57 protein-coding genes, 1 rRNA gene and 2 pseudogenes are annotated in these 56,803 nt (G+C 48.2%); 14 read left to right on the top strand and 46 right to left on the bottom strand.

The window, feature by feature from the left end; translation table 11 throughout:
- Nucleotides 1-111 precede the first annotated feature (111 nt).
- A pseudogene (locus QNM19_RS24345) lies at nt 112-225 on the top strand (RNA-binding protein); the annotation flags it as partial.
- Here QNM19_RS24345 and murI read toward each other — a convergent pair.
- Entirely contained in the window at nt 209-1,009 is an 801-nt protein-coding gene (gene murI / locus QNM19_RS24340; protein ID WP_049866009.1) for a glutamate racemase, read from the bottom strand. The pseudogene QNM19_RS24345 and the gene murI sit on opposite strands and share 17 nt — an antisense overlap.
- Before the next feature lie 97 nt (nt 1,010-1,106).
- Entirely contained in the window at nt 1,107-2,219 is a 1,113-nt protein-coding gene (locus tag QNM19_RS24335; RefSeq protein ID WP_049866010.1) for a DUF5610 domain-containing protein, read from the bottom strand.
- Nucleotides 2,220-2,378: 159 nt separating this feature from the next.
- On the opposite strand from QNM19_RS24335, the gene trmA reads away from it, so the two are divergent.
- Nucleotides 2,379-3,476: a tRNA (uridine(54)-C5)-methyltransferase TrmA gene (trmA, locus tag QNM19_RS24330; RefSeq protein WP_049866011.1), complete on the top strand. Its 1,098-nt coding sequence runs from the start codon at nt 2,379-2,381 to the stop codon at nt 3,474-3,476.
- A 59-nt stretch (nt 3,477-3,535) separates the two neighbouring features.
- On the opposite strand, the gene QNM19_RS24325 is transcribed toward trmA, so the two are convergent.
- From QNM19_RS24325 to ccoG, 4 genes are all read right to left on the bottom strand, one after another.
- Nucleotides 3,536-4,171: a thiol:disulfide interchange protein DsbA/DsbL gene (locus tag QNM19_RS24325; RefSeq protein WP_010387104.1), complete on the bottom strand. Its 636-nt coding sequence runs from the start codon at nt 4,169-4,171 to the stop codon at nt 3,536-3,538.
- A 12-nt stretch (nt 4,172-4,183) separates the two neighbouring features.
- Nucleotides 4,184-4,807, bottom strand: coding sequence for a thiol:disulfide interchange protein DsbA/DsbL (locus tag QNM19_RS24320; RefSeq protein WP_010387105.1), 624 nt, complete (start codon nt 4,805-4,807; stop codon nt 4,184-4,186).
- A 19-nt stretch (nt 4,808-4,826) separates the two neighbouring features.
- Nucleotides 4,827-5,801: a serine/threonine protein kinase gene (locus QNM19_RS24315; RefSeq protein WP_049866012.1), complete on the bottom strand. Its 975-nt coding sequence runs from the start codon at nt 5,799-5,801 to the stop codon at nt 4,827-4,829.
- 116 nt (nt 5,802-5,917) lie between these two features.
- Entirely contained in the window at nt 5,918-7,345 is a 1,428-nt protein-coding gene (ccoG, locus tag QNM19_RS24310; RefSeq protein WP_284027304.1) for a cytochrome c oxidase accessory protein CcoG, read from the bottom strand.
- Between the two features lie 233 nt (nt 7,346-7,578).
- Here ccoG and QNM19_RS24305 point away from each other — a divergent pair, with 233 nt between their 5' ends.
- Nucleotides 7,579-7,935 (top strand): hypothetical protein, encoded by a 357-nt coding sequence (locus tag QNM19_RS24305; RefSeq protein WP_049866013.1) that lies wholly within the window; start codon nt 7,579-7,581, stop codon nt 7,933-7,935.
- Nucleotides 7,935-8,138: a hypothetical protein gene (locus QNM19_RS24300; RefSeq protein ID WP_049866014.1), complete on the top strand. Its 204-nt coding sequence runs from the start codon at nt 7,935-7,937 to the stop codon at nt 8,136-8,138. Before QNM19_RS24305 ends, QNM19_RS24300 begins: the two co-directional genes overlap by 1 nt.
- A gap of 5 nt (nt 8,139-8,143) precedes the next feature.
- Here the strand turns inward: QNM19_RS24300 and QNM19_RS24295 are convergent, their stop codons facing one another.
- From QNM19_RS24295 to gspC, 13 genes are all read right to left on the bottom strand, one after another.
- Nucleotides 8,144-8,719: a UPF0149 family protein gene (locus QNM19_RS24295; RefSeq protein WP_284027303.1), complete on the bottom strand. Its 576-nt coding sequence runs from the start codon at nt 8,717-8,719 to the stop codon at nt 8,144-8,146.
- A gap of 3 nt (nt 8,720-8,722) precedes the next feature.
- Nucleotides 8,723-9,481, bottom strand: coding sequence for a type II secretion system protein N (locus QNM19_RS24290; RefSeq protein ID WP_058797001.1), 759 nt, complete (start codon nt 9,479-9,481; stop codon nt 8,723-8,725).
- Between the two features lie 2 nt (nt 9,482-9,483).
- On the bottom strand, nt 9,484-9,960 hold the full coding sequence (gspM, locus tag QNM19_RS24285) for a type II secretion system protein GspM (RefSeq protein WP_049863350.1): 477 nt from the start codon (nt 9,958-9,960) through the stop codon (nt 9,484-9,486).
- Nucleotides 9,957-11,165, bottom strand: coding sequence for a type II secretion system protein GspL (gene gspL / locus QNM19_RS24280; RefSeq protein ID WP_049863349.1), 1,209 nt, complete (start codon nt 11,163-11,165; stop codon nt 9,957-9,959). The genes gspM and gspL overlap by 4 nt, the downstream gene beginning before the upstream one ends.
- A complete protein-coding gene (gene gspK, locus QNM19_RS24275) occupies nt 11,165-12,163 on the bottom strand; it encodes a type II secretion system minor pseudopilin GspK (protein WP_049863348.1) in 999 nt (332 codons plus the stop codon). Before gspK ends, gspL begins: the two co-directional genes overlap by 1 nt.
- Nucleotides 12,144-12,869: a type II secretion system minor pseudopilin GspJ gene (gspJ, locus tag QNM19_RS24270; RefSeq protein ID WP_049863347.1), complete on the bottom strand. Its 726-nt coding sequence runs from the start codon at nt 12,867-12,869 to the stop codon at nt 12,144-12,146. The genes gspK and gspJ overlap by 20 nt, the downstream gene beginning before the upstream one ends.
- Nucleotides 12,869-13,264, bottom strand: coding sequence for a type II secretion system minor pseudopilin GspI (gspI, locus tag QNM19_RS24265; protein ID WP_049863346.1), 396 nt, complete (start codon nt 13,262-13,264; stop codon nt 12,869-12,871). The genes gspJ and gspI overlap by 1 nt, the downstream gene beginning before the upstream one ends.
- Nucleotides 13,261-13,884: a type II secretion system protein gene (locus tag QNM19_RS24260; RefSeq protein WP_284027302.1), complete on the bottom strand. Its 624-nt coding sequence runs from the start codon at nt 13,882-13,884 to the stop codon at nt 13,261-13,263. Before QNM19_RS24260 ends, gspI begins: the two co-directional genes overlap by 4 nt.
- A gap of 5 nt (nt 13,885-13,889) precedes the next feature.
- On the bottom strand, nt 13,890-14,315 hold the full coding sequence (gene gspG, locus QNM19_RS24255) for a type II secretion system major pseudopilin GspG (RefSeq protein ID WP_049863352.1): 426 nt from the start codon (nt 14,313-14,315) through the stop codon (nt 13,890-13,892).
- Nucleotides 14,316-14,387: 72 nt separating this feature from the next.
- Complete coding sequence (gspF, locus tag QNM19_RS24250) at nt 14,388-15,614, bottom strand: type II secretion system inner membrane protein GspF (RefSeq protein WP_010387122.1); 1,227 nt, start codon at nt 15,612-15,614, stop codon at nt 14,388-14,390.
- Nucleotides 15,614-17,101, bottom strand: coding sequence for a type II secretion system ATPase GspE (gspE, locus tag QNM19_RS24245; RefSeq protein WP_284027308.1), 1,488 nt, complete (start codon nt 17,099-17,101; stop codon nt 15,614-15,616). Before gspE ends, gspF begins: the two co-directional genes overlap by 1 nt.
- Nucleotides 17,102-17,159: 58 nt before the next feature.
- A complete protein-coding gene (gene gspD, locus QNM19_RS24240; protein ID WP_049863344.1) occupies nt 17,160-19,220 on the bottom strand; it encodes a type II secretion system secretin GspD in 2,061 nt (686 codons plus the stop codon).
- 28 nt (nt 19,221-19,248) lie between these two features.
- Nucleotides 19,249-20,139, bottom strand: a complete 891-nt coding sequence (gene gspC, locus QNM19_RS24235; protein WP_049863343.1) for a type II secretion system protein GspC — start codon at nt 20,137-20,139, stop codon at nt 19,249-19,251.
- A 241-nt stretch (nt 20,140-20,380) separates the two neighbouring features.
- On the opposite strand from gspC, the gene hslR reads away from it, so the two are divergent.
- The 3 genes from hslR (at nt 20,381) to QNM19_RS24220 (ending at nt 23,446) form a co-directional block, all read left to right on the top strand.
- The gene (gene hslR / locus QNM19_RS24230; protein WP_049863342.1) at nt 20,381-20,791 is read left to right on the top strand and encodes a ribosome-associated heat shock protein Hsp15; all 411 of its coding nucleotides are present in this window, start codon (nt 20,381-20,383) and stop codon (nt 20,789-20,791) included.
- An 11-nt stretch (nt 20,792-20,802) separates the two neighbouring features.
- The gene (gene hslO / locus QNM19_RS24225) at nt 20,803-21,648 is read left to right on the top strand and encodes an Hsp33 family molecular chaperone HslO (protein WP_049863341.1); all 846 of its coding nucleotides are present in this window, start codon (nt 20,803-20,805) and stop codon (nt 21,646-21,648) included.
- A gap of 259 nt (nt 21,649-21,907) precedes the next feature.
- Entirely contained in the window at nt 21,908-23,446 is a 1,539-nt protein-coding gene (locus QNM19_RS24220; protein ID WP_049863339.1) for a phosphoenolpyruvate carboxykinase, read from the top strand.
- Nucleotides 23,447-23,768: 322 nt separating this feature from the next.
- Here the strand turns inward: QNM19_RS24220 and QNM19_RS24215 are convergent, their stop codons facing one another.
- Genes QNM19_RS24215 through ompR form a run of 3 tightly spaced genes read right to left on the bottom strand, consistent with a single transcriptional unit; the run spans nt 23,769 to nt 26,535 of the window.
- Nucleotides 23,769-24,413: a hypothetical protein gene (locus QNM19_RS24215; RefSeq protein ID WP_284027301.1), complete on the bottom strand. Its 645-nt coding sequence runs from the start codon at nt 24,411-24,413 to the stop codon at nt 23,769-23,771.
- A 52-nt stretch (nt 24,414-24,465) separates the two neighbouring features.
- Nucleotides 24,466-25,815, bottom strand: coding sequence for a two-component system sensor histidine kinase EnvZ (gene envZ / locus QNM19_RS24210; protein WP_049863338.1), 1,350 nt, complete (start codon nt 25,813-25,815; stop codon nt 24,466-24,468).
- A complete protein-coding gene (gene ompR / locus QNM19_RS24205; RefSeq protein WP_010387140.1) occupies nt 25,816-26,535 on the bottom strand; it encodes an osmolarity response regulator transcription factor OmpR in 720 nt (239 codons plus the stop codon).
- Nucleotides 26,536-26,756: 221 nt separating this feature from the next.
- Here ompR and greB point away from each other — a divergent pair, with 221 nt between their 5' ends.
- Both greB and QNM19_RS24195 read left to right on the top strand, forming a co-directional pair.
- Complete coding sequence (greB, locus tag QNM19_RS24200) at nt 26,757-27,230, top strand: transcription elongation factor GreB (RefSeq protein WP_010387141.1); 474 nt, start codon at nt 26,757-26,759, stop codon at nt 27,228-27,230.
- 85 nt (nt 27,231-27,315) lie between these two features.
- Nucleotides 27,316-29,652 carry a Tex family protein gene (locus QNM19_RS24195; protein ID WP_049863337.1) on the top strand — a complete coding sequence of 779 codons (2,337 nt, stop codon included), beginning with the start codon at nt 27,316-27,318 and terminating at the stop codon, nt 29,650-29,652.
- Nucleotides 29,653-29,732: 80 nt separating this feature from the next.
- Here the strand turns inward: QNM19_RS24195 and QNM19_RS24190 are convergent, their stop codons facing one another.
- The 3 genes from QNM19_RS24190 to bioH all read right to left on the bottom strand — a co-directional run bounded on the left by QNM19_RS24190 (nt 29,733) and on the right by bioH (nt 31,787).
- Complete coding sequence (locus QNM19_RS24190; protein WP_058796989.1) at nt 29,733-30,638, bottom strand: putative metalloprotease CJM1_0395 family protein; 906 nt, start codon at nt 30,636-30,638, stop codon at nt 29,733-29,735.
- Nucleotides 30,638-30,946: a hypothetical protein gene (locus tag QNM19_RS24185; RefSeq protein WP_010387144.1), complete on the bottom strand. Its 309-nt coding sequence runs from the start codon at nt 30,944-30,946 to the stop codon at nt 30,638-30,640. Before QNM19_RS24185 ends, QNM19_RS24190 begins: the two co-directional genes overlap by 1 nt.
- Before the next feature lie 103 nt (nt 30,947-31,049).
- Complete coding sequence (gene bioH, locus QNM19_RS24180) at nt 31,050-31,787, bottom strand: pimeloyl-ACP methyl ester esterase BioH (RefSeq protein WP_049863336.1); 738 nt, start codon at nt 31,785-31,787, stop codon at nt 31,050-31,052.
- 57 nt (nt 31,788-31,844) lie between these two features.
- On the opposite strand from bioH, the gene QNM19_RS24175 reads away from it, so the two are divergent.
- Complete coding sequence (locus QNM19_RS24175; RefSeq protein WP_049863335.1) at nt 31,845-32,519, top strand: ComF family protein; 675 nt, start codon at nt 31,845-31,847, stop codon at nt 32,517-32,519.
- Here QNM19_RS24175 and QNM19_RS24170 read toward each other — a convergent pair.
- Nucleotides 32,516-35,047 carry a M14 metallopeptidase family protein gene (locus QNM19_RS24170; protein ID WP_049863334.1) on the bottom strand — a complete coding sequence of 844 codons (2,532 nt, stop codon included), beginning with the start codon at nt 35,045-35,047 and terminating at the stop codon, nt 32,516-32,518. The two genes, QNM19_RS24175 and QNM19_RS24170, sit on opposite strands and share 4 nt — an antisense overlap.
- A gap of 155 nt (nt 35,048-35,202) precedes the next feature.
- Between QNM19_RS24170 and nfuA the strand changes: the two genes are divergently transcribed.
- The gene (gene nfuA, locus QNM19_RS24165; protein WP_010387149.1) at nt 35,203-35,778 is read left to right on the top strand and encodes a Fe-S biogenesis protein NfuA; all 576 of its coding nucleotides are present in this window, start codon (nt 35,203-35,205) and stop codon (nt 35,776-35,778) included.
- A 6-nt stretch (nt 35,779-35,784) separates the two neighbouring features.
- Nucleotides 35,785-36,063 carry a hypothetical protein gene (locus QNM19_RS24160; protein WP_284027300.1) on the top strand — a complete coding sequence of 93 codons (279 nt, stop codon included), beginning with the start codon at nt 35,785-35,787 and terminating at the stop codon, nt 36,061-36,063.
- A 45-nt stretch (nt 36,064-36,108) separates the two neighbouring features.
- Here the strand turns inward: QNM19_RS24160 and QNM19_RS24155 are convergent, their stop codons facing one another.
- Entirely contained in the window at nt 36,109-37,377 is a 1,269-nt protein-coding gene (locus QNM19_RS24155; protein ID WP_417712668.1) for an MATE family efflux transporter, read from the bottom strand.
- Between the two features lie 39 nt (nt 37,378-37,416).
- Here QNM19_RS24155 and QNM19_RS24150 point away from each other — a divergent pair, with 39 nt between their 5' ends.
- A complete protein-coding gene (locus tag QNM19_RS24150; RefSeq protein WP_156202165.1) occupies nt 37,417-38,454 on the top strand; it encodes a polysaccharide deacetylase family protein in 1,038 nt (345 codons plus the stop codon).
- On the opposite strand, the gene QNM19_RS24145 is transcribed toward QNM19_RS24150, so the two are convergent.
- The 13 genes from QNM19_RS24145 to QNM19_RS24085 all read right to left on the bottom strand — a co-directional run bounded on the left by QNM19_RS24145 (nt 38,441) and on the right by QNM19_RS24085 (nt 50,839).
- Nucleotides 38,441-39,472: a protein-glutamate methylesterase/protein-glutamine glutaminase gene (locus QNM19_RS24145; RefSeq protein WP_049863330.1), complete on the bottom strand. Its 1,032-nt coding sequence runs from the start codon at nt 39,470-39,472 to the stop codon at nt 38,441-38,443. The two genes, QNM19_RS24150 and QNM19_RS24145, sit on opposite strands and share 14 nt — an antisense overlap.
- A 9-nt stretch (nt 39,473-39,481) precedes the next feature.
- Entirely contained in the window at nt 39,482-40,096 is a 615-nt protein-coding gene (gene cheD, locus QNM19_RS24140; RefSeq protein ID WP_049863329.1) for a chemoreceptor glutamine deamidase CheD, read from the bottom strand.
- Nucleotides 40,093-40,914, bottom strand: a complete 822-nt coding sequence (locus QNM19_RS24135) for a CheR family methyltransferase (protein WP_049863328.1) — start codon at nt 40,912-40,914, stop codon at nt 40,093-40,095. The genes cheD and QNM19_RS24135 overlap by 4 nt, the downstream gene beginning before the upstream one ends.
- Nucleotides 40,915-41,076: 162 nt before the next feature.
- Nucleotides 41,077-43,764, bottom strand: coding sequence for a methyl-accepting chemotaxis protein (locus tag QNM19_RS24130; protein WP_049863327.1), 2,688 nt, complete (start codon nt 43,762-43,764; stop codon nt 41,077-41,079).
- A gap of 1 nt (nt 43,765) precedes the next feature.
- Entirely contained in the window at nt 43,766-44,281 is a 516-nt protein-coding gene (locus QNM19_RS24125; protein ID WP_049863326.1) for a chemotaxis protein CheW, read from the bottom strand.
- Nucleotides 44,278-46,389: a chemotaxis protein CheA gene (locus tag QNM19_RS24120; protein WP_049863325.1), complete on the bottom strand. Its 2,112-nt coding sequence runs from the start codon at nt 46,387-46,389 to the stop codon at nt 44,278-44,280. Before QNM19_RS24120 ends, QNM19_RS24125 begins: the two co-directional genes overlap by 4 nt.
- 18 nt (nt 46,390-46,407) lie before the next feature.
- Nucleotides 46,408-46,770 (bottom strand): response regulator, encoded by a 363-nt coding sequence (locus tag QNM19_RS24115; RefSeq protein ID WP_010387164.1) that lies wholly within the window; start codon nt 46,768-46,770, stop codon nt 46,408-46,410.
- A 9-nt stretch (nt 46,771-46,779) separates the two neighbouring features.
- On the bottom strand, nt 46,780-47,052 hold the full coding sequence (locus QNM19_RS24110) for an STAS domain-containing protein (RefSeq protein WP_010387165.1): 273 nt from the start codon (nt 47,050-47,052) through the stop codon (nt 46,780-46,782).
- A 125-nt stretch (nt 47,053-47,177) separates the two neighbouring features.
- Complete coding sequence (locus QNM19_RS24105; RefSeq protein WP_049863324.1) at nt 47,178-47,780, bottom strand: SCO family protein; 603 nt, start codon at nt 47,778-47,780, stop codon at nt 47,178-47,180.
- A complete protein-coding gene (gene cyoE, locus QNM19_RS24100; protein WP_049863323.1) occupies nt 47,777-48,682 on the bottom strand; it encodes a heme o synthase in 906 nt (301 codons plus the stop codon). Before cyoE ends, QNM19_RS24105 begins: the two co-directional genes overlap by 4 nt.
- Nucleotides 48,683-48,685: 3 nt before the next feature.
- Nucleotides 48,686-49,678 carry a COX15/CtaA family protein gene (locus tag QNM19_RS24095; protein ID WP_049863322.1) on the bottom strand — a complete coding sequence of 331 codons (993 nt, stop codon included), beginning with the start codon at nt 49,676-49,678 and terminating at the stop codon, nt 48,686-48,688.
- Nucleotides 49,675-50,172, bottom strand: coding sequence for a hypothetical protein (locus QNM19_RS24090; protein WP_049863321.1), 498 nt, complete (start codon nt 50,170-50,172; stop codon nt 49,675-49,677). Before QNM19_RS24090 ends, QNM19_RS24095 begins: the two co-directional genes overlap by 4 nt.
- Entirely contained in the window at nt 50,165-50,839 is a 675-nt protein-coding gene (locus tag QNM19_RS24085) for an SURF1 family protein (protein ID WP_284027307.1), read from the bottom strand. Before QNM19_RS24085 ends, QNM19_RS24090 begins: the two co-directional genes overlap by 8 nt.
- A 62-nt stretch (nt 50,840-50,901) precedes the next feature.
- Between QNM19_RS24085 and QNM19_RS24080 the strand changes: the two genes are divergently transcribed.
- Nucleotides 50,902-51,114: a DUF2909 domain-containing protein gene (locus tag QNM19_RS24080; protein ID WP_284027298.1), complete on the top strand. Its 213-nt coding sequence runs from the start codon at nt 50,902-50,904 to the stop codon at nt 51,112-51,114.
- Here the strand turns inward: QNM19_RS24080 and QNM19_RS24075 are convergent.
- The 6 genes and pseudogenes from QNM19_RS24075 to rrf form a co-directional block, all read right to left on the bottom strand.
- Complete coding sequence (locus QNM19_RS24075; protein ID WP_284027297.1) at nt 51,109-51,972, bottom strand: cytochrome c oxidase subunit 3; 864 nt, start codon at nt 51,970-51,972, stop codon at nt 51,109-51,111. The genes QNM19_RS24080 and QNM19_RS24075 overlap by 6 nt on opposite strands.
- A 133-nt stretch (nt 51,973-52,105) precedes the next feature.
- A pseudogene (locus tag QNM19_RS24070) lies at nt 52,106-52,615 on the bottom strand (cytochrome c oxidase assembly protein); the annotation flags it as partial.
- Nucleotides 52,612-54,204, bottom strand: a complete 1,593-nt coding sequence (gene ctaD, locus QNM19_RS24065) for a cytochrome c oxidase subunit I (RefSeq protein ID WP_049865969.1) — start codon at nt 54,202-54,204, stop codon at nt 52,612-52,614. The gene ctaD and the pseudogene QNM19_RS24070, both read right to left, overlap by 4 nt.
- Entirely contained in the window at nt 54,201-55,313 is a 1,113-nt protein-coding gene (coxB, locus tag QNM19_RS24060; protein WP_284027306.1) for a cytochrome c oxidase subunit II, read from the bottom strand. The genes ctaD and coxB overlap by 4 nt, the downstream gene beginning before the upstream one ends.
- A 331-nt stretch (nt 55,314-55,644) precedes the next feature.
- Nucleotides 55,645-56,253: a transcriptional repressor LexA gene (gene lexA / locus QNM19_RS24055; protein WP_010387178.1), complete on the bottom strand. Its 609-nt coding sequence runs from the start codon at nt 56,251-56,253 to the stop codon at nt 55,645-55,647.
- A gap of 437 nt (nt 56,254-56,690) precedes the next feature.
- Nucleotides 56,691-56,803, bottom strand: a 5S ribosomal RNA gene (gene rrf / locus QNM19_RS24050); the annotation flags it as partial.

The raw sequence follows: 56,803 nt of genomic DNA, 5'->3' as shown, positions 1-56,803 counted from the left end.
TCGTTGTTCACACTAACAGGGGTGGTGCCAACCTGGTTACCACCCCTTTTTTATTCCTGCAGTATTTTCGCACTTGTATTAAGCTATATCGAAATGCCCCTACCATGCCCCGATGCTTTAAAAGCCATCAACAAACTCAATGGATCTGAGTTTCAGCAGCGTACGTTAAAAGTCAGAGAAGCAAAACAAAAACAAGCGTCACTGACCACTAACGATCAAGGCTGATCAATTTGATTTCTGGTCTATCAATATTATGCGCCTGGGTTGCCGTCGCGTACCAATTCGTTACCCCTGGCTCAACGCCAATGCACTGAGCTGCCATCCCTGGTTCTTCAGTCATGCCCCCTTGCGCCAATAAAGACGCAACACGCCTGGCAATTGCAGCGCCTGAATCAATCAGGGTCATCGACTCAGAAATGGCCTCACTCAAAGGTTTCGCAATAATAGGAAAGTGCGTACACCCCAAAACTAAGAGATCCAATCCTGCGGCGAGTTCAAGTTGTTTGATCTCAGCGACAAGCAGCTCACGGTCAATCTCACCGGACCAATAAAACTGTTCAGCCAGCTCAACCAATTTAGTCGACTGATACAAGTCAACCTGGCATTCGTTAGCGAATTGCGTAATAAGTTGCTGGGTGTAAGTATTTCCGGACGTTGCTGGCGTCGCCAGTAAGCCAATATGTCGACTACGACTGGCTATGGCTGCGGGCTTGATAGCTGGTACAACTCCAACAATCGGGATAGAGGTTAACTGACGCGTAGATTCCAATGCATAAGTTGAAGCGGTGTTGCATGCAATCACTATGATATCGACCGCATGCAACTCGCGATCGAGCCACTTGATCAGGGCAGCCAAACGCTGCTGAATAGTCTGCTGGGACTGCAAGCCATAAGGCAGCAGCACGTTGTCCATCACATAGCTATAATCGGCATGAGGCAGTACCGCACGAATGTGCTCAAGCACGCTGGTTCCACCGATACCAGAATCAAAAACGAGAATGTGTGGCACATGCGCTCCTTATTTACAGTTCGCGCGCAGTGTGCCACGGTCAGGGTTTAAAATAAATACTTGTGTCAGCTCAAACTGAATGGGTTCGGACGCGCTATTATACCTGCTGGTCTTGCTTCTCAGCTTGACGTGATTCCAGGGCGCTGAAGAAGCCTTCAGCATAATCCAAAAACTCATTCAGACGTGCCTGGCCTTCGTTGATCCACGCCATAATATCCGGTAACTGAGCTTCTATACCCAGTCCTTTCGCCTCATCATGGATCCCTTCCAAACGCTGATCCAATGGCTGTAATGCTTTTTCCAGATCTTTCATCGGATTACTTTGCTGATACTGAGCTATCGCTGCCGAGGTTTTAGTCTGGCGCAAGTCCATGGTGAAGTTGACGATTTGCTCACTGTTAATGCCCAGCTCCTGCACTTTGGCAAAGGCATCGTCGTAATCACCGGCAAAAAAGGTGTCGCTGACATCACGGATATCTTTCATCATGTCATTGATGGCAGCCTGCTCATCTTCATTCAGATCCCCATTCACACTGATAGAAAAGCTAAGTTCACGACTGCTCTGCTCACCATAAGCAAATCCTTCACCATCGCCATTGCGCGCGTAACTGGCCGCTTTAGACTGACTCATCGCATCACTGAATGAAATCACCACTTCATCGCCTTCTGCTGTGGTAAAGGCGTATTCAGCCTGATTCGATAAGCTGGCAAACTGAGCGGCACTAACAGAGACTTGCTGAGGCTTTGGATCAAACAACTCTTTTTCAAATTCGTCCAGACCGTTAAAAATGCCTTCTCGGGACTTTTCTATCCCATCTTCAATTTCATCATTGAATAAACCGGTGCCTTTTAACTCTTCAGACGCTTCATCAATCCCCATCTGCACGCCCTTGCGTGCTTGATCAAGCATACTCTTGAGTGTGTCGTCGTCTTCCCCTGCGGCCTTGGCTTTCTTCACAGCCCCCTGTACAAACCCCAGTACATTTTTGACAATTTCCTCAAAATCAAACAACGGCTTGTCTTTTTCTTCTTTTTTCTCAATGCCCAGCGCCTGCGCCAGTTTATCATCGAGCATTTTTGCCGCCGCCTGGGATTTGTTTCCGTGGTAACTATCCGTATTAATTGACATATTAGGGATAAGCGATTTAGCTTTACCCGCGTTATGCTGCATCGCCGGATTCAACAGCTGATTCAACTGTCCGATTTTCATGTCTGCTCTCCGCTTTACTTGATAGTTGGTTATCGGCCAAAACGCCATAAGCTTAAGTCTATTGTACAATAAAAGAGCAAAAAGTTTTGCTCTGTGCTGGACAAATCGAAAGTGCATCCTAAAATAGCGCCTCTTTGCATTAACTATGGTGGTTTTAATATGGCGGTGATCACGATTGACACTTCGACCTACGAGCAACAGTTGAAAGAAAAACAGCAGCGGATCAGTGCGCAATTTGCCCGCTTCGATGCGCCACAGCTGGAAGTGTACGACTCCCCCAAAAGCCACTATCGTCAGCGTTGTGAATTCAGAGTCTGGCATGACGGTGACGATCTGTTCCACATCATGTTCGACCAACAAACCAAAGAGAAGATCCGGGTGGATCAGTTTGATCCAGGTGCGCCTTTGGTCAACGAAATGATGCAGGTGATGATGGATAAACTACGTCACAACGAGATCCTGCGCCGTAAGCTGTTTCAGATTGACTATCTCACCACACTCAGTGGAGAAGTACTGATCAGCCTGCTTTACCACAGAGCACTGGACGATACCTGGCAAGAAGCTATGCAAGCGCTACGTCACGAGCTACAGCAGAGTTATAAAGTCGACTTTATCGGCCGAGCCAGAAAACAAAAAGTGGTATTTGGCGATGACTTTGTGACTGAACGGCTGACTGTTAATGACAAACAGTACACCTATCAGCAAGTCGAAAACAGCTTTACTCAACCCAATGCAGCAGTGAACGAAAAGATGCTGGCCTGGGCACAAGACCTGTGCGCACCACTGCAAAACGATTTACTTGAACTGTATTGTGGCAATGGCAACTTTTCCATCGCCCTGGCGGGCCAATTTAATCGGGTATTGGCCACTGAAATTTCTAAATCTTCTGTACACTCAGCGCAGTACAATATCGCAGCCAATGAGGTAGATAACCTTGATATCATTCGTATGTCGAGTGAAGAATTTACCGCAGCGATGAAGGGCGAAAAACAGTTCTCACGCCTCAAAGGGATAGATCTACACAGTTACAACTGCCAAACCATTCTGGTAGACCCGCCACGCGCAGGCATGGATGAATTAACCTGTAAACTGGTCAGCCAATACGACAACATCATCTATATTTCCTGCAACCCGGACACGCTGGAACGTGATTTGGAATTGCTGTGTGAAACGCATCAGGTGTCGCGTATCGCTATCTTCGATCAGTTCCCTTACACCCACCATGTTGAATCGGGTGTCTTTCTGACCAGAAAGTAAATGCGAATCTAAGACATAAAAAAACCCGCGTCCATCGCGGGTTTTTTCATTCTGGCAAATTAAGATTTTTTCGCCAGATAATTAATCAATGCGGCAATATCATCCGGTGAAGTCACACCCGACTCTCGCGACAAGATCAATTTGTATTTACCATTGACGATAAACGTCGGTACACCACTCAATGCACCTTTGTCCTGCATTTGCTCTTGCGCACGTTTCATTTTCTTCGCTTTTGTGCGAACTGAGAAACTCTTATACAGCTTATCAAATTTTTCGGCTGACACGCCCTGTGCAACAAACAGATCTTTGATGTCCGCAACTTCATTGAACTTACCGCGCTTGCCGTGTAAATGTGCAAACATGGCCGATACAATCTTATCTTTTTGTGGCAACACTGATGCTGTCGCCAATGCCGTGCTCATCATTTGCTGAATTTCAGGGTCTCTGACGCCAACAAAGTCAACGTGACTCTTTTTGAACTTCACGTCCTGATCCAGTTTTGGTTTAAACTCACCGATCAATGATTCAAAGTTGTTACAAGCCGGGCAATAAAAAGAGAAGTACTCAGTCACTTCAGGTTTCTTTGTACCGCGCTCCGCGACCACTTCATAATGCTTGCCTTCCTGGAAGTTGGCAGCATTGGCCATTAAAGGCAGGAACAGCGCCAGTGCAGCGGCGCAAATAGATTTAAACATAGTCTGCTTCCCTTATTTTTCTAATAGGTGTTTAACCAGAGCATCAAGCTCAGCCTGACTGCTCAGCTCTCTCAGGTTAATCTTATATTTATCGTTCACAACAAAAGTGGGGACACCCGTTAAGGCACCCGCTTTACTAAATGCATCTTGCTTCTCAACCATCGCTTTCTCTGCGCTGATCACCGGCATGCTTGCCATAGCAGCATCAAACTGCTCAGCACTGATCCCATTCGCTTCCAGTAACTTTTTGACATCTTTTAAGTCTTTTAGTTGCACTTGCTGCACATGAATGGTGTTAAAAATCTGGTCGCTCACCTGCTGTGCTTTACCATGGTGTTTTGCAATGATGTAGGCATAACTCAGGTTGCTCTGAACTTCTGGTGCCAGGCCACCCAGGAAGTTAACGTGGCTTTTTTCAAACACAGCACCTTGTGGCAGGCTTTTCTCCAGCGCTTTGGCAACCGGTTCGAACTGGAAGCAATGCGGGCAATAAAAAGAAAAGAACTCGGTGACTTTGGCCGACTCACTTTTTGTGGTCGTTAACGTCTGATAGTGCTTACCATCCGTGAAGTCGGCTGCCATTGCCAACACTGGCATACACAACGCAATTAGCGCAACCTTGATCGATTTTAACATTACTATTCTCTCTAAATTTTTATGGATAAAGACTGATCGCCGCTTCATCCAGAGCGGCAAGTTGTTCTTTTAATGCCAGGATCTGCTGTTCCCAGTATTTGTCTGTTGCAAACCACGAAAAGTTCCGGGGAAACGCCGGATCATGCCAACGCTTAGCCAACCATCCCATGTAATGCACCATACGCATGGCCCTCAGCGGCTCAATTAAGGCAAGCTCGCGCGCATCGAACGAGGCAAACTCTTCATAGCCAGATAACAGGGTATCAAGTTGCATCACTTGATTTTGCCTGTCACCACTTAACATCATCCAGAGATCCTGAACCGCGGGTCCCTGACGACAATCATCAAGGTCCACGATCATTAACTGTTCCTGAGACCATAGAATATTGCCAGCATGGCAATCACCATGCAAACGGATCGGCTGGATTGGTGTGAATTTTTCTTCTGCTTTGTTAATGACCTGATCAAGCACGGTAGTAAATGCAAGCCGCAATGTATCAGGCAAGCACTCGGAAGCCAAAATATCGACACGCGGCTGATGCAGATAGCTGGTCACATCAATCGCCGGGCGGTGCGCAAAGTCACCCTGCTTCGCAACGCTGTGCAAGCGCCCAATATAGCGACCAAGCATTTCCAGATGATCCAGGTTGTCCACCTCGAATTGGCGACCCCCGACACTTGGAAACAGACAGAATCGATAGCCCTGATGCTCAAACAAACTGCGCCCCTCTACACGGTGAGGGGCAACAACCGGTACTTCAGCTTGCTGTAGGGCAAGCGTGAAGTCGTGTTCTTCCTGGATTTGCTCGGAATGCCAGCGTTCAGGACGATAAAACTTCGCCACATAGCGACGGTTATCATCAGCACGAAACTGATAAACCCGATTCTCATAACTATTGAGGGGCAACAACCCCGATTCAGGATAAACCCCGACGCTTTCAATGGCATCCAGGATCAGATCGGGCGTTAAATTTTGAAAGCTGAAATCTGTCATAGTGTTTACCTTTCACTGCCCTGTTCCAAAGACTGGCCTAGGACAAAGTAACAAAAAAGCGGGCTACCCCGCTTTTATAATGTCTATCTGAGTTACCCCATTGTACCCTATCTCTGCTAACGACCTTTAAAAAAGTTTGTCGGCTGTGCAATAGACTCAGAGGGCGCATCTTTAACTGTGATAACGAACTCAAACTCGGTAACCGGTAACGTCAGATCGTAAGGGTCAATGACGACTGACAACGGCTGATCCACCGTCGAGCCAGCCGCAATGTGGATCTCCTGTTTGCCCAGAATTGTGAAATCAGACAAACCGCGAATACTGATGAGGAAAGTTTGAGGCACTTGTGCTTTGTTGATCATCTTCAGTGTATACGTGTTTTCAACCAGCCCTTCTACATTGACGCGATACAGCTGGTTTCTGTCTCTGATGATATCCAGATCGAGTGTTTTGCGCATCGCAACATTGGCAACCAAAGCACCACTTAAGACAATCAGGATCAGCAGGTAGCCGATCAACTTACCCCGCACGGCTTTGGTTTTTTCACTGCTACTTTCCAGGTTGCGTTCCGTTGTGTAAGAGATCAGTCCCTTCGGATAGTTCATTTTATCCATTACACCATCACACGCATCGATACAGGCACCACAATTGATACATTCGTATTGCAGCCCATTACGGATATCAATACCGGTCGGACAAACCTGCACACACAATTTACAGTCGATACAATCACCCAGATCCAGTGCTTTCGGATCCTCCTTACGACCACGAGGTCCGCGATTTTCGCCTCGCGCGGTGTCATAACTTACAGTGAAAGTGTCTTTGTCGAACATCGCAGACTGAAAACGTGAATAAGGACAAATATGCAGACACATGATCTCGCGCATCCAGCCGGCATTACCATAGGTACACAGAGTAAAGGTCGCCACACTTAACGCCGCATACCCCGAAGCTGAAAACATCAGCAGGTCGGGGAGTAATTCACGGATAGGCGTGAAATAGCCGACAAACGAAATGGCGGTATACAGAGAAAACAGCACCCAACTAAGGTGTTTGGCTGTTTTACGCCAGAACTTATCAAAGTCCATAGGTCGCTGATCAAGCTTCTTACGCTGATTGGCGGTACCTTCCAGCTTTTCTTCAAACCAGATAAAAATGAACGTCCAGACCGTTTGAGGGCAAGTGTAACCGCACCACACCCGACCATAGAAAGTCGTTACCAAAAACAAGGCAAAGGCCGCTATCATCAAAATAAAGGCCAGAATGGTGAGATCCTGAGGCCACAGAGTCAGACCAAAAATATTAAATTTTTGCTCAAAGATATCGAACAGCACCGCTTGCTCACCATTGAAATTAATCCAGGGCAACAGCATGAACGCCAGCATGCCGATAAAGCCTATCTGCTTTCTGAGTTTTTGGTGCAATCCTGTGACGGCCCTGACATAAATGCGATTACGAGGGTTAAACCTGTCTGGTTGTAAATCGTCGGGTTTGTGGATTTTGACGTCGACGGGAATATTTTTGACCTTAATTTGCTTGTCCATCACAGCTCCTTACGCGCCTGGGACAGGTACTTGCTACAGTGACCTCTCTTTTATATATGTAGTATATCAATCTGGATCAGATCTCGCTCATTTTAAAGGGAAAACCCGACATAAAACAGCATCGCGTTCATTTCGAGTAATAAAAAATTCTGAGCACTAAACTTGCTTTTAATTCCGTCATTTTATTACACTGGCGACATCTTTTAGCTGTTTAGATCAAAGTTGTTGCAGTTATGAAAAAGTACTTAATTTTAGTCGTGGCGATACTGGCTCTGTTCACCATTGACCACCCAAGTATCAAAGAGCCGCGTGAGCAGGTTATTCAGTACGGCGTTGATCTGCTTGGTGACACCAGCAAAGCCCAGTATAGCCTGGCAGCCAAGCTCGCACGCCAGCAGATCAAAAAAGAGCTAACCTTAACCGAGTCAGAGCACGACTACATTATGTCTGCCCTGTCGACTAATGAAAAAATGAAAGTGTTTCACCTCAAGTTTTGTGAAGGCAATGAGCTGAATATGTACTTTTATGGCCCCAAGCTACTGGATGTGTGTGAAATCGCGGCCGGCTCGTTGCGCGAGGCGGGGCTGTAATGGACTTTTCTCAACTGAACAAAGCCAGCGCTCAGTCTTTCAATGAACAAAAAGCGCTACTGAAGAAACTGAGCAAAGGCCAAACGGTGTTGTGTCAGCATTGTGAGCAGCCAATCCAACTCGACCTGACCGCTGCAAAGGGAACCAAAGGGAGTGCACATTGTGCAAAAGGCTGCACTCACATTGAACTGGATTTGATGTAACTGAATTACTCGTTGTACAGGCCGCTCGCCAGAGCGACCTGCTCAATCAAGGCTGCGTAGCCTTGCGCAAAGTCATTGGCTAAGCTCAATTGCTGGTCACAAAAGGCCGACATCTCTTGCCCCGACTGTTCACAAAACTGGGCTACTTGCTGTTCTTGCAAACTGAAAAATGCCAGTTGCTCAGTCGCCATTTGCAACGCCTCAACCAATGCTTGTGGTACCTCAGAAGCGGTTACTAAGCGCTCATAATAGGGTTGGCTGGCCAGTAAAAAGCCCTGGCTCCACTGTTGCTTTTCCGACCAGGAAGACTGTGCCTGTGCAGGCAGAGCAAATTGATCAGAGAAAACCTGCTCGCTGATATGATGATGCAGTGCTAAAAAAGCAAACACGATGTGCTCTTCCAGCGCCTCATCATTCAGGCTCAGCTCGCTTAACCATTGCTCTGGCTCTATCCCGTCCGGGCTACAAATTAACCCAAACAAATAGCCTTCAACAGCGCGTAGGCTCAATGCGCCAGGCCGCTGCTCAAGATAATTAGTCAGCGCAGTCTGATGCTGCGCATCGTAGTTAAACGTCATCATGATTTATAAGTTCACCGGGTAACGCCCTTCGCTGTCAGGACGACCTAAGAATTTAACCGCATCATGGACTTCTTTTGGTAAAGAGGCTTCGGGTTTGATATTACCTGCAACGCGGAACTGCATATTGGCAGCCAACGTTGCGTCAGCACGCAGGCCTAAGCGATTCTCCGGATCCACTGTGACGGCAATATCGCCAGATTTACAGCTCAGTACACCACTCATATCACCGATACTGAACCAGCCACTAAGCCCTTTGATATCAATATTGGGACTACTGATCTCACCGGTGAGCGCCTCACAGTATGGCTGGCCGGTATGGTACTCATCAATACTCAGGATCACGCGACCCTTAGCATCCACGGGCAGCGGCAGGGTAACCTGCTGCATCGCCTGTTCGACGCTAAAACGCAAAGTGGCATCATCCAGCTGCGCAGCCTGGTCCAGTAAAGACACAGAGAAATTACTACTACCAGAAATTTCATCCAGTGCTCTGGGTGAGCCAAAACGTACTTTACCCTGTAACTGACCCGTTAACAGTCCCCAGCCATTTAGCTGCCAGGTGACGTCATTCAGTTGCACATTTTCGTAACGGACTTCACTGATCCGCCCTTCCCATACCGAGCCCGATACGGCCCCAATGGCCAACGCACGAGGTAAAGAGCCCTGCGAAAGCTGCAAAACTATACTGGCTGGCATGCTAATGGCAGCAAAAACACCAAAGGCCAGCAAAAAAACCAGCACTAAACTGATGATCTTCTTCATACTTAATTCTCTAATACCAGACGGCTAACTCGAACATACCCGGGCGCATCTTCCTTACCCAGATCCAGATTAGCCACTTTAACACCATGCTGATTGGTCAGCTCGTCCAGCCAGGCAATCAACTGGTTAAACTCCACATTGTCGATATTGACGCGCAGCGCATTATCATTGGGCTGCATTTTGCTGATGACAATTTTATATTTACCACGCGTACGGTTTACCAATTGAGTCAGGTTAACATTGGCCGCAGAGGCGCGACCAGCCCCCTGGCTCTTCAGCTGGGTCACACTTTTGCCTACCCAGGAAACCAGTGCCTGCTGTTTATCGACTTCTTTTTCTGCTTTTTCAACCGCGCTATTGAGTGGACGGATGATCCCCATCACCAACACAAACACACAAAACACAACCCCGCCAAGGATCAGCAGCTTTTGCTCCTGCTCTTTAAGAGATTGCCAATAATTGATCACTTGCTGTTTCATGCTGCACCTCGAATGCGGATCTCACCAATCACGTTGTCGCCATCATTATTAAGTGCACCTTGCTGCACAGTCATGCCGCGCTGCTCCAGGATGCTTTTCACCTGTCCAAATACCTGGAAGCCGTTGGCTTTTGCCCGGATCCGCAGTTCGTTACGACGTTGGTCATAGCGCAGTGTTTCGGGTTCAAAGTCCTTCACTTCATCGAATACAGTCACAAAGTGATTGGTCAACTCAAGGAAGCCACCTTGCTGCTCGCCTGATAAACTATTCAGCTCATTCTGGATCTGTTTTTTCAACAAGTGCGGACGCACCACTTTATTCGGAAAAGCTTGCTTATAACTGGCAACAGCCTGCGCGCTTAGTTCGTCAGCCTGATTCTGCAACAAGATCAGCTGCGTTGACTTTATGCCGATAAAACAGACCAAGGCAATTGACGCGGCAATTAAGCCTGCTTGCCAATCACGCCACCACTGAGGCTGCTTTTTCTTGGCGGCAAATTTACCCTGACGTAAGTTAAAGCTTTGCTGCTCAAGTTGTTTGGCAAATAACGCCAATGGTAAGTCATACTCGCTTTCCATCGCATCGAGCGTTTTGTTCGACGCCAGTGCCTCACCCGGGCTGAAGTGTTGAATGCGTTCCTCAGGTAGCAATCCTAAGAAACCAGCCAGCCAGTCAGATTCAACGCCACTGACCTGCCACTCTGCTGAGCGGAACAACCACTGCGTGCCCAGCTCTATGGCACTGATAGAATTGTCTGACGGTGCAGGCAATAATAATGCATCAGGTAGCAAGCGCTGAACGCTGATATCAAAATCATCGAATAACGCCATCCAGGCTGCTAACCAGGCTTTATCACATAAGGCCACATCTATAGTGTGTTGCTCGTCACGCTGACCCGCTTTACCTACTGCGATAAAGGCCGAATCAATATCGCAGGCAATTTGCTCTTCCAGCATGAAAGGCAGGGCCTGCTCCAGTTTGCGATTCCACTTGGCCGGTAAATCAATCGTTTTTAACTGCACGCTAGAGGCTGGCAGCAACACGACAACCGAGCGGCTTTGTGCTTTTTCACTAAGCTCACCGAGCAGTCCGGCATGCTCCAGCTCACCGCTGGCAATGATCTGCGCGTCTTGCGCCGACCAGACTAACCAGTGAACCGGCTCTTGTTGTGAGTGACCCACACGGATCATCAATTTTTCTGACACTAAACGCCTCCAAATTTACGCGCTAGGATGCTCGCCCGACCATCTTTTATTTCGATTATTGAGGTCAGGCGAAACAAACGCTCATCGAACTGAGCCTTTGCTCGTAACTTAAAATAATTGCTTGAAATAGTAAAAATTTTATCGTTCTTTTGTTTGTCGGAAGCACCTTGATTTGCCGCTTCCGAATAAAATTCCTGTATTGAGTCAAAGCCTTTTTCAGGACGAGCCGAAATAATCGCCTCTGCGCCAGACTCGCTCAGCCCCTCCATTAACGCACTCAGCAACAACGCTTGCTCAGGCTGAATGGTATTTACATTAATCGCCAACTCAGTGCTGCCCGGGATCACGCACACATAAGGCAGTAACTTTTCCATCACCAGAGGGTTAAACCCTTTGATGATCCTCAGCTCACTGACTGAAGCAAACAAGTTATTTGCTGTCAGATAAGGCGTTCTGAGTGACATATATTCATCTTCTTCAGCACCCGAACGGAACGTAATGCTGTCATCGTCCAGCCAGTCATACACACTGTCTGCCATAGCCTCTTCGCTTTCTTCACTGGGCAAGTCTTCGATGTTTTTTAACAGCTCAAGCAGCGCTTTGTGCGCCGGGTTTGTCTCATTTCGGCCGCCGCTGTTTTGCGGTTTATTACGCAATGCATTGAGGTTTAAACAGGCCTGTAAATCCGTGATCTCACCGCTCAGGGTGCCATGATCAACCGGGTAGGGTACCTCTTCCAATGCCCAGGGCTGTCCCAGATGGACTTTGTCTGGCTCGTCTTTGCGGCTGTCGAGCAAGACCTTTTTAACCAACTCTTCCGCCCCATAGCTATACCATTTAGCTTGCTGATGGGTCTGCAGATTAGTGGCTTTTTGCACCTGTACCATCAGACTCATGGTCATTTCTGTGGCGATAGTCGCAGCCAGAGCCACAATAAACAAAACGATGACTAACGCTGCACCACGTTGAGATTTCACGCTAGCCCCTCCTTTGTCCATCATTGTCATTTCGACCGTTATTATCGTTGTTATTGTTATTGTTACTATTGCCGTTGCGATTATCGTCACCGCTACTGGCTTGTTTCACTTTACCATCGCCTGGCGTCAAAAAGATGCGCCGGATTGGCTCAGCCTCTTGTTGCTGTATCGTCACAGCAACCGCCAAAGGCAGCGCTTTAATATCCCAGCTATTCTGCCACTTCTGCTTATCATCCAGAAACTCAAATTTAAGCTCTTCAACGTTTTCCAGGATCACCTGACTGCGAGGTTCAGTACCATCGAGCTGATCAACATAAATTCGGTAAATGCGTTCCAGATTGTCGTCGACTACCCGATAACCGACAGCCTGTAATTCAGAACGAGGCAGCAGACTAATTGGATTGGTCCAGCCATCACGTACAAAAGCAATCCCATCGTACTGACTGTTCAGGTTGTAGCGACCATGAATGATATAGGTTGGGCTAAAGTCCCCCGCCTCATTACGTACTTCCCGTTTGGTCATCTGATTGAAATCTTGGTCCATCAAACGAAACATGGTTTGCAATGATTCCAGCTCTGCCACGGTTTCTTCAGATGCCTCTTTGGCTCTAAGTGTGGTGTCCAGGATCTGATGGGTGGCAGTGACCACCATGGCCAGAATAGCCAAGGCCAGTAATACCTCAATCAGGGTAAAACCGCCCTGTCGGGAGGGAATATGCGCGCGCATTATCGCTTCCCTTTTTTATAAATAAAGGTGGTCAGGTCATACACTGAGTGTTCACGCTTTTCATCGGAAAACACTTCTATCGTGACCTTCACAAAAGTGGGGTCGGCCGTTGCGAGGGTAGATTGTGACCAATACCAGGTTACTCCGCCCATTTCCTCATCGCCTTTAAGGCCATTGCGTACCGCGCCCTCTTTGGCGCCTGCACGCATCATAACAAGGCGGTTTTCGGCCACCCAGGAAGCATAAGCTTGCTGTTCCAGGGTACTGATGTGATTGATATGCTCACCCGTTGCCTGCATCGCAGCAATCCCAGCAACGGCACAGATACTGAGTGCAACCATCACCTCAAGGAGTGTAAAGCCAGCTTGTTTTGTCCTTGCTACCAGGCCATTCATGAGTCTTCCGGCTCCTTGCGTAAATTCACCGGCGCCATAAACTCGCCTTCAACAAAATACACGGGTTCACTGTCTTCCTCGAGCTCAAGGCTGAGCTGAAACGCACTGACCTCGCCAGACGACAATAATAAGACCTGGGGAATTTTCAGTTTTTTCAGTTCCAGCAGGCTCTCTTCATCGCCGCTGCCCATCAACTCACGCCAATTGGCCTGTTCAAGCATATTGTCCTGTGCCCAGGCTAAATCTTCCGTCGTGAGTACAATTTTATAATCATCTGAATACTCTACCGCCTGATAGAGTTCTTCAGCCTCAAAAGTCGTCCACTTTTCACCGTCAAAGACCAGAAATTCAAGCTTTTTCTTATCCAGGTGAAAGCCCAGCTCAATTTGATTGAGAATGGCAAACTCAGAGGCCATGTTGATCACACTATGCAGTCGGAGCGCTTCACGCTCCAATTCTTCTTCCATATCGTCAGACAGCGTATAAGTGACCAGGTTGACTGAAAAGCCAATGATCACCAGCACCATCAGGATTTCGATAAGGCTGAACCCGGTCTGACGGCCAGATTTAGGCAGGTGTGCCTGACGCACACCGGATTGAAGGTTTACTGCTGTGTGCATAAGAATTAACGGTCTTCTTCGTTGTCCCAGTTACCCAGGTCATCTTCTGTGCCTACTTCACCGTCAGGCCCCATAGAAAAGACATCGATCTTACCCATTTCACCGGGACTAACCAGCTGATACGGATTACCCCAAGGATCTTCAGGTAGCTTTGAAATGAAGCCGCCTTCCGGGAAACGCTTTGGTACAGGGTCAATAGTAGTTTGCGTCACCAAGGCTTCCAGACCTTGCTCTGTGGTTGGGTACTTTTTATTTTTAAGCTTGTACATTTTCATTGCGTCTTCAATCTGACGAATGTCCAGCATCGCTTTTTCTTTTGCTGCTTCTTCTTGTTGACCCATAATGTTAGGTGCCACGATAGACATGATCATCCCGATGATGACCAGAACCACCATTACTTCTAATAATGAAAAGCCGGATTGTTTTTTCACTTTGATTACCTCAATGCTGTTAGCGTGTAGTGCCAGACCGACACGCTGATGTTGTATATGCAATTAATTTGACTACAGACCAATTGCTTTGTTCATCGCCATGATTGGCTGTAGGATCGCCATTACGATAAACAGCACGATCACGGCCATGCTTGCAATCATGGCGGGTTCGAGCAGTTTTAACGAAACGCTGACCATACTTTCGAATTCCCTGTCCTGGTTGTTAGCAGCACGCTCTAGCATTTGCTCCAGTTCCCCGGACTTTTCACCACTTGCAATCATATGAAGCATCATGGGCGGAAATAACTTTGTTTGTGCCAATGCAGCTCGCAAGCTTGCACCTTCACTCACATGGGTTGCCGCTTCGGTCACGGCCGCTTTTATCTTCTCGTTTTCCAGTACCTGACCAGAAATTTTCATCCCTTCCAGCAAAGGTACGGAACTGGAAGACAAAATACTCAGAGTACGGGCAAAACGCGCGGTATTGATGCCACGACTAATTTTACCAATGCCTGGTAGCTGTAATAGCTTGGCGTCGTACCAAAAGCGAACCTTGGGCCGTTTAAGCGCTTGTTTGATTAAAAAGACGCTGCCGAAAATGGCGATAAGAGACACCATCCAGTAGGCCTGCACAAAATTACTGGCTGCCATAACCCATTCCGTTGTCCACGGCAGAACCTGTTTAGATTTCTCAAAGGTTTTTAGGATTTTTGGAACCACAGTACCCAGCAGAACCGACACGATAGCAATAGCAAATATCACCAGAATGGTAGGATAAACCATCGCCTGCGTGATCTGACTGCGCATATGTTGACGCTGTTCGGTATAGTCTGCCAGGCGATTTAATACTTGATCCAAATGGCCCGACTTTTCACCGGCTGCCACCATAGCCCGATACAAATTATCGAACACATGCGGGAACTCTGACATACCATCAGCCAGCGTGTAACCTTCCACCACTTTAGAACGAACTGCCATAAGCATACGTTTGAGACGCGGCTTCTCACACTGCTCTGCCACTGCCATTACGGCGGCTTCTACTGGCAAAGAGGATTGGATCAACGTCGCTAGCTGGCGGGTGATCAGGGCAATATCGGAAACCGAAGGTTTATAACCACGTGACAAACTAAAGCCACCTGAACTGGCGGACTTTTCTTTTTCCGCAGCCGGCGCCACCTCAAGTGGCATCATGGCTTTTTCACGCAGCATCTGGCGAACCTGTTTGGCAGTATCTGCCTCCAGTATGCCTTTTTTCTCTTTTCCTTTGCCGTCTAAAGCACGATACTCAAACGCAGCCATTAGCCTTCCTCACGGGTGACCCGCATCACCTCTTCCAGCGTCGTCTGGCCTTTCAGCACCCGGGCGCAGCCGTCCTGACGAATGCTCGGACTGAACGTCCGTATGTACTTCTCAACCGACTGTTCACCTTTACCGTTATGGATCAATTCACGTATGTGCTCGTCCACTATCAATAATTCATGAATACCGGTTCGGCCCTTGTAGCCGTTGAAGTTACACTCTTCACAGCCAACAGCACGATAAATGGTTGTTTGCGCACCTTTCTCGACCCCCAGTAGCTCGCACTCGCGGTCATCCGCCAAGTGGGCTTCTTTACAGTTAGGGCATAAAGTTCGTACCAGTCGCTGAGACAAGACACCCAATAAAGATGAAGAGAGCAGGAAAGGTTCAACGCCCATGTCTTCCATCCGGGTGATCGCACCCGACGCGGTGTTGGTGTGCAGTGTTGACATCACCAAGTGACCTGTCAGTGACGCCTGCACGCCTATCTGGGCAGTTTCCAAATCCCGGATCTCACCAACCATCACCACATCCGGATCCTGACGCAGTATCGCGCGCAGACCACGAGCAAAGGTCATATCCACTTTGGGGTTCACCTGAGTCTGACCAATCCCGGGGATTTCATATTCAATCGGATCTTCTACAGTCAGTATGTTGCGATCTTTGGAGTTAATCTGCGTCATACCGGCATACAAGGTGGTACTCTTACCAGAACCTGTCGGACCGGTAACCAGAATGATACCGTGTGGCTTGGCAATGATCTCAGCAAATAGCTCTCGGTTACGCTCCGTCATCCCCAAATCTTCCAGATTCAGACGCGCATTGTTCTTGTCTAACAGACGCAATACAACACGCTCACCAAAACTGGATGGCATGGTGGAAACCCGCACATCAACAGCACGACCAGCGATACGTAAACTGATCCGGCCATCCTGTGGGACACGCTTTTCAGCGATATCGAGTTTAGCCATAACCTTGATCCGGGATACCAGCAGTGAAGAGAGCTTACGATTAGGTTTAAGCACCTCTTTCAACACGCCATCCACCCGGAACCGGATCACTAACTCCTGCTCAAAGGTCTCGATATGAATATCCGAGGCCCCTTCTTTGATTGCTTCGCTCAGCATGGCGTTGATCAGTTTGATGATCGGTGCATCGTCATCGGCAGCAAGCAAGTCTTCGGTTTGCGGCATTTCTTCAGCAAGCGAGAAGAGGTCAACTTCGTTGCCTATGTCTTCCATCATCTGCTGTGTTTCAGAGCTGTCTCGCTGATACGATGCTTCCAGTAGCAACTCAAACTTGTCGTCATCCAACTGCTCAAGGGTAAACCCAGCCTGAGCAATACGACGTACTTCAAGCAATGCATCCAGCGAGGGCTGACCTTTGTAGTAAACTTTCAGTCCTTCCGGTTGCTGACTTAACAGCAAGCTTTGGCGTCTGGCATAGGCAAAGGGCAGGCGCACATGCGACCCGGCCTCTGTATCCATTGAATCATCCAGCGGCAACGCTGTTTCATCATGACCTTCAATGAGTTCCTGTATTGCCTCAGTCATTGTTCTTCTCGTTTTGCTCGTTCAGAAACTCTTCATACGTGGGTGGCAATACCATGGCATCATCCCACTGTGGCAGGATAGGTGCGTCTTGCAGCGGCATCAGGTCAATACCATCTTCACGCTGCTTAGTCTGCTCACCGCGGATAAACTTATATTTAGCATGGCTCAGCTCGTTCATGCTGCGGCTGTCACGAACAATCGTCGGACGAATAAATACCAACAGATTACGCTTACGTTTAGTCGTGTTCGTTGACTTGAACAAGTGCCCCAAGAATGGGATATCACCCAACAGAGGTACTTTAGAGACACTTTCCTGAACATCTTCGTCAATCAGACCACCCAGGATAACCATGCCGCCATCATCCGCGATGACGGTTGTGTTGATAGCACGTTTATTCACTGAGATATCAACCGCGGTTGCACCGCTGACGCTGGAAACTTCCTGCTCAATGGTTAGCTGTACTGCGGTGCCATCATTAATTTGTGGCGTGACTTTCAATTTAACACCCACTTCCTGACGGTCTACGGTCTGGAACGGGTTAGAGTTGTTTTCACTGGCCGTTGAGCCTGTGATGATAGGCACTTCCTGACCGACAATCATAGACGCTTCTTCGTTGTCCATGGTCGTGATTGATGGTGTAGCCAGAATATTTGAGTTGGTATCGGTTGATACGGCCTGGATGATCGCACCCCAGTCGTTTTTCACCACACCCATTGCCAAACCATTGATGCCGCCCAGCAAAGAGCCCAGCGCACCTAAATCACCTTCAACGGTTTCGTTGTATTCGGTTATCTTGGTCGGATCTTCTGTACCTGCCTGAGTACGAACAACCGTCTTATCACGCGCCTGTTCAGCCGCCACAGCCAATGAGCCAACCGGTACTGTTGTGCCGTTATTGAACTGCAACATACCACCTTTTTCGGTGATCCATTGCAGACCAAAGTTGATACCATCACCTTCTTGTACTTCTACAACAATGGCCTCAACCAGTACCTGAGCACGACGGACGTCAAGTTTTTCGATGACACTGGCCAGCGAACGCATAGTGTCCGGTTGTGCGGTGATAACCAATGAGTTTGAATCTTCGTGCGCCTCAATGCTGGTTTCGTTCTTGTTACTGCGGGTACGGGTCTTACTTCCCCCCTGCGCTTCTTCCTGCAGGGTTTTACTCACCCCTTGCAGTACTTTAACCAGCTCCTCGGCTTTTGCGTAATCAAGATAGAATACCTGCGTATTACCTTGGTTTTGCAATTCTTCATCCAGGCGTTTAATCAATTCAATGGCACGGGTACGCGCTTGTACTTCACCACTGACCACCACGCTGTTGGTTCGGTTGTCCGAAACAATTTTCGGGATCAGGAATTCAGGAACCTGATTCTTACCGCCGTCTTTGTATATTTTCTCTACCACCTGAACCACGTCGTCAGCCGTGGCATGTTGCAGACGAACAATGTCAACGCGCTGATCACCCGCCTGGTCAACCGACTTGATGATATTAACCAAGCGATTCACCGACGCAGCATGACCCGTCAACATCATCACGTTGGCGGAGTTGAAGTTAGTCACATGACCGCCATCTTTTTGGTCACTGAACTGACGGATCAATGGGCCCAGTTCTTGTACGCTAACGTTTTTAACTTCCACAACCCGGGTGATCATCACATCCCCGTTATTGTCGTTGCTATCGCCGACCAGAGGTACATTGGCTTTTTTACCATCCGAGCTGCGCACGACTTTCAGTACCCCAGTTTCCATTTCAACGACCGCATAGCCATAGACTTCCAGTACGTTAAGGAAAAACTGATAGTAAAGTGCCTCATCCATCAGCTCATAGCTGCGAACATTAATGTTGCCCCGTACATTTGGGTCAATAATGATGGTTTTGTTGAGATTCTTACTGATGATATTAATGAACTCGTTAATATCAGTGCCTTTAAAGTTGGCCGCATACTCAACCGCAGAAACAGACAATGACAATCCAGCCGCAAATAACAGAGCTGCATACTTAGCTAACCCTTTTTTGATTTTTGTGAGGTGTAGCTTTCTACCCATGATTTTTATAACTCCAAAATTATTGTCTTTACAGGCTAAATTGCACATCGACAGTCTGGCCGTCACGTTCAATCGTGATATTGGCGTCAGTGCTATTTCTCAGCTCGTTCATTGCTGACATAGCCTGTTTCATATCCGTGAGTTGGAAGCCATTAATAGCAATGGCGAGATCGTTATTTTTAAGCCCCATTTTTTTAAACAGTTCGGGGTCTTTGCCTGGACGCAAGCGATAACCAACCAGTTGGCCATTGCGTCGTTCAGGCGAAATACGAATGTAGTCAAACAATTTACCCGGCTCAGCCAGCAATTCGTCACGACGTTGCTTCAGCTCCTCACGGGTTTGATTACTGACTCTATTTGGTTTTGCGGTGGTACGACGTGGCTGTACAGGTGTCGCAACCTGACGGCTGAACTCGATGCCATCAAGCATCAAAGTTTCAAACCGACCACTCACATCCAGGATCACCCTGTCTGGCAGAACTTGAGCCAGCTTGGCACGGGTACCCTTAACGGCATCCTGGACTACGTAGGTTTCCTGGCGCCCCTGAGATTCAATAATAGCCAGCCCGGCAGCATCATCCTGGCTGACTGCAACAATACCAGTCAGGCGCACATTCAGCTGCGTTTCGGGTGCATCAGAAATCACCGGTTTAGGCGCTTCAACCACAGGCTTTTCATTGGCTTTGCCAAATACGTTGTGGCCAAGAATGGAACGACTGCTGACCGCCGCCGAGTTCTGCGCATAAATTTGAGACTGGGTAGGTAAAGGCTGGGTCTGTGGTACTGGCCAAAGCAGCCAAAATAACTTAGCAAAAAGAAACGCGATATACACAACAGCCAAATACACCACCAGGCGGCTAAGCTTCGCGTGGGGTAAGTTATGTAGTAATTTTTGCAACTGTTGTAGCTGTAATTCCATATGTCATATTCTTATTCTGTTGAGCGCCTCAGTGTACCGCCTCGAATTCGATTCAACAAGCACGCGTATATGAAACTTTAAAGTAAATAGGTACAACTTAGAATACCTAACTGAACACAGCATTAACAGTGCCTGTGGCTGAGATGTAACCACATCAGAGCGTGTTCAGATGCTTTTTTTGCCTCATCAAATGTGTTAAATTTCACCGATTAAATTAGCTTTGGGCATTAGTTAACGAATTGTGACAAAAGTCAATCAAGAAAACAACCTAAGCGAAGTGAAAGTACGCCTGGACAAGTGGCTCTGGGCGGCACGCTTTTATAAAACCCGTACCATCGCCCGCGAGATGATCCAAGGTGGCAAGGTACACTACAATGGCCAACGCTGTAAACCCAGCCGAATGGTTGAGGCTGGCGCAGTGATCAAACTGGCACAAGGTTTTGATGAGAAAGAAGTCACCGTGCTGCAAGTGATGGAAAAGCGCCAAAGCGCCCCCATTGCCCAGACCCTCTATGAAGAGTCGGCAGCCAGCCTTGAAAAACGGGCACAAAATGCCATTGCGCGCAAAAACAACAGCTTTTTTGCACCGCGCCCTGAGCATAAACCAGATAAAAAGCAGCGTCGCGAACTGCTCAAACTGAAATCTAGCTAGGATCCAAATTGATGCAACAAGATTTACTTCATCGATATATTTTCGATCAACTCGATGTACGTGGCGAACTCGTACAAATTGAACAAACCTTTAATGACATTATCAGTGGCCATGACTACCCGAAGGAAGTGCAAACTTTATTGGGTGAGCTATTGCTTGCATCCAGCCTATTGACGGCCACTTTAAAGTTTGAAGGCGACATCACTGTACAATTACAAGGTGATGGACCAGTTAAGTACGCGGCCATCAACGGTGATCATAAGCAAAATATGCGCGGTATCGCCCGCCTGCAAGGTGAAATCACTGGTGGCAGTATTCAGGATTTGATGGGTAAAGGCTACATGGTGATCACCATCACCCCCAATAAGGGCGAACGCTATCAAGGGGTTGTTCCACTGAACGGGGAGACCTTAGCATCCTGTCTGGAAGACTATTTTATCCAATCTGAACAACTCAAGACCCGCTTGTGGTTCGCCACCGATGTTAATGGTGAGCGTGCTAAAGCAGCCGGATTGTTTTTACAGGTACTGCCAGTAGACAAAACCAAGTCAGAAGAAGATTTTGCGCATTTAGAAGCACTGAGCAATACCATTAAAGATGAGGAATTGCTTACGCTGGACGCACAAACGGTCCTGACACGTTTATATCACGAAGATAACCCGCAGCTGTTCGAACCCCAGGAGATTAACTTCGTCTGCGGTTGTAGCCGTGACAAAACCATCAGTGCACTGGCCAACATCGGCCAGGAGGCACTGTTAGAGGATATCCAGAAGCAAGGTGAGATCAATATCAGCTGTCATTACTGCTTAAAAAACTACCGATTTGAAGAACAAGATATCAAGGCAATTTTTAATTAGCCGCGGTATTTTTAACATCTTGGAGACAAGCCGCCATTTTGGCGGCTTTTTTGTCGCCAAAAATTGATACCGGTGTCATTTTAAGGTCACATTTTATGACACCGGTATCATTGAAATTATTCGATTTTTTTGACAAATTTATGGCGTTTTACCCGGTTTCAGGGCTCGAATATCTGAATTTCATCTGTTACTATGATTTCAGCTTTTGGTGAAACTTCTCCAGAGCTATCCCGTTCAATTCTCACATTTAGGTATAAACATGACTTCTAGCGCTACTCGTTTTGTCGATTTAACTGCAGCTGAACTTGTCGAACACGCCATCCGCCGTGGTGAAGGGACTTTGGCCGCAAATGGAGCTTTTGTAGCAAAAACTGGCCGCCGCACAGGGCGTTCACCTAACGACCGTTTTATCGTTAAAGAGCCAAGCACAGAAAACGACATCCAATGGGGTAACGTTAACCGCCCATTCGATGCGGACAAATTCAACGCGCTGTGGGCCCGTGTAGAAGCACACGTGAACAGCAATGACCACTTCGTCTCTCACCTTGAAGTGGGTTCAGATCCTGAGCACTATTTGCCCGTTGTTGTAACAACAGAAACAGCTTGGCACCATATTTTTGCCAAAAACATGTTTATCGAGCCTGAAAAATACAATGCAGCTGATTTACCCCAATGGCAGGTAATGAATGTACCTTCTTTCGTTTGCGACCCAGAGCGCGATGGCACGAACAGTGACGGTACAGTGATTATCAACTTTGCAGAGCGCAAAGTGCTTATCGCAGGTATGCATTACGCCGGTGAAATGAAAAAGTCTATGTTCTCAGTACAAAACTTCCTGTTACCAGCGAAGGGCGTACTGCCAATGCACTGTAGTGCGAACGTAGGCGAAGCAGGCGACACCACCTTATTCTTTGGTTTGTCTGGCACAGGTAAAACGACCTTGTCGGCAGATCCTAAACGCTTCCTGATTGGTGATGACGAGCATGGCTGGGCACCTGGCAGTGTTTTCAACATCGAAGGCGGTTGTTACGCAAAATGTATTGACCTGTCTCAAAAGAATGAACCTGTTATCTGGAATGCTATCAAATTCGGTACAATCCTTGAAAACGTAGTACTAGACGAAGATCGTGTACCTGATTTCAATGATACCAGCCTGACACAAAATACTCGTGCAGCTTACCCGCTTGAGCATGTTGAAAAGCGTAAAGTAGAGAACCGCGCAGGCGAACCTCGCGCAGTGGTTTTCCTGACTTGTGACGTCAGTGGTGTACTACCACCAGTGTCTATTCTTTCGGAAGAAGCCGCGGCTTATCACTTCCTAAGTGGTTACACGGCGAAAGTCGGCTCTACAGAAATTGGTTCTACATCAGACATCGAATCAACTTTCTCGACTTGTTTCGGCGCACCTTTCTTCCCACGCCCGGCAGGTGTTTATGCAGAGCTTCTAATGAAGCGTGTACGTGAATTCAATTCAAAAGTTTACCTGGTTAACACTGGATGGACTGGCGGCCCTTACGGCATTGGTAAGCGTTTCGATATCCCAACCACACGCGCTGTGATTGACGCAATCGTTAACGACACCCTGGAAGGCGTAGAAACACAACACATTGACGCGCTAAATCTGGACGTACCGGTTGCTGTACCGGGCGTAGACAGCAAGCTGCTTAACCCAATCAATACTTGGGAAGACAAAGCGAAATATGCTGAGTATGCGTCTAAACTGGCTGCAGACTTCGAAGTGAACTTCGCAAAATACGATGTCTCTGACGCCATCAAATCAGCAGGTCCACGCGGCTAAGCTGGTTTAGAAGCAAATTCCTTTATCAAAAGCGCCCCTCGTTGGGCGTTTTTTTATGCCTGATAGCCCCCTTCTCTGGTACGCACCGTTTGGAGCAATACCAATTTGCTTCATTAAGTGTTCTATTTTGAGGCGCGAAAATAGGGGCGATAACACTGCTCCCGCGTCCTGCTATCTCTGAGGTACCTACATCCATATAGGCGAGGCAAAAATTTGCGAACTTAAACCTTAGGAAAAGGTTCTAAATGAGCAATTTTTAACATCGTTAGCGTCATATTTGCGCCTTTAAATAGAACAGGTACTAACTGAAATGGGTATAAAGTTATCGGGAGTACTTTATCTGTTTCCAGGCTGTTGAAAGCAACTGACCCAATGTGATTGGGATCACAGTGAGTAACGCCACCCCCTTATCGAAATCGGGATTCAGCGCGCAGTAATGGGCGATTTCGGGTTTATTGCTGGTTTTAAACTGGGCCACTTCCAGCGCCGAATAACGCGTTTTTCTCCCCACCACTTTCAGACACGGCAAACCATTCACCTCAGATACTAACCCAGCCGGGTTTAACGCTACATAAAGCTGGGATTCAACAACAGAGCCTGTCGCCGTTGGATATACAGTAGCAATATTCTTCGCCATCGCCCGGAACATGGCCGGACTGAGCATAGTGTCTGCATATAACAAAGTGCGCCAGGGCCGGCGCAGATAAGCCTTGGTCACTTCAAGGATAGAAAATGAAAAGGTATTATTCTTACCCCGGAACTGCGGTAAAAAACCAGCCGACGCCCCGATGACACAAAATGCCTTATGGCTGTCGTCAAAAGTCAGCAAACAGTACCCCGTCAGCTCTGCTGAGTCAGAGTAATAAAGTCTTAGCCGGCGATGTGTAGGCCCACTTTGCTCAAAGTAATAAGCAAAATATGCTTCAGGGTCAATCCCCTCAAAACACAAGCCAATAATAGACAACAACTGGGCTCTCTCTCCTGTGCTCAGACACCCAGCCTCGTACGATAAGTCGCGCTTATTCACTGGGCTTTGACGCTTCAGGTGCGGCTGTCAGGGGGACAAATTTTTTCGCAACTGGCAACATCACCTCCGCGCTCAGGCCTCCCTCCTTGCGGTTACGTAAACGTACTTTACCGCCATGGGTAGAAACGATGCGTTTGATGATCGCCAGGCCCAGCCCACTGCCTTCACTACCACGGGCCAGATCGCCCTGTTTAAAAGGTTCAAATAGCGTTTCCAGCTCTTCTTCAGGGATCCCAGGTCCCCTGTCTTTAACCTTAATAAACACCGCTTTGTGACGAGCACTAAACTCTGTCACAACCTCAATCTGGTCGTCTGAATAACGGATGGCATTCTCTATCATGTTGGTCACCACCCGCTTTAATGCCACATGGTTCATCATCACCGCGGGAACATTTGCCGCTGTAGCCAACACAATTTCGCGCTGATGCTGTTGTTCTGCATGCACCACTTCCTCAACGACAGCATTGACATCATCCAACACCATTTCTCCACTATTATGGTGCCTGAGATACTCAATAAACTGATCGATAATGGCATTCATATCTTCAATATCATCGATAATGCCGTCTTTCAGGTAGGCTTCTTCGTCCGACATCATTTCTGTTGCCAGTCGGATCCGGGTCAAGGGCGTTCTTAAATCGTGAGATACCCCGGCCATCAATAGACGCCGATCGTTCTCCAGCTCAGCGATCCCTTTGGACATTTTATTAAAAGCTCTGGTGACTTCGATGACCTCCGTAGAGCCATGCTCAACCAGACGAGTAGAAAAGTCCCCCACCCCAACCCGGCTGGCTGCAATCTGCAAAGCCTTGAGCGGCCGGTTCAGGTGCCGGGCAAACAGCCAACCGCCCAGTACGCTTAAAAAGCCGATACTGGAGAGATAAAATACCAGAAACTCCATTTTGGTTTCAGAGAAGCCGGTGAGTGGTACCCGAACCCAATAACCAGGTGCCTGAGGCGCTTCTACCCAGTAAACAACAGGGTCGCCCTGACTGATCCGTACCCGAGCGGAGCCGTTGAGTTGCTCAGACATGCTGCGTGACAATAAAGTGTATTCTTTTGCCTCACCTAGCCCATTGCGATAAGCCTCACGCTGACTCATCACTTCAATGCCTGTGATCTCAAAAAACTTTTTCGATAAAGCCGAGTCGATCTCAACCCCTTCTTCCCAGTCTATAAAAACGGTTTTAACCTGCTTGGCAAGCATCAAATTGACCTGCTCAAAGGTTGGCTTGAACACGTACAGTGTGACTGTGATATAGGAGACGATCTGGTTGATCAATAGCAGCGCACCAACAAAAAACACCGTTTGTCCAAATGCGCTGCGTGGCAGGATACTCATTTACTTTTCGCCATCAGGCACGAAAACATAACCCAGCCCCCAAACAGTCTGGATATAGCGGGGATTAGAGGCATCCTCTTCTATCATTCTGCGTAACCGTGAGACCTGCACATCAATGCTGCGCTCCAATGCACTGTAATCTCTGCCTCGGGCCAGATTCATGAGTTTGTCACGGCTCAATGGCTCTCTGGGATGACTCACCAACGCCTTCAAAACCGCAAATTCACCGCTGGTGAGCGCAATGGTTTGATCATCTTTTTGCATTTCCCGGGTTGCCAGATTGAGCTTAAAGGCACCAAATTCGACTTCATTTTCTTCAACTGCAGGAGCGCCCGGCACTTCCTTAGCACGACGACGCAGCACCGCTTTGATCCGGGCGAGCAATTCACGCGGGTTGAAAGGCTTAGGTAAATAATCATCCGCCCCCAGCTCTAACCCGATAATGCGGTCCACTTCATCCCCTTTCGCCGTTAACATAACAATGGGGATTTCGTTTTCTTTTTGTCTGAGACGACGGCAGATAGACAAACCATCTTCACCAGGTAACATCAAATCCAATACCATCAGATGAAAGTTTTCACGCTCCAGCAATCTGTCCATTTGCTCAGAATTGGCAGCACTGCGAACGATAAACCCCTGCTCGACCAGATATCGCTCCAGCAGGCTGCGCAAACGCATATCATCGTCAACGACTAACACTTTGGTGGTTTCATTCCCCATTGGCATTCTTCTTATTTTTTCTTTAGTTGACCCTAAATATAATTGAAATTAATACGCTTAGACACCATTAACAGTGAATAAGATTGTTACCGAACGTTACAAGTGTCAGCCTGATATAGCTTTACTTTACCAGGCTCCAGTTGAGCCAGCTAAGATTGGTATCGGACCGGATACGAATTACACTAGACATATGTAGTTGTTCTGCCAAAGTAAGCAACAAAATGAAAACCAACCTAATTACACCTGAAGGCTACCGCAAGCTGCAACAGGAACACGATCACCTGTGGTTTGAGAAGCGCCCGGAAGTGACCAAAATCGTTAACTGGGCAGCAAGTTTGGGCGATCGCTCAGAAAACGCCGACTATACTTTTAACAAGCGCCTGTTACGACAAATAGACCGTCGAGTACGCTACCTGCGTAAACGCTTGCCCGATTTAAAAATTGTTGAGTATTCTCCACAACAGCAGGGCAAAGTCTATTTTGGTGCTTGGGTCGAAATAGAAAACGATGACGGCGAAGTAAAGCGCTTTCGCATCGTCGGGCCTGACGAAATCTATGAACGGAATGATTATATCTCCATCGATTCCCCCATGGCGCGCGCGTTACTTGGGAAAGCCGTCGACGAAGAATACAGTGTAAAAACCCCGCAAGGTGAAATGCTTTGGTATGTCAATAAGATCGACTACACGGCCTGAACACTTCCGTTTCAGATATGATATGATGACCGCAAACGCAGGCCGAGAAAGAGGCCTAGCCAATTGAACTATATAAGGATTTTGCATGAGCAATATCTCAGCCCGTTTAGCTGCTGAGCTAAACGCATCACAACAGCAAGTGGATGCTGCTACCGCACTACTGGATGAAGGTGCGACTGTTCCGTTTATTGCCCGTTACCGTAAAGAAGTCACAGGCGGCCTGGACGACACTCAGCTACGATTGCTCGAACAGCGCCTCGGTTATCTGCGGGAACTGGAGGAACGCCGGGCTTTTATCATCAAAACCATTGATGAGCAGGGCAAGCTCACCGACCAATTAGCCTCAGAGCTAAACCAGGTTCAGAGTAAAACCGAACTGGAAGATTTATACCTCCCCTACAAACCCAAACGTCGTACCAAAGGTCAGATAGCCATTGAGGCCGGGCTTGAGCCGCTGGCCGATCTGCTATTCACGGATCCGGATCAGACACCAGAGCAGGCTGCCGAAACCTATATCAATGCCGAACAGGGTATTGCAGACAGTAAAGCGGCACTCGACGGGGCCAAGTTTATTCTGATGGAACGCTTTGCCGAGGATGCCAAACTCCTCAGCAAATTCAGAAACCAGTTAAAACAGCATGGTTATTTACAGAGCCGTGTTGTGCCGGGACAGGAAGACACGGGTAGCAAATACCGCGATTATTTTGAGCACGATGAAAAGCTCGCCGGAGTTCCTTCTCACCGTGCCCTTGCAATGCTTAGAGCTCGCAATGAAGGTATTTTGCAGCTGTCTATCAATCCGGAGCCACAAGCAGAAGACCCACAACAGTACTGTGCGCAAATGATAGCTGACCATTATAGCCTGGAAGTCTCGGGCCGCGCGGCCAGTAACTGGCTCATGACTGTGGTACAGTGGGCGTGGAAAATCAAACTCGCCACCCACCTTGAAAATGAAATGTTGGGCGCCACCCGAGAATTTGCCGAGCAAGGCGCTATTGATGTCTTTGCCAAAAACCTAAAAGATTTGCTGATGGCAGCCCCGGCAGGCCCACGCGTGACCATGGGGATCGATCCCGGTTTAAGAACCGGGTGTAAGGTCGCCATTGTCGACAAGACAGGAAAGTTACTGGCAACCACCACCATTTACCCCCACGCACCGCAAAACCACTGGGATAAGTCACTGCGTACACTGGAGCAGCAATGTCGTCAGCATAAGGTTGAACTGATTGCGATCGGTAATGGCACGGCGTCTCGCGAAACCGATAAACTGGCAGCCGAACTGCTAAAAGCAGCCAGTGAGCTAAAACTGACCAAAGTGATGGTCAGTGAAGCCGGTGCCTCGGTTTACTCTGCTTCTGAGTTTGCCGCCAATGAGTTCCCGGATCTCGACGTATCATTGCGTGGTGCCGTCTCCATTGCCCGCCGACTGCAAGATCCGCTGGCTGAGCTGGTTAAAATCGAACCTAAATCCATTGGTGTAGGCCAATATCAGCATGATGTGTCACAAAGCCAGCTGGGTCAGACACTGACGACCGTAGTGGAAGACTGCGTAAACTCAGTGGGTGTCGATGTTAATACCGCGTCTGTGCCTTTATTGACACGCGTATCTGGCTTAAATAAAACCCTGGCCACCAACATCGTTAAGTTCCGTGATAGCAATGGCTCATTCAGCAGCCGCAAACAGCTAAAACAAGTTGAGCGTCTGGGCCCTAAGGCCTTTGAGCAGGCCGCTGGATTCTTGCGTATTGCTAATGGTGACGATCCGCTGGATGCCTCAGCGGTTCACCCGGAAGCTTACCCGGTCGTCAAAAAGATCTGTGGCAGCAAGGCACTTGATGTCACTGCACTGATCGGCAACAGCGATGTGCTGAGCAAACTGGATCCAGCCGAGTATGTCGACGATAAGTTTGGCGTACCAACCATCACGGATATTCTGGGTGAGCTGGACAAACCGGGCCGTGACCCGCGTCCTGAGTTTAAAACAGCCCAATTTAAAGCGGGCGTTGAGACTATTGCTGACCTGAAAGTCGGCATGACCCTTGAGGGTGTCGTCTCAAACGTTGCGAACTTCGGTGCCTTTGTTGACGTTGGCGTACATCAGGATGGCCTGGTGCATATTTCTGCACTCACGGACAAGTTCATTTCCGATCCTCGTGAAGTGGTTAAGGCCGGTGACATTGTTAAAGTGAAAGTCATCGAAGTGGACGTTGCCCGTAAACGGATCAGTTTTACCATGCGACTAAACGATGAGATCCCAGCAAGTACCGGGCAGAAGCAGAGTAAGCCTGCTTCGCAAAAACCTGGCGGCAAGTCTCAGCGACCGGCACAGCGTAAAGAACCTCGCCGTGATAATCGACGTGACAACAGCAACGCAGCTATGGGCAATGCCTTTGCAGAAGCCTTTGCAAAGCTGAAAAAGTAACGGCTGATACCACAACGACAGAGGCCCGCAATTGCGGGCCTCTGTCGTTTAATACAAAGTAGTTTTATCGATTCGAGAGGTTAAATCACCACGGATAACTGCGATGCCCCTTTGGGCCTGGCAACGTCCCCATAAAATCCTTCGATCCTCAGTGCGCGTGAAGCAATTTCCGGATCCCGTTCAATGGGCAATGCCACAGCAAACGGATCTACTTCTTCTTCTAAGCGGGCAGACTCAGGTTGTTGCTCACTGATCTCATCTTCGTTAAGACGACGGGTTTGGTAACCCACAACACGATTGCTGCTGTCGTCTTCATCCTCATCGCCACTGATAGATTGTTTGGCAAGATCCGCCTGTGCCTGAGCAATTTTGGCTGTCGCATCTGCTGCGATGGCTCTGTCAGCACCCGACGGCTCTGCCGGTGCCAGCGCCGCAGCACGCACTGTTTGCATTTTATCAATGGTTTCGCGTGGATCCCCAGTGGGTGCCACGTCTATCATCACCTGGCCGCCAACCGCATAATTATTGCCATCCGGACCACGCTGATATTCATAAGTTGGTGACCCAGCGTACTGCCCCCCCACTCTGGCGTGGGCTTCTTCATGCAGACGCACTTCGCGATCTCTGTCTTTCAGTTCCTGAATCTGTGCCTGCTCTACCTCCAGCTCTGCCTGCTCTCGGTCACTCAGTTCTTGCGAGTCTTGTTGATCCTGTTGTTCCCCCTGACTGTTTTGTCCGCCTTCCTCACGCTCCTCAATGGTTTTGCCATCTTTAAGCTGACCTGTGCTGTCATACAAGCCTGAATCATCCGCAGACAAAGGTTTTTGCTTGTCGCCATCTGAGAGGGGTTTGTTTTCAGTAAACGCAGGGGAGACCGGCGCAGGTTTTGGAATTACCTCGCGGAGCTGATTGTCACGTTGCGCCGTCTCAGTATAGACGTTCGCCGTGTTTAAGTTCATCGCCGGGGGTGGCGTTACTATGTTCATTACGCTTTAATATCAATTAAGGTACCCAGGACTTCGTCAGCTGTGCGGATCGTCTGTGCATTGGCTTTAGCATTAAATTCTGCCACTTTGAGGTCTACGACCGCCTCGTCCAACCTTGGTGGTTGACCCACAGGTGCCGTCACGCCTTCATTGCTGGATGCGCCCTGAAGTTGTCGTTGCTGTGCGACCTGCTGCTCGCTTTGCTGGTCCAGTGTCGCCTTGTTGATGTCGGCTGCTGCCTGCTCGGCACTTTGGCGGGCAAGCTCAAACCCCTGAACACCTGCATTTAGGATGTCACTGACTGCCATATATCGCCCCACAGTTAGAAAATCTCACCTTAATTATTGCTCAATTTATAAACGAAATAAAGTCTAGGCGGCAAAAAATTGCCGCTTTTTTCATTGTGGGAAACTAAAGAATTGATTTTAAATGAGTAACAAACTCATCTTTATGTGAGATAAATGGGGCATGCGATGCTTTGGGTAAAATAAACGCTTTGAAATGTGGGTTGAGCGCACTCATACGTTCAATCACATCACCGGGCACCAGTGCATCGAGTCGGCCAAAGAGGCCAAACACGGGCTGCGTAAGCTCACGAAAATAGGCTCGGTAGTCACACCGGTTCAACGCATCAAGGCCCAAACTTAATGCCTCTGGATGTGGCGCAGGCAGTTGCGCCAATAACTGGCGTAATTGTTTAATATCATCACGGGCATGCTCACTGCCCATCGCCTGAATAGCCAAAAAACGTTCTATGGTTTTAGCGCTGTCGTCAGCCAACGCCTGCTTAAACCCCGCCAGCACTTTAGGCTTGATCCCCGGCCAGTCTGGCTGCTCCACAAAGCATGGATTGGAAGCGACCATTACCACTTTAGCTACCTTAGCTGGGTATCGATGCGCCAGATTAAGCGCCACCAGCCCGCCCAGTGACCAGCCAATCAACACCGAACCATCGGCAAGCTCTGTCGCAATCTCATCTGCAATGTCGTCAAGAGATTTGCAGTGTTCAGGAAATTCAGCTCCGCCAAACCCCGCTAAATTTATTGCCCGCACGGGTAAAGGCTGTACTTGCTGAAGCTGCTCAATGCTCAGTTGCCATACCTGTTTATTCATACCCCAACCGTGCAATAGGACAATCTCGCTTTGCATTCATTCACTTCCTCAACCAAACTTGTGGCTATGATAGCGATTCAAGGATGGAAAGCAATGTCATTAGCCCGCGCACTCACACACACGCTGTTTCCCTGCTACTGCCCCTGTTGCCACTGCCCGGTTGACGCTCAAGGGATATGTGCACCCTGCCTGAGTGCACTGCCACTATTTGCCCCTGACCAGGGTAACCTGCTATTGCGTGCGGATATTCAGGCACAGTTTAATTTACCCTGCTGCGATGGTCTGATTGCGTGTGGTTGGTACAGAGGCATGCTGAAACGCTGGCTATGCGAACTCAAGCTACGTCAACGAAGTCATGCAGCTTGCTTATTGCGTCAGGTCATTGCGCATCAGTGGCAATGCTACTGTGCCGAAAAAATAATCGATGTGGATGCGGCTATTCTCATTCCGTTACCCAGACACAGGTTGATCACTCGAGGTTTTAATCAGGTAATGCAAACCTGGGGCCGCGTGATCGAAACCCAGCTCACCATCTTGCCCGTCTTATCAAAACGTATGACACCCGCACAACAGTCGCTAAATCGCCGTGCACGATTGAAAAATCAAGCACAGGCTTTCAGGTTAGAGGGGGATTTAACAGGTCGCCAGATACTGCTGGTTGATGATGTGATCACCACAGGCGCTACCATAAATGCTGCTGCCCAGCTCTGTCGGCGTGCTGGCGCCGCTCAGATCTGGGCTTGTGCAACCTGCCTCACACCGTATTAATGAATCGCCTGTGAGAAAAATAGCGCATTATTAAACAGCCGACTGCTACCATACCAGAAACCGCGAAATACCGGGTTATCCGTCATCGCGACAGCCACGCCCTGGCCATAGGTATCTGCCATCAATGCCGCCGACTGCGCTATCTGCGATACATTTCGTTCATCAGCATAGCCTGCCAGTAGAGGTTGTTGCTGATACACGGCCACATCCAAAAACGGTTCTTCACTGGCCTGAAGCACCCAGGCACTGTTTTTAAATACAGGTAAGCTACTGTTCTCAAAACCAAATGCCAGTGGATGTGAGAGATCCAACTGCGTGCCAAAAATAGCCCCCGCGATCCGTTGCTGTGCAGCCAGTTGCTCTTTATCCTTAAAACGCATCCCCTGAGTATCAAAAGACGCTCGTAAATCTTTGTTGCTGATGACCTCAGCATTTAGCAACTGGTGCTCAATCAACCATTGTGCGCCGCGCTTATGACCCCAGATAACCCCGCCTTTGTGGACCCAACTGATAATCGCGGCCTGCGCTTTCTTGCTCATTGCTGAATAACGCCCATCCGCCAGCACAATATGACTGTAACGACTTAAGTCCGCACGTCCAAGTCGGTCTATTTCTATCACGCTGGGTGCAATTCCGACATGCCTGTCAAGATGATACCAAAGCTCACCGACTTCGTATTGACTGGTCCCCTGACCACCAACCAGCAAGACTTCGGGTTTGTGCAGTGGCATCATCCGCCGAGAGCCTAAATCAATGCCCTGTGGCGTCAGGCCTGAGCGAATCGCCATGACCTTAATACCAAGCGCATTGGCTTGCTCTGACAGGATACGTCGCCAGTTTTCCTGATTTTGCAACCCCGCCGGGATCACTACAGTACCGGCATCAAACTTATGTTCGCTCTGAGTCAACTTAGCGGTAAAGGGCTGCAGTGCTACTCGCGCCTCCAGACCCTCTGTCAGCAACCGGTTAAGTAACTTAGGTGCAAGGTAATGCTGCCAGGAGAAAGCGTAAGCATACGCCTCTGTCAGGGGCGTCTTTGCACCCATGCCATCGTTTTGTGCCTTTGATTCAGTGACCTTCAATCCCCAGCTGCTGGTTACCCTGGCAAAATCCAAATCATAGGCATAAGGTAACGTCCACCCTGACACATCATAAAAGGTATTGTCTTTAAATTGGGTTTGCTCACTAAACATGGCCTTGACCAAACGGACTTGCGGCTGTGCCAGAGGAATATACAGATCGCCCGCCTTAAATTGCTGATCTTTAATTTTCAACGCCTTTTCCAACTGCTGCACTTGCACCTGGTGCTGGCTGAGTAGCTCAGTAAACTGGCTGAATCGATACGGGTCCTGACCTGCCGATACCACATACCCCAGAAAATCTTGCTGCTTGGCTTCTTTTTGCGCACTTTGATAAAAGTGCTGCTGATAGTCGAGTAAATCCTGACGGTGAGCGGCTGTACCGCGTAACGTAGAGAGTGAAGTAATGAGCTGATTTTTAATAGTTTGTGGAAAGGTCAGCAAGCCGTTAATGGTTTCCTGTGCATGACCACGGCTGCTAGCCTGCTCAAATAATATCCCCACCGCGCCGTTAATGTCCGGGTAAGTTGAGCCTTTGCCATAGTAAAAGTCGTCAAAACTCTCCTGAGTAAAATATAACTGCCCAGCCTGATCCAGCGCATCGGCGTGAAACTGGCCAATGGCCGCCGTTAAACTCTGGTTGCGCTCAGGCGTCAAAGGATGCGTGCGTGAGGGGATCCCAGGCTGGAAAAAATAGCTCGAATTAGGACCCATCTCGTGAAAATCGGCCAGCACATTGGGTTTCCAGTCATGAAATGCCGCAATTCGGGCGCGAGATTCCGGATGCTGCAACAACAGCCAGTCCCGGTTTAAATCAAACCAGTAGTGATTGGTTCTGCCAGAAGGCCATCGCTCAACATGTTCCCGGTGTTGGGGATCGCTTGATAATACCTGGCCCCGGTGGCTGTTAGCCCAGTTCGCAAAGCGCGCTAGCCCGTCTGGATTCAAAGACGGATCGAGCAGGATTACGGTGTCGCGCAACAAAGCTTCGATCTTTTCGCCCTGTGCAGCAGCCAGATAATAAGCCACCAGCATGGCGGTATTACTCCCGGACGGCTCATTACCATGCACGCTGTAACCCAGCCAGGCAACCGCTGGTGCCTCTGTGCGTTGCTTAGGCTGCGCAAGTGAAGCGATGTGCGCGCGCTTCACAGCTTTGATGTTTTTCAGTCGCGCAGCCTCTGTGATCGTCAGCAGGATGAGCGGCCTGCGTTCATGGCTGTAGCCAATGGTGGTTATTTCAACCCTGGGGCTGGCTTGTGCCAGGGTATGTAAGTACAGCACCAGTTGCTCTGGACGAACATGCCACTCACCCACCTCATAACCGAGCACCTCATGCGGTTTTGGAATTGCAGGATCAAACTGGCTTGTGTCATCAAAATAAAAATTCAATGGCTTGGCACTTAGCGGCAAGCTCAACAAACACAGCATAACTAACAGGCGATACATAAAGTCTCCATTTATTCCGGCAATTTTTAACCAGCCAGTACGCTATCAATGCGACTTAAGTTGCTGCAAATTTTTACGCCCAACACTAGCTACAACAAGATGAGGGGAGTATCATAGGGATTAACCGAGTAATTTAGTCAAGTATAGCGTAGATTATGATCACAATTTCAGAGACAGCTCAGTCACATTTTGCCAAGCTATTAGCCGATCAAGCCGATGGCACTAACATTCGTGTATTCGTCGTCAACCCAGGTACTGCTCAAGCTGAGTGCGGTGTATCTTACTGCCCTGCCGATGCTGTGGAAGACAGCGATATTCGCCTCCCTTTTAATGGCTTTGATGCCGTCGTCGACGCCGAAAGTGCCCCTTTCCTGGAAGAGGCTGAAATTGACTTTGTCACCGACAAAATGGGCAGTCAGCTAACCCTAAAAGCGCCAAATGCGAAAGCCAAAAAGCTTAGCTCAAATGCCTCTTTGGAAGAGCAAGTTGAGCACATGTTGGTGACTGAAGTGAATCCGCAACTGGCCAACCACGGTGGTCAGGTCAGCCTGGTAGAAATCACGGCTGAAGGCGTTGCGGTATTACAATTCGGCGGTGGCTGTAACGGCTGCTCTATGATTGATGTCACACTGAAAGAGGGCATCGAGAAAGAAATGATCGCAAAATTCGATGCAATCACCGGTGTACGTGATATTACTGAACACTCTCGAGGCGATCACTCATACTATTAATTGAGTATGCGCCGTGTAATCTATCGCTTAGGGTCTCACCCTAAGCGAAGCCTGCGATTTTTCCTCTGCGGACTGGCCTTGTTTGCTCTCAGTGTGGTGCTCATTGCACTGGGCTATGTCTATCAAGCCTGGCTTCAGCTGCCCGGCCTGATCATTCTTGCTATTGCACTAGGTGTCGCAGGATATGGTTACCTGGGCATTTTCGCTAACCGTTTTTCTCAGGTGCTGTCAGCACGTGACTCAGCCAAAGCGACTGCCAAAAAAGCCTTTGAGGATTTAAAATAGGCCATACACCGCTCGCTGCGCCGGGACAACGCCCCATTCTATTCCTTATTCCAGCAGCTGTTGCCTGACACTCATCTGTCGATACTTAATGACCAGCGTCAGCCCTCTCAATCCCATAAAGCAACTCATGGCAAACCATAACCCATGATTCCCCCACTGCTGCGCCAGCCAAAAAGGCACAAAGAAACCTAGCAGGGCAGACAACAACATACTGTTGCGCATCTCCCTGGCCCGAGTCAGGCCAACGAATACCCCATCAAACAAAAAGCAGCTTGTTGCAATCAAAGGCAGAACCACCAGCCAGGGTAAATACACCAGTGCAGTGTCTATCACAGCCGGGATGTCGGTTAGCAGCCCTATGACTGCCGGGCCAAATAGGGCAAATATCCCACTATAGATAAGCGCAAAACACCCAGCCCAAAAACAACTGATCTGTACCCAACGTCTGAGCATCGACACATCCCGCGCGCCTTTAGCCTGCCCTACTTTCGCTTCCACCGCATAGGCAATACCGTCCATTGCAAAGCTGACTAGCATCAGGAAGTTCAGTAGCACCGCATTGGCAGCCAAAATATCCTCTCCCAGCCTCGCACCATAAAACGTCATAAAGCTAAAACACAGCTGCAGCATGAGTGAGCGAATAAAGATATCGCGATTCAGATGCAATAACCGCTGTATTTCTTCTCTGTGTGGTACTTTGAGTTGCCAGCGCCAGCCTGCGCGATTCAGCACGCCACGCAACAGATAGCAAGATAACAGCAGTGCTGAATAATCGGCAATCACCGACGCCCAGGCCGCGCCTGCAACGGCGAAATCCAGTACCACGACAAACAAGACATCGAGCACTATGTTGACACAGTTAGTAAACAGCACAACATAAAAAGGCCCGCGTCCGTATTGCATCCCCAGCATAAATCCGAGCATCACCAGGTTCAGCATGGCCGCCGGTGCACTGAAGATACGAATAGAAAAATACACACTCGCCTGCTCAAATACTTCAGGCGTTGCTCCGGATAATACTGCGATCAGCTCTAACAACCAGGGCGTGCAAACTATCAGTAACAGAGCAAACAACACCGCAAAAGTCATGCTGGCCGACAGCGATTGTAGCGCCCGAACACTGTCTTGCTGACCATTTGCCTGGGCGATTTCACCGGTGGTGCTCATGCGCAGAAAACTGGCGAGCCAGAACAACAAGGCTATGCTCCCTGACCCCAGCGCTATCCCGGCAAGATAATAAGCCTCGCTCAGGTGACCAATGACCGCCGTATCAACTAATCCTAACAGGGGCACCGAGATATTTGATAAAATCATCGGAGCAGCAATAGCAAGCAATTGAATATGGTGAGAAGTATGCGCGCGATTAAGTGGTTTCATGTTTTAGTTCTTATACTCGTTTTGTTCAACACCCGGGCAGGTCTGGCCGCGGTCATTCTACAGTATCATCATGTCAGTGAAAAACTGCCGGCCGTGACCAGTGTCAGCGAAGCGACCTTTCTTGCGCACCTGAACTTCCTTAAAACAGAGCAATTCACAGTCATTGCCTTAGATAAGCTCATTGAGCAACTGCTAGCAGGTAAAGCGCTGCCACCAAAAACCGTGGCAATCACCTTTGACGATGGCTATCTGAATAACATGGAAGCCGCAGCGCCATTACTTGAGCAGTTTGGTTATCCTTACACTATTTTTGTAAACCCTAAACTCATTGATGAAAAGAAAGGGTACGTGATGAGCTGGGAACAACTGCGCCAGCTGGCAAAACGCGGCGCAATCATTGCGAATCACAGTGCTCAGCACGACTATTTGCATCACAAGCAAGCCGGAGAAACGCAGGCTCAGTGGCACAACCGGATCCGTCAGGACTTAGTTTGGTCACAAGCTCGAATCAAAGCAGAGACGGGCCATGACTTTCCTTATATCGCTTACCCCTACGGCGAATTTGATCGCCCGCTACAGGAGTTAGTCGCTGAGCTCGGCTTAGTAGGTATTGGTCAGCATTCCGGCGCCGTGGGGCCTGATTCAGACTTTACGCGCTTGCCCCGCTTCCCCGCTTCCGGCATCTATGCCAACCTGAAAACGTTAAAAACCAAACTTCACTCATTGCCCTTTTCACTGGCACAAGCCAAATATCAGGACTCGGTAACGGATGACCCTACCCCATCGATTACTTTGACCTTCAAAGAAATGGATTTTTATCAAAATCAATTTGCCTGCTTTGTATCAGGCGTAGGCAGAGCGGAGCTCACCTGGGAGGGAAAGAAAACCGTGACAATTACAACACCTAAGGACTTACCTACAGGTCGATCCCGATACAACTGCACAGCACCATCAAAACAGTTCAGTGGTCAATTTTACTGGTACTCTCAGCCCTGGGTGATTACGCGCGCTTAACCGCATTAAGTAACTCCATAGTCACTTTAGACAGAGGCACAACCCGCTCGGCCGCTGCCATTTCAACAGCGGCCCGGGGCATACCCCACACCACCGAAGTGGCCTCATCCTGAGCCAGTGTTTTTGCGCCAGCTTCTCTGAGGCGTAGCAAGGCTGCTGCCCCATCACTGCCCATACCGGTCAGTAGCCCGGCGCTGATTTGTTTAGCCCAGGGCAATAAGGAATCAAACAACACATCCACCGAAGGGCGATGTCGGTTAACTTTCTCGCTCTGACTCAGGTGACATTGCAGCCGTCCGCCTTTTTGCACCACTTTAAGGTGCATGTCTCCAGGTGCAATAAACACATGTCCAGGCACAAGCACATCCCCCTCTTCTGCTTCTTTGACATGCACATCACAACAGCGGTCCATACGCAGTGCAAATGAAGTGCTGAATACTGGTGGAATATGCTGCGCAATGACCACCGGTGGGCAGTGTTTAGGTAAACGAACCAATACCTCACGCAGCGCTTCAGTGCCACCAGTAGACGCGCCCAAAGCCAGTACCGCGCTGTTTTTAAACTGGGTATTCTGTGAAACTGGCGCCTTTTTTTCCCCTTTGTCAGCGCGAAAAGCGTAAAGATTGGCCTGACGGGCAATACGGATTTTTTGGTGCAAGGTCTCTGCATAAGCATTTAATTTAGCGGCAACATTCGTGGTTGGCTTGGCAATAAAGTCGATTGCCCCCAGCTCAAGCGCCTCTAACGTGGCGGGAGAGCCTTGCTGCGTTAAGGTAGATAGCATAACCACAGACATAGGACGCAGACGCATTAAATTTTTTAGAAAGCTCAGTCCATTCATCTTTGGCATTTCAATATCCAGCGTCAACACATCTGGATTGAGCTTTTTAATCATCTCGCGCGCTTCATAGGGGTCCTCTGCTGCCCCCACGACTCTAATATCAGGAGCCAACTCCAGCACCTCAGTCAGAATCGCTCTGAGTGAAGGGGAATCATCAACTATCAATACCTTAATCATGCAATCTCTCTAAAACAGCTCAATGTCTGTTTGTTTACCTTGCTCTTCAATATCATGAAGGTACTTAACCTCACGTTTTTCAATGGTGTCGTTGTGCATCTGACGCAATTTCTTCACCTGAGCTTTACCTGTTTGTGGATGAAACACTACCTTGCGCGGCCAGGGTCCACCCACATCATGGGATACCAGGGTAAGCTGCTCTTCCTCAACATATGCCTCAGCAAATCGGATATTACCAACACCGATGTCAGTCATCGAACTGATGATTTTCCCACCGCCAAACAGCTTTATCTTCAGATGCTCCCGTCGGGCGCCATTTTTAATCACTTCATTAATCAGATATTCCATTGCCCAGTTGCCATAGCGGCAATTCAGGTCATCGGCATGAATTGCTGAAGCACCCTTCACGCCAGGCAGCATAAAGTGATTCATCCCTCCTACGCCCTGCTGCTCATCATAAATACAGGCCGCAATGCAGGAGCCCAATACGGTAGAGATTAGCTCGTCACTTTTAGACACATAAAACTCACCTGGGAGCACTTTTGCTACCACCGCGCCACGACCTGAGTCCCAAAACCGCTTTACGTGCTCAAAGCCATGTAGTACGGGCTGAAAGTGATTCATATCTGCGCTACCTTCTGGTACATAGTTTTTCCCAGGTTTTTAAAGCCCAAATGCTCTTTCCCCATTGTCTCTGAATGACCAATAAACAGATAACCTTGCTCTGCTAATAGCTGGTGATAATTATCAAACAATCTATCTTTGGTTTCTTTGTCAAAATAAATCAGTACATTACGACAAAAAATAACATCAAAAGGACCTTTCATAGGCCAAGGTTCCAGCAAGTTAAGGCGTTTAAAAAATACCCTGGACCGCAATACATCTTTTGCTTTGTATTGGCTACCATCCGAACTACACATAAACCATTTTTTCAGGTGCTCACTATCGAGGCCTGTGACCGACGCACTGTTATAAACACCCTCTTGGCCTTTGTGCAGTACGTTTGAATCCAAATCAGTTGCCAATACTTTCACGTCCCAGTCTGCTGGAAAAGCATTCGCGATGGTCATCGCAATACTGTACGCCTCCTCACCAGTGGAACAACCAGCAGACCAAATCCGTATGCGTTTATCTGTTTTATGTTTGATCTTAAGTTCAGGGATCACTTGTTGGTGTAAAAAATCAAAATGATGTGCTTCGCGAAAAAATGACGTGAGATTAGTCGTAATCGCATTAATAAAATGGCTAAACTCGACATCTGGCTCTTCATTTAATAAGGCCAGATATTCAGCAAAAGACGCGAGACCGTTAGCCCTGACTCTGCGGGCAAGTCGTGAGTAAACCATATCGCGTTTATGGGGTCCGAGTACGATGCCGCAGGTCTCATATACACGCTGAGAAATACTGCTGAAATCCTCATCCGTCATCAAAAACTCTTTCATATCCCTCCTCACCTATGCGCAGCGACCCCCGACTACGTGTTACCTGCGCCGTCTTTTGCATTCATTATGTGGTTATCCCGGTGAGTCAGGTGTGTCACGATGGCAGAGCTGACACCAAATACGACGTGCAGCTCATCCAGGGGTACAAACAAACCAGAACAGTTAAAACTCTTCCCACTCCTCAGAATCATCCGCAAAGCGATTAGCCGCGGTTTCCAGGGGCTGTCGCGTACTGCGACTTTCCGGCGCCGATAAACCAATCGCGGACGTACGCGCCTGACCATTCGGCGCAGTCGGTTTTTCTGCAATCGCCTCTCGACTGACTGGCGCCTCTCCGACCTTAAAGAAATTCAGCATGTTGCGCATGTCATTAGCCTGCTCAGCCATTGACTCACCTGCTGCGGATGCTTGCTCTACCAACGCTGCATTCTGCTGCGTCATTTCATCCATCTGCGTGACAGCTTTATTCACCTGCTCAATCCCAGAACTTTGCTCTACCGATGCATCCGCAATATCCGAGATCATATTGGTGACACGCCGCACCGCCGCTACGATTTCTTTGAGCGTTTCACCAGACTCATTCACTAGTAAAGTACCATCCTCAACTTTACTTACACTGTCACGGATCAAATCTTTGATTTCTTTTGCCGCTCCGGCCGAACGCTGTGCCAAATTACGTACTTCACCCGCGACCACGGCAAAACCACGCCCCTGCTCTCCTGCACGCGCAGCTTCCACCGCCGCGTTCAATGCCAGCAAGTTGGTTTGAAAGGCTATTTCGTCAATCACGCTAATGATATCCGCTATCTTTTTACTGGCATCGTTGATAGCTGACATGCTTTCTACCGCTCGATTTACCACTTCTCCGCCTCGGGTTGCTTTCTCACTGGTATCTTCAGCCAGTTCATTGGCAACCTTGGCATTGTCTGCATTCTGTCGCACAGTGCTGGTCATTTGCTCCATGCTCGAAGCCGTTTCCTCCAATGAGGACGCCTGTTCTTCCGTACGCTGACTCAGATCGGCATTACCCTGCGATATTTCCTCTGCGCCACTGGCGACCAAAGACGCAGAGGTACTGATCCGCTCCAACACATTAGTTAGTTTATCTGCGGTGCTGTTTGCATCCTGCTTTAGCTTATCAAACGCGCCTTGATAATCAGCCTCAATACGTTGTGTCAGATCTCCCCGGGCAAGTGAATCAAGCATATTCCCGGTATCTGCCACGGCGTTATCTACACTCTCCAGCAGGCCATTTAACCCCTGAGTCAAACGCAAATAAAAGCCCTGCTTATCACCTTCTTCCAAGCGCACAGACAAGTTACCAGAGCGAGCAGATTCGACGACCGTATTCACTTCCTGCTCAATTGCAACCTCAGCCGTTCTGTCTTCCCATTCAACCACAGTACCAGCTCGTTCGCCCGTGTCGGTGACAATTGGGTTAGCAACCAAGCCAAAGGTGCGCCCACCCACTTTTATTTCGGTCTTGTACGGTTGAGACAAGGTTTCCAGTAAGCGTCTTTGATGGGCCGGGTTGCGGTGGAATACATCTATGTTCTGACCTATCAGTTGACTGCTGTCGAAGTTAGGTAAATCCTTACGAATATCTGACTCAGCGTTTCTCATCATCTCGAGTACCGCCTGATTCATATACACAATGGTGTTGTCTGAATCCGCAATCATCGTATTGGTCTGCACGTTATCCAGAGCGCGACGTACGCGGAGGTTTTCAGCAGCAGTCTGTTTAGCTTGATGCTCAGCAGCCAAACGCTCTGTTTTGTCTTCCCACTCAACGACAGTGCCAATCCTGTTCCCGGTCTGATCAAACACAGGTGTTGCGATCAGGCCAAAATTAAAGCCAGCTACCACAATATCCGTGTTATACACATTCGACAGGGTGTTCAGCAAACCCCTCTGGTGTTGAGGGTTTTCGTGGAATACATCAATATTGGTACCAATCAGAGTATCAACATCAAAGTTCGGCAGTGCGGTGCGCAGCTGTGCCTGATTACGCCTGAGCATAGCCGATACAGACTCATTCACATACACAATGTTCAGGTTTTCATCTGCCAACATGACATTCGCCTGACACACATCCAGCGCGCGAGAGATTCGTGCATTTTTCTCTGCCAAGTTTCTGTGCTTTTCTTCTGCGGCAAGCCACTCAGTTTGATCTTTCCATTCCACCAAGGTTGCGATGCGATGCCCTTCATCAAATACCGGCGTCGCTATCAAATCAAACGTCAACCCGGCAACCGTGATTCTGGTCTGATATGTTTCGCGCAAATTGGCCAGAATATTACGCTGATGGCTTGGGTTCTTGTGAAAGGAATCAATGTTTGTGCCTATCAAGCCTGCAACACTAAAGCCCGGTAAATCAACCTGTAACTGCTGTTCATTCACCCTCAACATTGATTTTACGGAGTCGTTCATATACACAATATTCAAGTCAGCATCTGCCACCATGATGTTCGCCTGACAGCCTTTCAGGGCCAGCATCAGACTTTGCGTCAGGTCCGTTTCGTCATCCTCATCATGCGCGGCTTTTAGCGCTTGAAACAGCTCAGGAAAATCCGTCAGGTCCAGGTTTTGCAATTGTTCCTGATCTGCCACAGTCACATGCGGCAACACACGATATACACACCCCAGTTGGGCACTCACCGCTGACAAGGCCATTTTGAGGTAACCCAGCGCGACAACCACCCCAAATAAGGGTAGTGCCACCGCCACCAGCTGCATGTTTTCAGCGCCCGATGCTCCAAGCTGAATGCCCACTACGATGCTGATAACCAGTATCACACCCGCAATTATGATCTTATTGTTTAAACTACTTTGGATACTCTGACTATTCATCTCAGCCCCCGTTGCTCTTGGCACAACTCTTGTCGTGTAAATCGAGCACTTTCTTCAAATTTAATAACACCACCATTTTTTCCCCAACGTTAACCAACCCATGCACAAACTGGGCATTATCTGAGTCCTGAAAGTCAGGGACATCCTTCGCCTTTTCCTCAGAAATGCTGTACACATCGGACACGGCATCCACCACAATGCCCATCAACTTGGTTTGCTCTTTCAGTGATACTGATACAACTATCACCACAGTGAGTGGACCATAGCCGATGTGAGTAATGCCAAATCGCTGTCGCAGGTCGATGATTGGTACAATTGTGCCGCGCAAGTTCATCGCCCCTTTTACAAATGGTGGGGAATTAGGGATCACCGTTACGGGCTCCCAGCCACGAATTTCCTGGACCGCCAAAATATCAATCCCATACTCTTCTTCATCCATCATAAAAGTCAGAAACTGTTTTTCGTCCGTCTCGGTATCCAGTACCAGCTGCTGATTTAAGTTCATATGCTCTGTCATGCGGGGATACCCTCATCTGCTTTTAAGTCCACAAGCAACTCAGAGGACCCCGGCCGCCTTAAGCCACTCAGCTTTATTAATCCGCTGATGTCGATGATCAAGGACACCGTGCCATCGCCTAAAATAGTAGCGCCTGATATACCATCAACACGTTGGTAATTGGCTTCCAAACTTTTGATCACCACCTGCTGTTGCGCCAACAGGTCATCAACCAAAATGCCGACTTTGTAATTATCGTTTTCAACCACCACCAGCAGGGTCTTGTCCAGTTCTTCCCGTGCGCCCTTATGGTTAAAAATGTCATACAATCGCAGGATCGGAATATACTCATCACGCAAACGCAGAACCTGCAAACCTTTACCCACATTACTGACTTTAGCAATATCAATTTGCAATGATTCAACAATAGAGATCAGTGGAATGATATAAGTATGATCAGCAACCTGAACCAGCTGACCATCCAGAATAGCCAGTGTCAGTGGCAAGCGAATCGTAAAAGTAGACCCCACTCCCGCTTCCGAACTGACCTCTACAGAGCCATTCAGTGCCTGAATATTCTTACGTACGACATCCATCCCGACACCGCGGCCAGATATTTCACTGACATTGTCAGCGGTTGAAAACCCCGGCATAAAGATCAGTTCATTAATCTCATCCACGGTGAGCTCATCTTGCTCCTGAATAAGTCCATTTTGAATGGCTTTGTTGCGAATTTTCTCTGTATCCAGCCCTTTTCCATCATCCATAATCTCGATGACGATATTACCCCCCTGGTGAAACGCATTTAATGTGACAGTACCAACGGGGTCCTTACCCTGGGCGATGCGTTCCTCAGGTGTCTCCAGGCCATGGTCCAGGGAGTTGCGCACTAAGTGCACCATAGGATCAGACAGCTTTTCCATGACGGTTTTATCAAGCTCGGTTTGCTCCCCAATCAGCTTGAGCTCAACTTGTTTATTGAGTTTTTGAGAGATATCCCGTACCAGTCTGGGAAAGCGACTAAAGACAAAACTGATGGGCAGCATACGAATACGCATTACGTTTTCCTGCAAATCACGCGTATTGTGTGCCAGCTGTGCCAAACCTTCCTGAAGTGCGGCAATGCTAGACTCTGTAATTTCCTGCTCGCCAATCTGACTCAACATAGCCTGAGTAATCACCAGCTCACCAACCATATTTATCAGCGAATCAACTTTGTCTATACCAACCCGGATGGAGGTTGTACTAGGATCTGTATTTTTTCGTGTATCTTTGGCGGGCACAGTCTCATTCTTATTCTCCTGAACCGTTTTGGCAGGTACAGGGGTCTGTGCTGGTAACTCAGTGTCCGCCGGAACACTCTGTGGGGTATCAGATGGCTCGACTTGTTCAACGGGATCTTCAAACAAGCCACCACATTGCACTATGGTGATTTCCGCGTCATCTTCAACCCACTCGAATATCTCTCTGATCGCGCTTTCACCGCGCGTTGTGGTCAGGAAGAACCGCCAATAAAGATAGCAATCTTCGGCATTGAGCTGTTTTAATTTGGGTACTTCATCGTGCAATGCCTGCGTTTCCAGTTCCCCTAGCTCAGACAACTCCGCAATCATATATAACGGTTCATTACCGGTTTTGAATAAATACGGCAGTGGCTTGAAGTCGATCTGAAAAGTGATGGGGAGGTCGACTTGCTCTTCAGGCTCGCTGATCGCCTGCTCCGGAGCATCAGTGTTGCTTTCGCCATTTAAAATCGCTTCGAAGCGTTGTTTTAATTCATTGGCTTCTTGTCGCTCTGGTTCTTCTTGGGCTTGCAATGCCGTCAGCATAGCGCGTAAGCAATCGACTGCTTTGAGCAACAAATTGACATGCTCAGCAACGAGCTGTCGCTGCCCATTGCGGATCTGGTCGAGCAAGGTTTCCAAGACATGAGTAAAATCAGAAACCGCCGTAAAACCAAAAGTACCGCTGCCTCCTTTAATCGAATGTGCAGCCCGGAAAATAGTATTAATGGTTTCCTGATCTTCTTTGCCTGGCTCGAGGTTAAGCAGCTCAGATTCCATCGCATCGAGCCCTTCAAAGCTTTCTTCAAAAAAAACATCGAAAAACTGACTTAAATCGATACTCATGGCAGCACCTCGTGGGGATTAACGGATGACTTTTTTCAGCACAGCCAGTAATTGTTCAGGGTTAAATGGTTTAACAATCCAGCCCGTTGCACCTGCGGCTTTACCTTCACTTTTCTTGTCCAGACCAGACTCGGTTGTGAGCATCAAAAGCGGCGTAAATTTATAGTCAGGTAAACTTCTCAGCTCTCGAATCAAGGTAATGCCATCCATAACTGGCATATTCACGTCCGAGATCACGGCATCAAACCCTTGTTGCTTAGCCAGATTGAGTGCTTCACTGCCATCCTTTGCCTCTACAACATCAAACCCCGCTTTTTTTAGTGTAAAGCCAACCATTTGACGCATCGAAGCAGAATCATCCACAGCTAAAATCTTTTTCATAATGACCTCTTAATTCGTACTACTGATAGATAAAAGTTCGGTTAACCCTAATTTTTCAACAGATGAAGACAATGCAGCACTTTCACCTACCCAGGAAATATGTTGCCCAATATCCAATAAATATTTTTGCAACGCGCACAACAGTTGGATCGATGCGGTATCCGCACGCTGGATTTCACTGATATCTAGTGAAATAGCATGGCCAGCATCAAGTTCGAGCAGCAACTGTTGATGTAATTCTTCAACCTGGTTAATGACCAGCTCCGAGGGAAGTTTAATCATGTGCCTTGCACATTCCTTGCAAATCTTATTGATATGAATAGATTAGACCGTGACCGTGAAATTGCCATATTTATCACGGAAAAGAAATAATTAATTATTAAATTCAGTGACTTTACACCCGTCACCTATTGTCCTGGCACAATGATTTTAAAATCGTTAATTAGCTGAGCCTCATTAATAACAGGCACTTCACCGGCCTTAAATTCCGGTTTGAATATGGCTTCTAATTGTGCCTGTGGGTTCACCAGTGCAATCGAAGCACTATGATCAACATAGTACTCTGGTTGGTCACTATTGTTGATCGCGTAGATCAGGCCAATGTCGCGCACAAAAGGAAACAGTACGTTGTGAGGCGCAGACGCTGCGACAAAATCCGGATTAAAGTAATCAATATATTGCTTTCGCTTTGCTTGCGTGTCCCGCTGCGGGTCTACTGCCACAAACCAGACGTTAACAGCCTGATGGGACTCCAACTGCGCGGCAATATTAGTAAGTTTTGCCAAGGTCATTGGGCATATATCGGGACAATGCGTGTACCCCAAAAACAATAAGCTCCATCGCCCTTTTAACTGCTCAGCCGTAATTTGCGCCCCATTTTGGTCTTCCAAAGCAAAAGGCTTGAGCGTACGAGGTTGCTCATAATGAACAGCGAACTCCGACACTTGGGGAGCAGGCTGACACCCGCTAAGTAGCACGAACATTAAAAAAAGAGGAAAAATGAGTTTCATACCAATGCTCTGTCAACAAATAGAGAGACAAAGAGTAACAGCAAATACCAAATAGAAAAACGAAAAACCCCCATCGCTTGTTGCACAGTATGACTTATATACAATCGTACAATCAGGTAAATAAACAGCCCATTAAGAATACTTGCGGCAACCAGATACGCATACCCGACCATGCCTATCAAATAGGGCAGTACGCATGTTACTGCCAAAAGCAAGGTATAAACGACCATACACAATTTAGTGAACTGGATCCCATGTGTGACAGGCAGCATGGGGATCCCGGCTCTGGCATAATCCGCTTCACGAGCAATGGCCAATGCCCAGAAGTGCGGCGGCGTCCAGGCGAAAATAATCATAACGAGCAGCCAGGGCTCCGCTGCCAAAGCGCCCGTTTCACTGACCCACCCCAGCAAAGGCGGTAAAGCGCCTGCCAGCCCGCCAATAACAATATTCTGTGGTGTCATGTGCTTAAGGAACATAGTGTAAACAACAGCATAGCCAAGCAAAGCTAGTAGCGTCAGAACCGTACACAACCAATTACTGAACAACAACAGACCAAGGGTTCCGGCAACAGCCAGGCTAACGGCAAAAATGAGTGCTTTTGACACCGAGAGTTGCTGCATCGCCAGGGGGCGATGGCGTGTCCGCGCCATTTTTCGATCTCTGTTACGGTCAACAACATGATTAATTGCCGCAGCCGAGGCAGAGATTAACCCAATTGACAATAAGCTCATCAATTGATGGCCGATGCTTCGTCCTACATCCGGGGCGAGCGCAACCCCCACCCAGGCAGTAAGCACCAACATCATGACCACCTTAGCTTTGGTGATCGCCACATAAGGCTTAAAGCCTACATAAAAATCAGGGATTGCAGATCCGAGTTGTTGCACACTAATGGCCATAACTTACCCCCTAGATTGATAAAACAGCAGATAGCACACCCGCACCATACTCAGCAATAGCAGCGCTGCCATGACATTGTGAAATAGCGTCAGCAATAATGGGAACTGCCAATGCACTATTGCACCGCCTAATAACACCTGACAAAGCACCAGAATTGCCGGAAGCAAAATGACGGGTCGTACTTGTGTGTCAGGGATTCGTAAATATAAGCGCCAGCACAGTGCCAATATAGCGGTGAGTGTCACCATAGCCCAAAGCCGATGGACCAGATGAATAGACAAGCGAGTTTCAAAAGGCAAAACACCAAATTCGTAGCTGGCAGAAGAATGCGGTAACTGAAATAGGCTGCTCAGTGAGAACAACTCTCCGTTCTCACACAGTGGCAATCCACGACAGTGTGGTGCAGCATAATTCGCGGCAAGCCACCCACCTAATGCAATTTGTAACACCAACACTGTGAGTACTACCAGCGTCATCACTTTCAATCCAGTGGCATGAGGAATGACGACAGTCGCTGGCTGACTGGCCCTGAGCCAAAGCAAAGTTAATAAACTCAGTATGGTGAACCCGCCTAGCAGATGGCCCATCACTATCAGGGGCTGTAAATTCATTGTCACTGTCCACATGCCTAGTAGTGCCTGAAACACGATTAATACAACCAGTAATGTCGACAAACCTCTGACACTTGCACCGTAGTTGGGCTGACGCAGCGCCATAAAGAAAATTGCAGCAACAACCAAACCTAAGCTACCAGCAAAATATCTGTGTATCATTTCGATCCAAGCTTTCTTTTGGTGTACTTCGCTACCGGGAAACTGCTGTTGTGCTGACACCAATTCATGCGCTTCGTTCGGCACGGTCAAAAACCCATAGCACCCAGGCCAATCCGGGCACCCCAAACCTGCATTGCTTAGTCTGGTATAAGCACCCAAGGACACAACCAGCGCTGCTAGCAGTGCCGACATGAGCACCAATTTTTTAAAACTTTGTGTCATGACTTACCTCCTGAACTACTTCGCTCATAAGACAGCAGCTTTTTCAAATCCTTCAACAGCCCTTTAAGCAATACCCGGTTTGCGGTTTGGTCTTGCTGTGGTAAATACTCAAGCACCACCAATCCACGTTTATCAACCAAATAGAATGCCCCCGGTGATAAAGACGGTACTTCAGGTAATACGCTGGCTTTGTCACTTTGCCCTTGACCTAACAAGAGCAAACCGACTTGCTGACGGTGCTTACCCAATGCCACGGTAAGCTGCTCCATTAAGACCTGCTGGCCCAGACATAGCTGCGTGCAATCGTCAGGCTGACTTAACGCAATAAACCATGACTTGTGCGCCTGATCAGGCACATTCAGTACAACCTCCTGCGTTAAAAAACTCCCGTTGTTAGTCGTACTCTCTGGTTGCCACCCAGACCAAAGTACCCCCCACGCGACAATCAGAGGTAAAATACAACACGCTAAAAACAATCCAGGCACCTTATTCATCACTTTTCCTTTTGTAAGCTAAGTAGGGGACGACCATTGCTGCCACAGCTAACAAAAGCCATTGCAATGCATAAGCCCGGTGCTTATCCGGCCCCATCACAACGGCTTCATAGTGAGGCTGAATATCGTTTATGATTTGGTCTGACGCATAAGCTAAGGACACGGCAATAGGGCGTTGTGTTTGTGCCACGAAAAAGGCGTGGTCGAGATATTGGAGCAGCTCAGGTTGGGCCGTGTTCAAGTCTGGCTGGGTAGCTAACGTAAAGCCAGCCCATTTGCCTATTTTGAATTCCACATTCACAGTTTGTAACGAGCTGGGGAGCGCTACCTGAGGCAACACAGCCCGGCTGTGTGTCGCGAGAATAAATCCAAGGTTCACAACCAACCATTCTTCGCTATAAATGGGACGAAACAGGGTTATCACATCGTAACCAGGTGTCCCATTGACAATCTGATTGTCGAGCAACCAATAGCGCGAATCATCAAAATGGCCATGCAATCGAAATTGTTGCCCTTCCAATGCTCGTTGATTTTGCAGATCAATGGTCGCATTAAAATCGGCAATGACGTGACCACTTTGTCGCTTTTCGAGCAGGTATGCCTTTTGGGCTGCTCTTTGCCATTGCCAAACAGAGAGAGCCAGGCATGTGCATACCACAAGGGCCACTGCCAAAATCGTGCAATATGCGCTAACCTTTGATCTACTTATACTTATCTGCGTCATATGCCATGCTACTCAAATTAATTATTATTGTTTTGCTTTTCAGCATCATCTACAACTTGTTTCGAGCTTTGTTTATTATGCTCAAAGGCACTCACTCTGGTGAGTCAATGTCCCGGCTCCTGGGTAAAAGAGTATTTTTTTCAGCAAGTGTGTTATTGCTTATCCTCATTGCAAAGGGGTTAGGCTGGCTTCATTTCAATCCAGCCCCGGGCTTATAACACATAAACAAACACAAACAGGCACAACCAAACCACATCAACAAAATGCCAATACCAAGCACCTGCCTGAAACGCAAAGTGGTTATGTTCACTGAAATGGCCTTTCATCACCCGTAACCAAACGATCGCCAAGATAATCGCGCCAAGTGTCACATGCATACCGTGAAAACCGGTGAGCATAAAGAATGTATTGCCATAAATACCTGACTCCAGAGTCAGCCCTAAATCCTGATAGGCATAAACATACTCTTCTATCTGCAAGACCAAAAATGCAAAACCCAGTAGAATGGTTAATCCCAGGAACACCTTTACTTTGTTTCTCTGCCCTTGCTCCATCGCAGCATGCGCAAAATGAAGTGTCACGGAAGAAATCAATAAAATAACGGTGTTTATCAAGGGGAGACCCTGCCAACCCATGGCTTGCGTTGTGTCTCCCCCCGGGGTGTTAAGTAATGGCCACACTGCTTCGAAGCTTGGCCACAGTAACTCATGTGTCATGACATTATTACTAGCCCCACCCAACCAAGGAACCGCAAACATGCGAGCGTACAGCAAGGCCCCAAAAAACGCGGCGAAAAACATCACTTCAGAGAAAATAAACCACGCCATCCCCTGTCGAAATGAGCGATCCATTTGCGCTGAGTAGAGCCCACCCTGAGACTCCCGAATAACATGTCGAAACCACCCAGCCAACATAAACAACAGCAAACCGATCCCCGCATACAAAATGAATTGGCCACCGGGGCTCTTCATCACCGTTAATCCACCTCCTACGGCTACACCAAACAAAGCAACAGCCCCCACAATGGGCCATGGACTTTGCTCTGGTACATAGTATTTTTCATAACCACTAGCCATGACTTAATCCTCGTATTTGTTGATACACCGCGGCTTGTATACTGTGAACATAATCGTCCCCGACTGTGCCACGTCTGAGCTCACCGAATAGCTCTGTTTCTGGGTGCAATAGCAGACTTTTAACTGTCGCTGTTCTGTCGGTGATGTCGTATAAGGTATAGGCAAGTGTCAGTTCGGCGATGTCAGTTGGCAGCTCTGTATCCACATAAAAGCGCAGCGTAAATGACATTTTCTGGCGCGCCTGCATACTTTGCTGGTCAAAGCAAAAGCACGCGAGCTTGTGTAGATATTTGGCCGCCATGCCAGGTGAAACAGACGGAATTGCCTGCATAACCCGAGCATCTCCACTCAGATTCTCGGCCGTAAAGCTCACTTCTGTTAATGTACCGGGCGTCACTGTTACCTGATATGTCGCAGCTTTTACTTTGAACGGCGCCTGCCCTTGCGTATGGGTTGTGAAACTCACATCGATCTGCCTTGCCAAGTCTTGCTCTTCGCTGGCCTCAGCGGCGGTCAACTCTACTTTGCCATTCAAGCCCGTTATGTCACAGAACACGTCGTATAGCGGTACCAGGGCAAATGCAAATGCAAACATACCCAGAACCAATAGCACGAGTTTTCTTAGTAACGGGGTATGCATCATTTCACCTCAGGTGGCGTGCTGAAAGTATGATAAGGTGCTGGCGAAGCCACATCCCACTCCAACCCTTCTGCACCATCCCATACTTTGGCAGGCGCACGCTGACCGCCTGCGATGCACTTAAATACCACAGCCACAAATAGCAACTGCGATAAGCCAAAGGCAAAACCACCAATGCTGATCAAAGCATTGAAATCAGCAAACTGAAGCGCATAATCCGGGATCCGTCGCGGCATGCCCGCAAGCCCCACAAAATGCATTGGGAAAAATAGGATATTCACACTCACCAGAGACAACCAAAAATGCCACTTAGCCAATGTCTCGCTATACATATAACCAGTCCACTTAGGTAACCAGTAGTAAGCGGCCGCCATGATTGAGAAGACCGCCCCCGTGACCAATACATAGTGAAAATGTGCGACCACAAAATAAGTGTCGTGATACTGGAAATCGGCAGGGGTAATGGCCAGCATCAACCCGGAAAAACCACCGAGTGTAAACAACACAATAAACGCGATAGCAAATAGCATAGGGACTTCAAAACTGATGGAGCCACGCCACATTGTGGCTACCCAGTTGAACACCTTCACACCCGTAGGCACAGAGATCAACATGGTCGCATACATAAAGAAAAGCTCACCAGCCAACGGCATACCGGTGGTGAACATATGGTGTGCCCACACGATGAAAGATAACAGCGCAATGGAGGAGGTTGCGTATACCATAGAAGCATATCCAAACAGCTTCTTTCTGGAGAAGGTAGGCACTATGGTAGAGATCACGCCAAAGGCCGGCAAAATCATAATGTATACTTCCGGGTGACCAAAGAACCAAAAAATATGCTGGAACATCACAGGATCACCCCCGCCTGCTGCATCGAAGAAACTCGTGCCAAAGTATTTGTCTGTCAAAACCATAGTAACGGCACCCGCTAATACGGGCATCACAGCAATTAATAAAAATGCCGTAATTAGCCAAGTCCACACAAACAGAGGGAGCTTCATCCATGTCATACCAGGCGCACGCATGTTCACTATCGTCACGATCACATTGATAGCGCCCATAATGGAGCTAACCCCCATGATATGCACAGCGAAAACAAATAGCGCTGTATTGTCGTTACTGTAAGTAGTGGATAGCGGTGCATAGAAAGTCCAGCCAAACGCCGGGCCACCACCTTCCATAAATAATGAGGCAAGTAATATGAGGAAAGCGAACGGCAGAATCCAAAAGCTCCAGTTATTCATCCGCGGTAATGCCATATCAGGGGCACCAATCATCATGGGAACCATCCAGTTCGCCAGGCCTGTAAAGGCAGGCATCACAGCACCAAATACCATAATCAACCCATGCACTGTAGTCATTTGATTAAAAAAGTGTGGGTCGACGAGCTGAAGGCCCGGCTGAAATAATTCTGCCCGAATAACCATGGCCATACCGCCGCCAATCAGGAACATCAACAAAGAAAACAGCAAATACAAAGACCCTATGTCTTTATGATTTGTCGTAAAAAGCCAACGCTTGATACCAGTTGCCGGACCATGATGTTCATGCTCTTGTTCATGAGCAGCCTGCTGTGTACTCGAAGTCATTTGGCTTCCTCCTGTTTGCCGTCAAGGTAAGCTTGTATTTGGCTAGGTTGAATAACTTCTCCGGTATCATTACCCCAGCTATTTCTTTTGTAAGTGATAACTCCGGCGACTTCTTTTAATGACAACTGCTTTGCAAAAGCCTGCATCGCAGTGCCAGGGCGTCCGTCCATAATAATTTCAATATGCGCTTGGAGATCGCCTGTGACCATAGCGCTTCCCTTTAAGGCAGGAAACACTCCTTGCAGGCCGAGCCCTGTGGGTTGATGACATGCTGCGCAGTAAGCCATGTAAACACGCTCTCCCGTCGCCATTAACTCATCTTTGCTAAGTGTTTGGTCCAAAAGCGCTGCCTCTTGCTGCGCGGCAAGTGCTCTTTGTGCTTTCTCGTTGGTAAGCCATGCCTGAAATTCCGCCTCGGGCTTGGCTTCTACGACAACAGGCATAAAACCATGGTCTTTGCCGCATAGCTCTGCACATTGGCCTCGATAGGTGCCGGGCTCATTGACATTCGTCCATGCTTCATTAATGAACCCCGGATTGGCATCTTTTTTTACCGCAAAGTCAGGTACCCACCAAGAATGGATCACATCATCAGAAGTCAGTAAAAACCGCACTTTCTTACCCGTTGGGATCACCAGTGGCTTATCGACCTCCAACAGATAGTTTTCAGTCTTACTTTCCATATTATCTATCTGAGCTCTTGGTGTGGACATCAGTGAGTAAAAATCGACGTCGTGACCTAAGTATTCGTAATGCCACTTCCATTGTGACCCGGTTACTTTGATAGTCAGATCTGCCTTATCTGTGTCTTCCATCGCAATCAGTGTTTTTGTCGCAGGCACAGCCATCGCAACCAAAATTAGAAATGGAATAGCGGTCCAGAGGATTTCAACTTTTGTACTTTCATGAAACTGCGCAGGCTCCGCGCCTTTAGAACGCCGATGATGGATTAATGCCCAAAACATAACTGAAAAGACAATCAGCCCAATGACACAACAGATCCAGAAGATAGTCATGTGTAACTGATATACCTGATTACTGATGTCAGTTACGCCTGTACGCATATTATAGTCGCTCGCAAGCGTGGCTATACTGACGAATAAACACATCGCAATTGTGATGAGTTTGGCTATTTTCATTAGACGTCTCCCTCAATTGCTTCGAGCGTGAGAAGCAACGGTTCTTATTATCGGATGACTGTCATTTCACTTGGGTTATCCCATGAGTACTGCACGACCATTTAACAATTAGTCAAAATTTGACCGTTTAGCAAGTTTTTGTCTCGTGTAGATTTTGTTTTTAAGGTTGGGAAATAGTTGAAAAATAGCTGTTTGTTAGGGGTCACTTATACACAAGCACCATTGATATCGTCACTTGAAAGTGTATACAAGAAGTAAAAACAGCCCAGTCAAGAAAAACCAGGCTGCACACGGAAACTATTTAAACATCACCTCGGATAACACCGACCGCCAGGCCTTCTACCGAAAAGCTTTGCTGCTCTAAATCAACTTCAATGGGCGAAAAGTCCTCATTTTCAGCATGGAGATAGACTTTCTTTCCTAACTTTTCAAAGCGCTTAACCGTGACGTCTTCTTCTACGCGTGCGACGACAACCTGGCCATTATTTACAACCTGGGTACGGTGCACTGCAAGTAGATCCCCGTCCATGATGCCGATATTTTTCATACTCATACCGTTGACGCGCAATAAATAATCGGCCGCAGGGTGAAACATTGTAGGATCGACAGAACAGTGACTCTCAATGTGCTCCTGAGCAAGAATGGGTTCTCCGGCAGCAACTCGACCAACTAAGGGCAAACCAAGTTGTTCAGGTTCATTTTCTACAAGCCGAATTCCCCTGCTTGCACCTGGTACCATTTCTATAACACCTTTCTTCGCTAACGCTTTTAAATGCTCCTCTGCAGCATTTGCACTACGAAACCCAAGCGACTCAGCAATCTCAGCCCGAGTCGGAGGCATGCCCGTATCTTTGATGAAGACTTTTATGAGTTCAAAAACTTGTTCTTGTCGTTTGGTGAGTGGTCGCATATAACTGGTTTTCCATACAGTGCATTTACTGTGAGTATATACAGTTATCATTTTTTCGCAACGGTTATTCTGCGCGAACCTTAAACTCGTATTCAATTACCTGACCTGATAATGCACCATCTCTGAGGCATCATGTATAAAGTGACCGACTTCCATGTGAAACAGTACTCACCAATCAACGCTACACTCGTATTTTTCTGTTTCACTGACCACATTCGATAAAATATCGGGATTGGGGGCTTCTCGAGCTGCTTCCTCCTTGCTCTGCTGCACTGATGACGTGTTATTCATACTCACCATGTGACCTGTGAGTAGCAACCGTATCAAGTGCAGGATGACGGTAGTGTGGGCTTTGTGAGCGGGTAGTTATACAACTTTTTTAAATTCAAAACGCAAAAAAGCCCGACTCTCTCGAATCGGGCTTTCTTTAATTAGGAGCTTGGCAATGTCCTACTTTCACATGGGAAACCCCACACTATCATCGGCGCTATTTCGTTTCACTACTGAGTTCGGCATGGGGTCAGGTGGTTCCAAAATGCTATGGTTACCA

The sequence above is a fragment of the Pseudoalteromonas ardens genome (genome assembly GCF_030125445.1).
GTDB classification, from domain to species: Bacteria; Pseudomonadota; Gammaproteobacteria; order Enterobacterales; family Alteromonadaceae; genus Pseudoalteromonas; species Pseudoalteromonas ardens.
The sequence above is the reverse complement of the archived record's forward strand: the minus strand, read 5'-3'. Positions and strand labels throughout refer to the sequence as shown.

What these genes read in the sequence shown, in the direction of transcription:
- gspE (WP_284027308.1), bottom strand. Translation starts at nt 17,101, where the DNA reads ATGGATACAGAGGCCGGGTCGCATGTGCGCCTGCCCTTTGCCTATGCC.
- QNM19_RS24290 (WP_058797001.1), bottom strand. Translation starts at nt 9,481, where the DNA reads ATGAAGAAGATCATCAGTTTAGTGCTGGTTTTTTTGCTGGCCTTTGGT.
- QNM19_RS24170 (WP_049863334.1), bottom strand. Translation starts at nt 35,047, where the DNA reads ATGTATCGCCTGTTAGTTATGCTGTGTTTGTTGAGCTTGCCGCTAAGT.
- cyoE (WP_049863323.1), bottom strand. Translation starts at nt 48,682, where the DNA reads ATGGCCATTAGTGTGCAACAACTCGGATCTGCAATCCCTGATTTTTAT.
- QNM19_RS24110 (WP_010387165.1), bottom strand. Translation starts at nt 47,052, where the DNA reads ATGATTAAACTTCCCTCGGAGCTGGTCATTAACCAGGTTGAAGAATTA.
- QNM19_RS24325 (WP_010387104.1), bottom strand. Translation starts at nt 4,171, where the DNA reads ATGTTTAAATCTATTTGCGCCGCTGCACTGGCGCTGTTCCTGCCTTTA.
- QNM19_RS24150 (WP_156202165.1), top strand. Translation starts at nt 37,417, where the DNA reads ATGCGCGCGATTAAGTGGTTTCATGTTTTAGTTCTTATACTCGTTTTG.
- QNM19_RS24125 (WP_049863326.1), bottom strand. Translation starts at nt 44,281, where the DNA reads ATGACAGAGCATATGAACTTAAATCAGCAGCTGGTACTGGATACCGAG.
- gspJ (WP_049863347.1), bottom strand. Translation starts at nt 12,869, where the DNA reads ATGCGCGCGCATATTCCCTCCCGACAGGGCGGTTTTACCCTGATTGAG.
- QNM19_RS24145 (WP_049863330.1), bottom strand. Translation starts at nt 39,472, where the DNA reads ATGATTAAGGTATTGATAGTTGATGATTCCCCTTCACTCAGAGCGATT.
- coxB (WP_284027306.1), bottom strand. Translation starts at nt 55,313, where the DNA reads ATGTGTTTATTCGTCAGTATAGCCACGCTTGCGAGCGACTATAATATG.
- QNM19_RS24155 (WP_417712668.1), bottom strand. Translation starts at nt 37,377, where the DNA reads ATGATTTTATCAAATATCTCGGTGCCCCTGTTAGGATTAGTTGATACG.
- QNM19_RS24105 (WP_049863324.1), bottom strand. Translation starts at nt 47,780, where the DNA reads ATGAAACTCATTTTTCCTCTTTTTTTAATGTTCGTGCTACTTAGCGGG.
- gspD (WP_049863344.1), bottom strand. Translation starts at nt 19,220, where the DNA reads ATGGGTAGAAAGCTACACCTCACAAAAATCAAAAAAGGGTTAGCTAAG.
- ctaD (WP_049865969.1), bottom strand. Translation starts at nt 54,204, where the DNA reads ATGACTTCGAGTACACAGCAGGCTGCTCATGAACAAGAGCATGAACAT.
- QNM19_RS24095 (WP_049863322.1), bottom strand. Translation starts at nt 49,678, where the DNA reads ATGACACAAAGTTTTAAAAAATTGGTGCTCATGTCGGCACTGCTAGCA.
- QNM19_RS24185 (WP_010387144.1), bottom strand. Translation starts at nt 30,946, where the DNA reads ATGGCAGTCAGTGACATCCTAAATGCAGGTGTTCAGGGGTTTGAGCTT.
- QNM19_RS24080 (WP_284027298.1), top strand. Translation starts at nt 50,902, where the DNA reads ATGCTACTCAAATTAATTATTATTGTTTTGCTTTTCAGCATCATCTAC.
- QNM19_RS24300 (WP_049866014.1), top strand. Translation starts at nt 7,935, where the DNA reads ATGGACTTTTCTCAACTGAACAAAGCCAGCGCTCAGTCTTTCAATGAA.
- QNM19_RS24190 (WP_058796989.1), bottom strand. Translation starts at nt 30,638, where the DNA reads ATGAACATAGTAACGCCACCCCCGGCGATGAACTTAAACACGGCGAAC.
- envZ (WP_049863338.1), bottom strand. Translation starts at nt 25,815, where the DNA reads ATGAGTATCCTGCCACGCAGCGCATTTGGACAAACGGTGTTTTTTGTT.
- gspM (WP_049863350.1), bottom strand. Translation starts at nt 9,960, where the DNA reads ATGAAACAGCAAGTGATCAATTATTGGCAATCTCTTAAAGAGCAGGAG.
- QNM19_RS24115 (WP_010387164.1), bottom strand. Translation starts at nt 46,770, where the DNA reads ATGAAAAAGATTTTAGCTGTGGATGATTCTGCTTCGATGCGTCAAATG.
- gspF (WP_010387122.1), bottom strand. Translation starts at nt 15,614, where the DNA reads ATGGCTGCGTTTGAGTATCGTGCTTTAGACGGCAAAGGAAAAGAGAAA.
- ccoG (WP_284027304.1), bottom strand. Translation starts at nt 7,345, where the DNA reads ATGGACAAGCAAATTAAGGTCAAAAATATTCCCGTCGACGTCAAAATC.
- QNM19_RS24175 (WP_049863335.1), top strand. Translation starts at nt 31,845, where the DNA reads ATGTCATTAGCCCGCGCACTCACACACACGCTGTTTCCCTGCTACTGC.
- bioH (WP_049863336.1), bottom strand. Translation starts at nt 31,787, where the DNA reads ATGCAAAGCGAGATTGTCCTATTGCACGGTTGGGGTATGAATAAACAG.
- nfuA (WP_010387149.1), top strand. Translation starts at nt 35,203, where the DNA reads ATGATCACAATTTCAGAGACAGCTCAGTCACATTTTGCCAAGCTATTA.
- QNM19_RS24315 (WP_049866012.1), bottom strand. Translation starts at nt 5,801, where the DNA reads ATGACAGATTTCAGCTTTCAAAATTTAACGCCCGATCTGATCCTGGAT.
- ompR (WP_010387140.1), bottom strand. Translation starts at nt 26,535, where the DNA reads ATGGGGAATGAAACCACCAAAGTGTTAGTCGTTGACGATGATATGCGT.
- QNM19_RS24305 (WP_049866013.1), top strand. Translation starts at nt 7,579, where the DNA reads ATGAAAAAGTACTTAATTTTAGTCGTGGCGATACTGGCTCTGTTCACC.
- QNM19_RS24120 (WP_049863325.1), bottom strand. Translation starts at nt 46,389, where the DNA reads ATGAGTATCGATTTAAGTCAGTTTTTCGATGTTTTTTTTGAAGAAAGC.
- QNM19_RS24195 (WP_049863337.1), top strand. Translation starts at nt 27,316, where the DNA reads ATGAGCAATATCTCAGCCCGTTTAGCTGCTGAGCTAAACGCATCACAA.
- QNM19_RS24075 (WP_284027297.1), bottom strand. Translation starts at nt 51,972, where the DNA reads ATGGCTAGTGGTTATGAAAAATACTATGTACCAGAGCAAAGTCCATGG.
- QNM19_RS24320 (WP_010387105.1), bottom strand. Translation starts at nt 4,807, where the DNA reads ATGTTAAAATCGATCAAGGTTGCGCTAATTGCGTTGTGTATGCCAGTG.
- QNM19_RS24295 (WP_284027303.1), bottom strand. Translation starts at nt 8,719, where the DNA reads ATGATGACGTTTAACTACGATGCGCAGCATCAGACTGCGCTGACTAAT.
- greB (WP_010387141.1), top strand. Translation starts at nt 26,757, where the DNA reads ATGAAAACCAACCTAATTACACCTGAAGGCTACCGCAAGCTGCAACAG.
- QNM19_RS24130 (WP_049863327.1), bottom strand. Translation starts at nt 43,764, where the DNA reads ATGAATAGTCAGAGTATCCAAAGTAGTTTAAACAATAAGATCATAATT.
- QNM19_RS24335 (WP_049866010.1), bottom strand. Translation starts at nt 2,219, where the DNA reads ATGAAAATCGGACAGTTGAATCAGCTGTTGAATCCGGCGATGCAGCAT.
- lexA (WP_010387178.1), bottom strand. Translation starts at nt 56,253, where the DNA reads ATGCGACCACTCACCAAACGACAAGAACAAGTTTTTGAACTCATAAAA.
- QNM19_RS24090 (WP_049863321.1), bottom strand. Translation starts at nt 50,172, where the DNA reads ATGAATAAGGTGCCTGGATTGTTTTTAGCGTGTTGTATTTTACCTCTG.
- QNM19_RS24260 (WP_284027302.1), bottom strand. Translation starts at nt 13,884, where the DNA reads ATGCACACAGCAGTAAACCTTCAATCCGGTGTGCGTCAGGCACACCTG.
- cheD (WP_049863329.1), bottom strand. Translation starts at nt 40,096, where the DNA reads ATGAATCACTTTCAGCCCGTACTACATGGCTTTGAGCACGTAAAGCGG.
- trmA (WP_049866011.1), top strand. Translation starts at nt 2,379, where the DNA reads ATGGCGGTGATCACGATTGACACTTCGACCTACGAGCAACAGTTGAAA.
- gspK (WP_049863348.1), bottom strand. Translation starts at nt 12,163, where the DNA reads ATGGACAAAGGAGGGGCTAGCGTGAAATCTCAACGTGGTGCAGCGTTA.
- QNM19_RS24135 (WP_049863328.1), bottom strand. Translation starts at nt 40,914, where the DNA reads ATGAAAGAGTTTTTGATGACGGATGAGGATTTCAGCAGTATTTCTCAG.
- hslO (WP_049863341.1), top strand. Translation starts at nt 20,803, where the DNA reads ATGCAACAAGATTTACTTCATCGATATATTTTCGATCAACTCGATGTA.
- QNM19_RS24220 (WP_049863339.1), top strand. Translation starts at nt 21,908, where the DNA reads ATGACTTCTAGCGCTACTCGTTTTGTCGATTTAACTGCAGCTGAACTT.
- gspC (WP_049863343.1), bottom strand. Translation starts at nt 20,139, where the DNA reads ATGGAATTACAGCTACAACAGTTGCAAAAATTACTACATAACTTACCC.
- gspI (WP_049863346.1), bottom strand. Translation starts at nt 13,264, where the DNA reads ATGAATGGCCTGGTAGCAAGGACAAAACAAGCTGGCTTTACACTCCTT.
- QNM19_RS24160 (WP_284027300.1), top strand. Translation starts at nt 35,785, where the DNA reads ATGCGCCGTGTAATCTATCGCTTAGGGTCTCACCCTAAGCGAAGCCTG.